Source organism: Ruegeria sp. H7 (assembly GCF_056532945.1).
This window is the reverse complement of record NZ_JBQFNZ010000001.1, coordinates 567,250-622,648: the sequence shown is the minus strand read 5'-3', so window position 1 is coordinate 622,648 and position 55,399 is coordinate 567,250. Positions and strand designations below refer to the sequence as shown.

Sequence of the window (55,399 nt, the reverse complement as noted above, 5' to 3'; positions counted from 1 at the left end):
CGCGCAGACCGTCCAGATGGGCCTCAAGATTGGCACCGTGCATCGGTTTGTCGATGGTGGCGGTGACGCGGTTCATGTCGACGTCGCCTTCGTAGAGACCGGCCAGAACGTCCTCGACATTCTTTTTCACGGTCTCAGGCGTGATGCCGTGTTCCTCGTTATAGGCAAGCTGTTTGGCGCGGCGGCGGTTGGTTTCGCCCAAGGCGCGCTCCATCGAACCGGTGATCTTGTCGGCATACATGATAACCCGGCCATCGGCGTTACGCGCGGCGCGGCCGATGGTCTGGATCAGCGAGGTTTCGGACCGCAGAAACCCCTCTTTATCCGCGTCCAGAATGGCAACCAGACCGCATTCGGGGATATCGAGCCCCTCGCGCAGCAGGTTGATGCCGACCAGTACGTCGAACGCCCCAAGCCGCAGGTCGCGCAGGATTTCGATGCGTTCCAGCGTGTCGATATCCGAGTGCATGTAGCGGACCTTGATGCCCTGTTCGTGCAGGTATTCCGTCAGGTCCTCGGCCATGCGTTTGGTCAGCGTCGTGACCAGCGTGCGGAAGCCGTCGGCGGCCACTTTGCGCACCTCGTCCAGCAGATCGTCCACCTGCATCGACACAGGGCGGATTTCGACCTCGGGGTCCAGCAGGCCGGTGGGGCGGATGACCTGTTCGGTGAAGACGCCGCCGGTCTGTTCGATCTCCCACTTAGCGGGGGTGGCCGAGACGAAGACGGATTGCGGGCGCATGGCGTCCCATTCCTCGAACTTGAGGGGGCGGTTGTCCATGCAGGACGGCAGGCGGAACCCGTGTTCGGCCAGCGTAAATTTGCGCCGATAGTCGCCCCGGTACATGCCGCCGATCTGTGGGACCGAAACGTGGGATTCGTCGGCAAAGACGATGGCATTGTCGGGGATGAATTCGAACAGGGTCGGGGGTGGCTCGCCCGGTGCGCGGCCGGTCAAATAGCGCGAGTAGTTCTCGATCCCGTTGCAGACACCGGTGGCCTCGAGCATCTCCAGATCGAAGTTGGTGCGTTGTTCCAGGCGTTGCGCCTCGAGCAGTTTGCCCTCGCCCACCAATTGGTCCAGCCGGATGCGCAGTTCCTTTTTGATCCCGATAATCGCCTGCTGCATTGTCGGTTTCGGCGTCACATAGTGCGAGTTTGCGTAGACCCGCACCTGTTCCATCGTCGCAGCGCGTTCGCCGGTCAGAGGGTCGAATTCGGTGATCTGTTCCAGTTCTTCACCGAAGAAAGACAGCTTCCAGGCGCGGTCCTCAAGGTGGGCGGGCCAGATTTCCAGTGAGTCACCCCGCACCCGGAACGAGCCACGCTGAAACGCCTGATCGTTGCGGCGGTATTGCTGGGCCACCAGATCGGCCATCACCTGCCGCTGATCGTACTCGTTGCCGACCTTCAGGTCCTGCGTCATCGCCCCGTAGGTCTCAACCGAGCCAATGCCGTAGATGCACGAGACCGAGGCGACGATAATCACATCGTCCCGTTCCAACAGCGCCCGCGTGGCCGAATGGCGCATCCGGTCGATCTGTTCGTTGATCTGGGATTCTTTTTCTATGTACGTGTCCGAGCGCGGCACATAGGCCTCGGGCTGGTAGTAGTCGTAGTAGGACACGAAATATTCCACCGAGTTCTCGGGGAAGAAGCCCTTGAACTCACCATATAGCTGCGCCGCTAGCGTCTTGTTGGGGGCAAGGATGATGGCGGGGCGCTGGGTTTCCTCGATCACCTTGGCCATGGTGAAGGTCTTGCCCGTCCCGGTCGCGCCCAGCAGAACCTGATCGCGCTCGCCGTCGAGAACGCCGCCGGCCAGTTCCCTGATCGCGGTCGGCTGGTCGCCTGCGGGGGCAAACTCGGTATGCATTACGAACTGTTTGCCGCCTTCCAGTTTAAGGCGCGCGCGGACGTCTTCGACGGTCAGTTGGGTCTTGTCGGAATGGGCATAGGGCATGGGCAGGCTCCGGGTCAGGCCCTTACATTTGTTCTTATTTTGTCCAACTGCAAGTCCTGATCTGGTTTTGAAAACGCCTTTCAGTAATACGCAAGCCGACCGTCCGGGGTTTGATCCGATTGCACCTGTGGCGGAAATTCATCAGTGTTCATAAACCGGCTTAGAACGGCCCGATTGGCCTCGGGCCGGGCATCGATTTCAAGGGTTCTTTCGTGGTGGATCAAGTTGCAATCCTCATCATGAGCTGAACCCCTTTTAGGCCACGTTGATGACAGTTTCTGGCATCAGTCGGATCGCTGAAACCCGCGACAATTGCGGACTTGTCCGCGCCGCTCGCGTGGCGCATAAACATGATCAGCCAAGTGAGGACGGAGAGGCGACATGCGCGCACGGATTTACCAGCCTTCAAGAAATGCGATGACCTCGGGCATGGCAAAGACCCGCAAATGGGTTCTGGAATATGCCCCCGCCTCGGCGCGCGAGGTTGATCCGCTGATGGGCTGGACCTCGTCCAATGACACGCAGACTCAGGTTCGGCTGAAATTCGATACCAAGGAAGAGGCGCTGGAATACGCCAAGGATAACGGTATCGAGGCGCAGGTCAGCGAGCCGCATAAGCGCAAACCCAACCTGCGCGCCCGGGGCTATGGCGAGAACTTCGCCACCGACCGGCGCGGCCCCTGGACGCACTGAGTGATCGACATTCGTCAGGCCGACCCCACATCGGACGCTTTGCGCCCGGTGGTCGAGGCGCATTTTGCCCATAGCCAAACGGCTGGCCCTGCGGAAAGCAATCATACAATGGATGCCGATGCGCTGTCCGGGTCGGGGATCCGGTTTTGGGCCGTTTATGACGGCGATCAACCGGTGGGATGCGGGGCGCTGAAGCTGTTGCCGGACCAAACGGCCGAGGTGAAATCGGTGCACATCCTGTCACAAGCGCGCGGACGCGGGCTTGCGCGCGCGATGATGGATCATCTTGCGGAACACGCCCGGTCGGAAGGGTTATCCGCGCTGGTTCTGGAAACCGGCGCGGCGCATTTGCCGGAATATGACGGCGCCCGCAAACTGTACGAAGCATTGGGATATTCCTATTGCGGCCCGATCTACGGCTATGAGGATGATCCCAACAGCGCCTTCATGCGCTTGGGCCTTGAACCCCGCCCGTAAAAACCGCAAGAAGGGCGCAGCGGTCCCTTAGCTCAACTGGATAGAGCAGCTGACTTCTAATCAGCAGGTTGAGGGTTCGAGTCCTTCAGGGATCGCCATTTCCAACCGATGCAACCGACCCATCGCGCGCGAAATCTCGTTTGTGTGATCCGGGTCACTGACCGGCCCCACAGAATCAGTCAAAGTGACCCTATTGATGAGTTGGCGTCAGTTGGTTTTATGACGTGAGTTTTTTTAAAGTTCTCCCCAAGACACTTGGCGCGTTTGTTTCAAACGCGCCATTTTCTTTTGGCCTTGGGGGAGGGTGAGGGGCTGGGTGAGGGGGTCAAGCCAGCCCCTCGTAAGGGGTTACTGAGTGGTAGTGTAATCCGCTGACCTCAAATTAGCCCAAGTCTAAGGCCTCGGATATTGGGGGATTCCCGTACGGATCGCCTTTTCTGGTCGGATTTTCTGCGATTCCCCACAAAATTCGAGCGATTTTCGGGGCCTTTGATCAAAACAGGGCCAACCTTAGGCGTGAGTCCGACGGGTGATTCCCATCCGTCAAAAGGCGCTTGGCCTGTGTTTGCCTGTTTCCTCGTGGCATCCCGAAAAAAAATCTTGCAACCGGTTGCAAAGAGCAACATTGTGACGCCAAGTAAGATTCGGGAGAATTACATGCTGAAGGTCGGGCTGCTTGGTGCTGGTCGTATCGGACGTGTCCACGCGCAAGCCATTACGTCGCATTCGGAAAGCAAGCTATGTGCGGTGTCGGACGCAATGGCCGAAGCCGCGACGCAACTTGCCGAGGCGCATGGCGCGCAGGTGCAAAGCTCGGACGAAATTATCGATAACCCGGATATTGATGCGGTACTGATCGCAACGCCGACCGACACGCATTCGGATCTGATCGAGGCTGCAACGCAGGCAGGCAAGGCGGTTTTGTGCGAAAAGCCGGTCGATCTGGACCTGCAGCGGGCGCTTGACTGCCAGACTGTTGTGGCCGGGCGCAAGCCACCTGTCATGATTGGGTTCAACCGCCGGTTTGATCCCAACTTTTCCGCGATGAAGGCCGCTGCCGACGCAGGTGAGATTGGCAAGGCTGAGCTGTTGTCGATCACCTCATTCGATCCTGCACCCCCGCCGGTCAGCTACATCAAGGTTTCGGGCGGGCTGTTCCGCGACATGATGATCCACGATTTTGACATGGCGAACTATCTGATGGGGGAAATCCCTACGTCTATTTCCGCCGTCGGGTCCTCGGTCGTGGACCCTGAGATCGGGCAGGCCGGGGATGTTGATACCGCTGTTGTCACAATGACTTACGCCGATGGTCGGATCGCGGTCATCAAGAACTCGCGCCGTGCGGCATATGGTTATGACCAACGGGTCGAAATGCTGGGATCAAAGGGACTGCTGCAGGCCCAGAACATGTTGGAAAATACGGTGGTCAAATCGACGTCGGACGGCGTTGTCGGGGCCAAGCCTACCTACTTTTTCCTTGAACGCTATATGCCTGCGTATCGGGCCGAATGGGATGCATTTGTCCAGGCCGCAACGTCGGGCGCGGCGGTTCCGGTGACTTTGGATGACGGTGTCGCTGCGCTGGCCATGGCCGAAGCGGCAACGCAATCCGCACGTTCGGGCGCACCCGTCCAAATGGCGGAAATTTTGAAACCGGTTGCAAAATGAGCGAATTTCTTCAAACTGAAAACGGCTCGGTACCACTTCCGGCTACGACAGATTCGGTCCGACCGAGTGAATGGGGCGGATAGCCCAGGACAAAAACAGACGGTTTTTATGGGAGGAAACCAAATGAACAAGTTTGTGAAACGAGTGCTGATGGCCAGTGCTGTGGCGGTTGCGGCGGCCACGGGCGCTGCGGCGGAAGGCGAAAAGTACATCCTGGTCAGCCATGCCCCGGACAGCGACAGCTGGTGGAACACGATCAAGAACGGCATCGCGCTGGCGGGTGATCAGATGGGTGTCGAGGTCGAGTATCGCAACCCGCCCACCGGCGACATCGCCGACATGGCGCGGATCATTGATCAGGCGGCGGCCTCGGGGCCGAACGGGATCATCACCACTCTGGCCGATTATGACGTGTTGAAAGGCCCGATCACATCTGCCGTGGACTCGGGTATCGACGTCATCATCATGAACACCGGCACGCCGGATCAGGCGCGCGAGGTTGGTGCGCTGATGTATGTCGGCCAGCCCGAATATGACGCCGGTCTTGCCGCCGGTCAGCGCGCAAAAGGTGACGGCGTTACCAAATTCCTGTGCGTGAACCACGCGATCCAGCAGCCCACGGTGGGCGAGCGTTGCCGTGGCTTTGCCGATGGTCTGGGTGTTGAACTGGGCGATGCGATGCTGGACAGCGGCACCGACCCGGCGGAAATCAAGAACAAGGTTCTGGCCTATCTGTCCGCAAACCCGGATACCGATGGCATACTGACTCTGGGTCCGGTGTCGGCTGATCCCACCGTGGCGGCGCTGAAGGAAAACGGCATGGCCGGTGACATCTATTTCGGCACCTTCGATCTGGGTGAGGAAATCGTCAAAGGCATCAAGGACGGCACCATTCAGTGGGGCATCGACCAGCAGCCCTTCCTGCAGGCGTATCTGCCGGTTGTGATCCTGACCAACTACCATCGCTACGGCGTTCTGCCGGGCAACAACATCAACTCGGGCCCCGGTTTTGTGACCGCAGACGCCCTTGAAAAAGTCGAGGAACACGCGGGCGAATACCGCTGATCCCAACCGGGTGGCGCCAGGGCGCGCCACCCGCCTGACTTCAATCCGCACCTTTCAAATCGTGGAGGCACCCCATGTCCACCACCCAAGTCGTTGACGAACGCGTCAAGGAAATGTCCGCGCTGCGCCGCTGGCTGATCCGCCCCGAACTGGGCGGGATCGTTGGAACCGTCGCAGTCTTTACCTTCTTTCTTCTATTCGCCGCTGATTCCGGCATGTTCAACGCGCAGGGCGTGATGAACTGGGGCACCGTGTCCGCTCAGTTCATGATTATCGCTGTCGGCGCGTGCCTGCTGATGATCGCGGGTGAATTCGACCTGTCCGTCGGCTCGATGATCGGCTTTTCGGGCATGATGATTGCCATCTTTCTGGTGATCCTGGGCTGGCCCGCCTGGATCTCGATCATTGTGACTTTCATTCTGTGCATGCTGATCGGTGCCTTTAACGGCTGGATCGTGATCCGCACCGGGCTGCCCAGCTTTATCGTGACGCTGGCGGCGCTGTTCGTGCTGCGGGGCTTTACCATCTATCTGCCGCAAACCTTCGAGAACAAGACCATCATCGGCGGTATCCGCGACGCGGCAGAAGGCGACTGGCTGGCCCCGATCTTTGGCGGGAAAGTTCTGCAGGGGCTGTTCGTCTGGCTGGGCGACAACGGCATTATCGCCACGTTCGAACGCGGTACGCGCGCCGGCCAACCTGTTGTTGACGGTATCCCCATGCTGATCGTCTGGGCGATTGTCATCATTATCTTTGGCCATGTGCTGTTGACCAAAACCAAGTTTGGCAACTGGATCTTTGCGGCCGGTGGCGATGCCGAGGCCGCGCGAAACTCGGGTGTGCCCGTGAACAAGGTGAAAATCCTGATGTTCATGTTCACCGCCTTCTGCGCCACCGTATTTGCGACCTGTCAGGTCATGGAGTTCGGTTCGGCCGGGGCGGATCGTGGTTTGCTGAAAGAGTTCGAGGCGATCATCGCCGTGGTCATTGGTGGCGCGTTGCTGACCGGCGGCTACGGCTCGGTTCTGGGGGCGGCGCTGGGTGCGCTGATCTTTGGTGTGGTGCAGCAGGGGCTGTTCTTCGCAGGCGTCGAAAGCTCTCTGTTCCGGGTGTTTCTGGGCGTGATCCTGCTGGGTGCGGTGATCCTGAACACCTATATCCGTCGCATCATCACAGGAGAACGCTGAGATGACCGAAGACACCAAATTCCACCACGGCGACTCGCAAGAGCAAAAGCCGATCATCCGTATGGTCGACATTCAGAAACACTTTGGTTCGGTGATTGCGCTGGCTGGCGTCAGTTTCGACCTGAAACCGGGGGAATGCCATTGCCTGCTGGGAGATAACGGCGCAGGTAAGTCGACCTTCATCAAAACCATGTCCGGTGTGCACAAACCCACCGCGGGCGAGATTTTCTTCGAAGACAGGCCGATGCATTTCGAAGACCCGCGCGACGCGATTTCAGCGGGTATCGCCACGGTGCACCAGCATCTGGCCATGATCCCGTTGATGAGCGTCAGCCGCAACTTCTTCATGGGCAATGAACCGACGCGCAAAGTGGCCGGGATCAACTTCTTCGACAAGAAGCTGGCGGATGAGATCACCATGGAAGAGATGCGCAAGATGGGCATCAACCTGCGTGGCCCGGATCAGGCCGTCGGCACGCTGTCGGGTGGGGAACGTCAGACAGTTGCGATTGCCCGCGCCGTGCATTTCGGTGCGAAGATCCTGATTCTGGACGAGCCGACCTCGGCCCTTGGGGTGCGTCAGACTTCGAACGTTTTGGCGACCATCGACAAGGTGCGCAGTCAGGGTGTGGGCGTCGTGTTCATCAGCCACAACGTCCGCCACGCGTTGGCGGTGGGCGACCGCTTTACCGTGTTGAACCGGGGACAGACGCTGGGCACGGCCAAACGGGGTGAGATCACGCCTGAGGAACTTCAGGACCTTATGGCTGGCGGTCAGGAACTGGCCGAACTGGAAGGTTCGCTGGGCGGGACCGTTTAAAACACCGGTGCCCCGCAGGCATGCGGGGCGCCCGATCATTCAGTGGTGCAAGGCCACACATAAATCACAGGTCAGATTGGGTGGCCTGGAACCTTCAGAAATGTGAAAACCGACCTAAAGCCCATGGCGGCTTCGTGTTGAAAGGGATCATGATGAGCAAGACAGTCCGACTGACCGCGGCGCAAGCTCTGGTGCGCTATCTCGGGGCGCAGATGAATGAGGCCGGAGAGCCCTATATCGCCGGAGTCTGGGCCATTTTCGGCCATGGCAACGTGGCCGGTCTGGGTGAGGCTTTGCACGCCGTCAAAGACTGCCTGCCCACCTATCGCGGTCACAACGAACAGACCATGGCCCATTGCGCGATTGCCTATGCCAAGCAGATGCGCCGCACGCGGGCGATGGCCGTGACCTCATCCATCGGGCCGGGGGCCACGAATATGGTGACAGCGGCGGCATTGGCTCATGCGAACCGACTGCCGGTACTGATCATCCCCGGCGATGTGTTTGCCTCGCGCGGTCCGGACCCGGTGCTGCAGCAGATCGAGAATTTTGGCGACGGCACGGTCAGCGCCAATGACTGTTTCCGCCCGGTCAGCCGCTACTATGACCGTATCTCGCGGCCCGAACACCTGTTGACCGCGCTACCGCGCGCCTTCCGTACCATGACCGACCCGGCAGATTGCGGTCCGGTGACGCTGGCCTTCTGCCAGGACGTGCAGGCCGAGGCCTACGACTACCCCGAAAGCTTCTTTGAGCCCCGCGTCTGGTATCAGCGCCGCATCCGCCCGGACGAGGGCGAACTGGCCCGCGCCGTTGCCGCGATCAAGGCGGCGAAGCGCCCGGTCATCGTAGCCGGAGGCGGGGTGCATTACTCGGGCGCGACCGATGCGCTGCAAAGCTTTGTTGAAACCCACAACATCCCCGTCGCTGAAACGCAGGCGGGCAAATCGGCCTTGGCCTGGGACCATCCATTGAATCTGGGGCCCATTGGCGTCACCGGTGGAGAACCGGCCAATGATGTCTGCGCCGAGGCTGATCTGGTTCTTGCGGTTGGTACGCGGTTGCAGGATTTCACCACCGGGTCATGGGGCCTGTTTTCGAACCCCGAACGCGAGATGATCTGCCTGAACACCGCAGCCTATGACGCCGAAAAGCACGGGGCGATGCCATTGCAATCCGACGCGCGCGTGGGTTTGCAAGAGCTGGGCGCAGGCTTGCAGGGCTACAGCGCCGATCCAGTGGCCGATACCCTGAAAGCCGATTGGTTCGGCAAGGTCGACAAGCTGACCGACGCGCCCGGTGACGGGAATGCTCTGCCTACCGACATGCAGGTGATTGGCGCGGTTCAGCGTGCCTCGCATAACGACACGGTTGTAATGTGCGCCGCTGGAACAATGCCCGGTGAGTTGCACAAGCTGTGGAAGGCCCCACGCCCCGGTGCCTATCACATGGAATACGGGTTCAGCTGCATGGGGTACGAGATCGCAGGTGCGATGGGCATCAAAATGGCCGAGCCCGAGCGCGACGTGATCTGCTTTACCGGCGACGGCACTTATATGATGGCGAACTCGGAAATGGCCTCTGCCGCGATGATGGGCGTGTCCTTCACTGTTGTCATCACCGACAACCGGGGCTTTGGCTGTATCAACCGCTTGCAGATGGGCACCGGCGGGGCCGAGTTTAACAATCTGCTGGATCACGCGGTGCATGAGACACCGTCGGCCATCGACTTTGCCGCACATGCGGCGGCGATGGGGGCGACCTCGGTCAAGGTCAGCTCGATTGCTGACTTGGAAGAGGCTTTGGCCAAGCGCGCCGACATCAAAGGGCCTTATGTGGTGGTCATCGACACCGATCCCTACCCGTCCACCGAATATGGCGGTACCTGGTGGGAAGTCGCTGTGCCCGAGGTCTCAATCCGCCCCGAAGTCAACGAAAAACGCGCGGCCTATGAAGTTGCGATCAAGGAAAGAAATACGAAATGAGCGTGAAGATCGGTATCTCTCCGATTGCCTGGCAGAATGACGATCTGCCCGACCTGACGGCGGCCTATACCATGGAACAGGCGCTGAAAGAGGCCAGAGAGATTGGTTATACAGGCATCGAGCGCGGCCAGCGGATGCCCGGCGACACCGAAGGGTTGCGCGCCTATCTCGATAGCAACGACATCGCCCTGTGCGGCGGTTGGTGTTCCGGTGCGTCGCTGGTCAACGACTTCGCGACCGAACGTGAGGCGGTGCGTGAACAGGTCGAGCAGTTTGTTGCGCTGAACAGCCCGTGCATTGTCTATGCCGAATGCTCGAACACCGTGCAGGGGCAGATGGGCACTCCGGTCAATCATCGCCCGAAACTGTCGAAGGATGAGGTCAAGGCCTACGCGGCCAAGATCACCGAATTGGCGAAATGGATGGCCGATCAGGGGATGCCGATGGCCTATCACCACCACATGGGCACGATCATCGAAAGCGAGGATGACGTGAACTGGCTGATGGAGGGATCGGGCCCCGAGGTAAACCTGTGCTTTGACACCGGCCATCTGCTGTTTGGCAGCGGTGATGTGATGGCGACCCTGAACCGCTGGGGCGACCGGGTGCATCACGTGCATTTCAAGGACATCCGCCCTCAGATCGTGCAGACAACTCGCGAGAATGACCATTCTTTCCTGGATGCGGTGGTCGGCGGCGCTTTCACCGTTCCAAGCGATGGTTGCATCGACTTTCAGGCGGTCGCAAACGCGCTGAAAGCGATGGATTACGACGGCTGGATCGTGGTCGAGGCCGAGCAGGACCCGGCCAAGGCACCGCCCTATGAGTATTCCAAGATGGGCTACGACCACATTGTCGACGTCTGCACACGCGCGGGATTGGAGATCACGGCGTAACACCCAGCCCCAAGGGGCAACACCAAAAGCCATGAGAAAGGAGACTGTCATGGTGACTCAACAGCTTGGATATGTCGGCTATTTCGACCGGGAATCCTGTGATCTGGATGAATTCAAGGTGTTGACCTCTCAGAACCTTTTGGCTGAAACGGTGCCTTTTGCAGCCTCCGTCGAAAAGAACGTGCCCGTCTATGACATGCAGGCGTTGCGTCCGATGTTGGAACAGCCCGACACACGCCGGGCTTTGCTGGCGGAGTGGGCTTGGGTTCTGGACAAATCCGCCGGTGTGATCGCTTTGAAAGGGGCGTATCCGGACACCTCGATCATTGATCGGGCGACGGATGTGTTTCGTCAGATTATCGAGCAAGAACGCCTAAGCGGGGCGGGTGAGGGTGATCATTTCGCCGCCTCAGGCGCGAATGACCGGATCTGGAACGCCTTGCAAAAACAGTGCCTGCGCGACCCCGAAGGCTTTGCGCTCTATTTCGGGAACACGGCGATTTTGGCGGCTTGTGAAGCATGGCTTGGGCCGCACTATCAGGTGACGGCACAGATCAATCAGGTGCGTCCCGGCGGTAAGGCGCAACAGGCACATCGGGACTATCACCTCGGGTTTCAAAGCGCGGACAGTGCGGCCCGATACCCGGCCCATGCGCATCTGGTAACAGCCTCACTGACGCTGCAGGGTGCAGTTGCGCATTGCGACATGCCGGTAGAAAGCGGTCCGACCAAGCTGCTGCCGTTCTCGCAGCTCTACCCGCCGGGCTATCTGGCCTTCCACGACGAAGCCCACCGGGCGTATTTCGAGGACAGCTATATCCAGCTCCCACTGGAAAAGGGCGACGCGGTGTTTTTCAACCCGGCCCTGTTCCACGCGGCGGGCGAGAACCGCAGCGCCGACATTCACCGCATGGCGAACCTGCTGCAAATCTCATCACCCTTCGGGCGTGCGATGGAGGCGGTGGATCGTCAGGCGATGTCGCTGGCGGTGTTCCCGTCTCTGGTTGCCTTGAAGCAGCGCGGGGCGTTGGACGCTGCGCAGTTGGAGGCCGCGATTGCGGCCACGGCTGAGGGCTATCCCTTCCCCACTAATCTCGACACGGACCCTCCGGTCGGAGGCAACGCGCCTGAAAGCCAGGCGGACATACTGCGCTGCGCTGTTGCGGAAGGCTGGACCGAGGCGCAACTGTCCAAGGTTCTTTCGGCCCTGAACCAAAGGCAAGCTGCCTGAAACAACAATCGGGCGGCCCGAATGGCTGCCCGCAAGGAGAACAAAATGGCAGATCTGCTCAAGAAACCCTTCGGCACGCGCGGCAAGGTTCACGATATCACCCCGGCCAGCGCCGGGTGGCGGTATGTCGGGTTTGGTCTCTATCACTTGCGTTCCGGTGACACGGCGTTTGAGGCCACCGGTGATCGTGAGGTCATTCTGGTCATGGTCGAGGGCAAGGCACAGATCACCGGGGCCGGGCAGGATTGGGGTGTTCTGGGTGACCGGATGAACGTGTTCGAGAAGACGCCACCGCATTGCCTGTACCTGCCGAACGGAACCGAATGGGAAGCGGTGGCAGAAACCGATTGTGTCATCGCCGTCTGTTCGGCACCGGGCAAAAGCGGTCATGCGGCGCGGCGTATTGGCCCCGATGGCATAACCTTGACCGAACGCGGAAAGGGCGTAAACACGCGCTATATCAACAACATAGCGATGGAGGCCGAGGACTACGCCGATAGCCTTCTGGTGACCGAGGTCTTCACGCCAAACGGCCACTGGTCGTCCTATCCCAGCCACCGTCACGACGAGGACGACTACCCCCGCATCACCTATCTGGAAGAGACCTATTACCACCGCCTGAACCCGTCCAACGGCTTCGGCATTCAGCGGGTCTATACCGATGACGGCCAGTTGGATGAAACTATGGCGGTGTCTGATGGCGACGTCGTGACCGTCCCGCGCGGCCACCACCCCTGCGGCGCGCCCTATGGGTTCGAGATGTACTACCTGAACGTCATGGCCGGGCCGCTGCGAAAATGGCGGTTCGTCCCGGCCCCCGAGGTCGAATGGATCATGGAGCGTGACGCTTAGCGCCTGCTGGATACCGGGCCCCGCCATTCCGGGGCCTTTTTGCTTCTATCGCTGCGACGGCGCACCAAAAGCGCGGATCACCATGCGAGCAGCAGCCTCGACGGGGTCATGCGTTTCCTTCAGGATGGTCACGCGGTCGAACCTGTCGGGGTCTGCATTCACGGCCTCGCGCAGGGCCTGACCAAAGGCCATGCGCAGTTCGGTTCCGATGTTGAACTTGCAAATTGCGGTCTCGCGGGCGAGGCGCGCGCGTTGTTCGACCGGCACGCCTGAACCACCATGGATGACCAGTGGAACCTCGGTCATGGCGTCGATCTGGCGGATGCGGTCTTCGTCGAGCCCGCCTTCCTTGTTTTGCTGTAAATGGACATTGCCGACCGAGATCGCCATCGCGTCCACGCCGCTGTCGCGGGCGAACTGCGCAGCCTCGGTCGGGTCGGTCCCGTTCGAGCCTTCGCCGCCGGAATAACCCACGAACCCGATCTCGCCCTCGCAGGAAATGCCTGCCGCGTGGGCCATCTCGGCAATTGCGGCAGTCTCGTCGATGTTCTGCTGCAGGGGCTTGCGCGATCCGTCGAACATCAGCGAGGTAAAGCCGCTGTCCAGTGCGATCTTGCACTCCTCAAACGTATAGCCGTGATCCAGGTGGGCCACTACCGGCACCGAAGCGTTCTCGGCCAGATGCCGGAACATCTTACCCAGAATAGGCAGGGGGGTGTGCTCGCGGCAGCTGGGTCCGGCTTGCAGGATCACTGGGGCATTTTCGGCCTCGGCCGCGGCCACATAGGCGCGCATGTCTTCCCAGCCGAGGGTCACAAGCCCGCCCACGGCATAGCCTTGTTCGTAGGCCGGTTGCAGGACGTCTTTCAGAGTGACGAGGGTCATTTGAACTTCGCGATCATGTCTTTGATGCCCGGAATCGTTTCGATCTGATAGGCATGTGTTGGTTGGAAATACTGCACCAGAGACCGCTGGCTGAGACCGCCGAGGATGGTGAAGTAATACATCTCATACCCCGGCAGCACGCAGCAGGGGTGATAACCCTTGTCGATGCAGATCGTCGAGCCATCGACGATGTGGTAGGCATCGCCCGGCTCGTTGTCCTCGCGCTGCAGCATTTGCAGGCCCGAGCCCCAGTTGGGTTTGAAGCGGAAATTATAGGTCTCGTCGTGGCGCGATTCATCCGGCAGGCGGTTGGTGTCGTGCTTGTGGCTGGGGAAACCTGACCAGCCGCCCTGACCAACCGTGAACAACTCGCTCACCAGCAGGCGACCAACCTTGTCATGTTGTTTCTGGCCAAGGATGTGTTTGATTTTACGATGGGTTTTGGTGTCATCGCTGCCATATTGCACAAGGTCATGTTCGCGCACGTCGAACGGATCCAGCACCTTGTCGAACTTCGCGCCCGCGACGAAAACCTCGGCCTCGTCCGATACACAGACCAGTTGTGCCTTGGCCCCGACCGGAACGTAAACGCCCTCGGGCTCGCCATCCCAGACATCCTCGCCCCGGTTGCCCAGCTTGGGGAAATGCGCCCCTTCGACATCTACATCCACACTGCCGGTGGCGGGCACGATGCAGGTCTCATACCCCGGTACCTGATATTCGAACGCCTCGCCACGGCGCAGTTTGACGATGTTGAAATAGTTCAGCGGCACCGTCGGATCGTCGGCATCCACAATGGGTTTGTTCTGGTTGTCATAGGGCGCGATATGCATGGGAAACTCCTATGTGGTCGGGCCGGGATGATCGGCAAGGAACGCATTCAGTTCCGGGGTTGTGGGCATGGCGGGGGCGCAGCCGGGATTGGAAACCACGATGGACGCACAGGCTGAACCGCGCAGGACCGCCTGTTCCAGCGACGCGCCAGCAGCGATCGAGGCCAAAAGACCGGCCATGAAACTGTCACCCGCGCCAACGGGTTTGATCGCATCGACCGGGAAGATGCCTGTTTGAATCTCTTGCCCGTCGGTCAGGGTCACGGCACCCTTTTCGCCCATCTTGTAGATGACAACCCGGCCCGGTTTCGAGGCCAGTTCCCGGGCCTTGTCGAACCCTTTTTCGATGCCACCGGCCATGAAACCGAATTCTTCATCATTGCCGACGATCAGGTCGCTGGCCTCTCCGGCGCGGGACAGGACATCGGCGGCCACCTCGGGTGAGGGCCAGCTATAGGGCCGGTAATCGACATCGAAGATCACCGGCAACCCGGCTTTGTGTGCATTGTCAAAAGCGCGGAACGTGGCGCTTCGGGAAGGTTCCGAGGCGAATACCGTTCCGGCGGACAGGACAGCCGAGAATTCCCCATAGTTGACCCGGTCCACGTCATCTTCGGTCACCTGAAAATCGACGGCCCCGTTGCGATAGATGACGTTCTGGAAGTTCTCGGTCCGGCTTTCATACAACGCCAGAGAAGTGCGATATTCGCCGCCCAAAACGCGAATATAGGACGTATCCACCCCGTAATGCCGCAGCCGGTTCAGGCAAAAACGCCCGATTGCGTCATCCGAGACCGAGGTGACCAGCGATGCCTGACTGCCCAGCTTGACCAGACCCGCGCAGATATTGGCCGAGGATCCGCCAAGATCGGCGTGGAACGTCTCGGCATCTTCGCTTTTGACGTTGATGGGATCGGCAAACAGGTCCATGCCAGCACGCCCGAAAACTGCAAAACGGTTCCCTTTGATACCGTCCATCAAAGCGCTCACGTCATATTCCTCCGGCTTAGGGGCGTCGGCAAAGTTTGGACCTTGCGTTGAATCGATTCACACGATACTGATTTTGCAACCGGTTGCAAATGATATGTTCGGAGCCGTGACAGATGCCTGAAATCGGAATTGGAATCGTTGGTGGCGGCTATATGGGCAAGGCGCATTCCGTTGCCATGTCCGCCGTTGGTGCGGTGTTCAACACGGCGCTCAGACCTCGGCTTGAGGTGATTTGCGCGTCCACGCCAGCAAGCGCCGAGCGGTATCGGGAAGCCTATGGGTTTCAGCGCGCGACCCATGACTGGCGCGCTTTGGTCGAGGACCCAAAGGTCGAGGCTGTGGTGATCGCGTCCCCGCAGGAAACCCATCGCCAGATCGCCGAGGCAGCTTTTGCTTTGGGCAAGCCGGTTTTGTGCGAAAAACCGCTGGGTGCGTCGCTTGAGGACAGTCAGGCGATGGTCAACGCTGCCGAGGCTGCGGGTACCGTAAATATGGTCGGTTTCAACTATATCCGCACGCCTGCCAGCCAGTACGCCCGCCAGTTGATCGCCGAGGGCGAGATTGGCAATGTTACCTGGTTTCGGGGCGAGCATACCGAGGATTTCTATGCTGACCCGCAAGCCCCCGCCACATGGCGCACGACGGGGATGGCCAATGGAACAATCGGTGATCTGGCCCCGCATATGGTGAACGGCGCGATGGCTTTGATCGGACCAATTGCGCAGGTCATGGCCGATGTGGAAACCGTGCACCGCACCCGCCCCGGCGGAGAGGTCACAAATGACGATCACGCGCAGATGATGTGCAGGTTTGAAAATGGCGTGATGGGGAACCTCTATTTCAGCCGCGTCGCGACGGGGCGGAAGATGGGCTATGCCTATGAGATTTCGGGAACAAAAGGCGCGATCCGCTTTGATCAGGAAGATCAGAATGCCCTATGGCTTTATCGGCGCGAAGGGCCCGAGGCGCAGCGGGGATTCACCAAAATCCTGACCGGCCCGGCACATCCGGATTACGAACCCTTCTGTCAGGGACCCGGCCACGGCACCGGCTATCAGGATCAGATCATCATCGAGGCCAAGGATTTCCTGCGGGCTATCCACACAGGCGAAGCGATCTGGCCCACATTCCGCGACGGGCATCAGGTCAACCGGGTGCTGGCGGCGGCACTGGCCTCATCGAACCAGCGGCAGTGGGAAAACATCAGCGATTTCTGATCGCTTAACGATACAATCGATAGAGAGACCAAGACCATGGCAAAGCTGAAATGGGGCATGATCGGTGGTGGCGAAGGCAGCCAGATCGGGCCCGCCCACCGGTTGGGCGCGCAGGCGGACGGGATGTTCGAATTCGCCGCAGGCGCGCTGGATCATCGGCCCGAGGTAGGCCGTGAATACGCGCAACGGCTGGGTATTGCTGCCGACCGCGCCTATGGCAATTGGCAAGAGATGCTGGCAGGGGAGAAAGACCGCGACGATCGCGTCGATCTGGTGACGATTGCCACGCCAAACTCGACCCATTTCGAGATCGCCAAGGCGTTTCTGGAAGCCGGGTTCAACGTGCTGTGCGAAAAGCCGATGACCATGACAGTGGAAGAGGGCGAAGAGATCGTTCGCGTCGCAGAAGCCTCGGGCAAGATCTGCGCGGTCAACTATTGCTATTCGGCCTATCCGATGGTTCGTCAGGCCCGCGCCATGGTACGGGCGGGTGATATTGGCAAGGTCCGTCTGGTTGTCACCAATTTCAGCCATGGGCACCACGGCGATGCCACGGATGCCGACAACCCGCGCGTGCGCTGGCGCTACGATCCGGCGATGGCGGGTGTCTCGGGCCAATTCGCGGATTGTGGCATCCACGCGCTGCATATGGCCAGTTTCATCTGCGATGACGAGGTGAAGTCCTTGTCCGCCGATATGGCCTCGACCATCTCCAGCCGGGAACTGGAAGACGACGCGATGGTGAATTTCCGGATGGAAGGCGGCACGGTCGGGCGGCTGTGGACTTCATCCGTTGCCATCGGGCGGCAGCACGGGTTCGACATTCAGGTGTTCGGCGAAACCGGTGGGTTGCGCTGGGCGTCCGAGCAGCCGAACCAGTTGATTTACACGCCTGTCGGTGGGCGCACCCAGATCATCGAAAAGGGCGAGGGCGGGCTGCACGATGAAGTGCAACGCCTGTCTCGAGTGGCGATTGCGCACCCCGAAGGCTTTCCGCTGGCCGTGGCCAATATCTACTGCGATCTGGCTGACGCGATCCGGGGCGAGACGCGCGACGGCTTGCCCGGCGCTGCGGATGGGGTGCGGTCTATCGCGGCAGTCCACGCCGCTGTCGCGTCCGGCAAAGAGCAGGGTGCGTGGAAAGACGCCCGCCCGCCAATGTTTCGCTGATCAAGGGCGGGGCCGCCGCAACGTGCCCCGCTCGATCACCCGACAGGGGAAAATCCGGGCCTCAGGGTATCTCTGAGGCTCTTTCAGCATCTCCTCGACCAGATCAACGGATGAGGTGATGATCTGTTTGATCGGTTGGTGAATGGTGGTCAGATCGACGCTTTCCCACCGGGCCATTTCCATGTCGTTCAGGCCGATGATTCCGATGTCCTGCCCCGGCTTCAGCCCGTGATCCTTCAACGCCGATAACGCGCCGATAGACAGGATGTCGTCGCCGCAGAAATACCCTTCGGCGGGTTTGCCTTGCAGCAGGCGCAGCATTTCCGCGCGCCCCGCCTCGAACGAGTAATTATCCGCGAAAGAATGCGACACGTCGAGGTCGGGATGCTGGTCGGTTTCCTCGATGAACCCCCGATACCGATCCATGGCCGACGTCGCATCTTTTGGCCCACCGAGGTAGCCGACGCGCTTGTACCCGCGCGAAACAAGTTCGCGCGCCGCCATGCGCCCGCATTCGACGTTGTCGATGCCGACCACATGCACCTCGGGCGAGGTCGCCGACCGTCCGAAGGTATGCACCACCGGCACGCCCGCATCGTGGAACGCCTTGGCAAAACTGGGGGGCAGGGTTGATGACGCGACAATGACCGCATCAACTGAATACTGACGCAGCATTCGCACGGAATTGGCAGGCTCGGTCTCATCCGTCAGGTTCACGATCAAAGGCCGAAGCCCACGTTCCTGCAGGGCGCGGGTGAACTGGTCGAACACCTCAAGAAATATCGGGTTATGGAAGTTATTCGAGATCAGGCCAATCAGCTTGGTCCGCCCGGTCGTCAGCGACGAGGCCAGCGCATTCGGGCTGTACCCCAATTCTCGCGCCGCTTTCTCAACCTTGCTGCGCGTTTTGGCCGAGACCGAGGCCCCTTCGGTAAAGGTGCGCGAAACGGCGGATCGGGACACCCCGGCAAGCGCCGCAACATCTTTCAAAGTCACGCTCACAGGGCGTACCGTTCATGCGGTTGGGGTGTGGGTGGGGTCGCGATAATCATTGGGTTTGATTATGCACTATTGCGAAGCGGCTGCAACCGGTTGCAACCTGCCTGAGGTGGTACGAGGCGGCTTGAAAACCGCCTCGACCGGGTATCATCAGCTCGCGCCTTGGGTTTCCAGCGCAGTCAGCAGCGTGCCCAGATTATGCTGGAACATCGCCAGATAGCTTGTGGCCGGGCCACCACGCTCGGACAGGGCGTCCGAAAACAGACGGCCACCGATCTCAATACCGGTTTCGTCCGAGATCTGCTGAACCAAGGCCGGGCTGGTGATGTTTTCAACAAACAAGGCTGCCGCACCTTCGGCTTTCAGTTGGTCGATCAGAACGGCCAGTTCCTTGGCGGACGGCTCGGCTTCGGTGTCGATGCCGACTGGCGCCAGGAAGGTCATGCCATAGGCGTCCGCCAGATAGCCGAACGCGTCATGGGCAGTGACGACAGTGCGGCGGTCTGCGGGCAGGTTCGCCAGTTTGGTTTTGGTTTCGGCGTCCAGTGCCTCCAGCTTGGCGATATACGCGTCGGCATTGGCGGCGATTTCATCTGCATGCTCGGGCATGGCGTCTTTCATCGCGTCCGCCACGTTGGTCACGTAGATCACGCCGTTCAACAGCGAGTTCCAGGCGTGGGGGTCAATTGCACCGTCGACCTCGACCGGCGTGATGCCGTCGGTTGCGACATGCACGGTGGCTTCGGTGCCCGATTCCGCGATCAGCGTGTCGGACCATGTCTCAAAGCCCAGACCGTTGACAAAGATGATGTCCGCCTGCGCCACGGCCTTGGCGTCCGCAACCGACGGCTGATACACATGCGCGTCCGCATCGGGGCCAACGATTGTGGTCACATCGGCCAGGTCGCCCACGACCTCTTCGACCATGTCGCCGAGGATCGAGAAGCTGGCGACGACCTTGACGTGGTCTTCACCTGCATAGGCTGGCAGGGCAACCAGAGCGAGGGATGCCGTGGCAATACCGGCATAGAGGGATTTCATAAGAGTCATTGAGCTCTCTCTTCTTGTGGAACTTGCGCGACGGGGATGTCTTTCGAAACGGACGGTTTGCGCAGCCGTCCGCCAAAACCAAGCGGCCCAAAGATGGCCGAAAACAGGAAGAACCCGCCCGCGACCAGCACGATGGCCGGGCCGGATGGCGTGTCGGGAAACAGGTAGGACAGGGTCAGACCGATCCAGCAGCTGGACAGGGCGAAAAGGAAACCCAAAACCAGCTGCGCCGTGATGGTACTTGCCCAATACCGCGCGGCGGTTGCGGGCAGGATCATCAGGCCGACAGCCATAAGTGTGCCCAGCGTCTTGAACGCGGCCAGCAGGTTCAGAACCAGCAGCAGCATAAAGCCCTGATCGACCAGCCAGGGGCGGCGCGTCTGGGTTTCGAAAAACACCGGGTCGCAGGTGCTGACAATCAAGGGGCGCAGCAGGACAGCAAAGGCCACCAACGTCACGGTCGCGACCCCACCCACCAGCATCATCGACGCATCGTCAATCCCGAGGATCGAACCGAACAGGAAGCTTTTCAGCGGAACGGCGGACCCGGCTGCGGATAGAATGAATATCCCTATGGCCAAGGCGATCAGGTACAGCGAGGCAAGGCTGGCATCGCTGCGCAGGATCGTCCGGCGAGCAAGCAAAGCCGTAAGGATGGCCACCCCGACCCCAGCAATCAGCCCGCCGACCAACAGCGACATGACCGATAGACCCGCCGTCACGAACCCGATGACGATGCCGGGCGTAATCGCGTGGGCCATGGCTTCACCCGCCAGTGACAGGCGGCGCAGGACAAGGAATGCCCCCACCGGCGCGACCGAGGCCGACAGAACGGTGGTCGCCACAAAGGCGCGGCGCATGAAGGCAAAGCTCCACATTTCGGTAAGCAGATCAAACACGGGCATGCTCCGATGCTGAAGGGTTTCCACGGAACATCCACGAGGCCTGACTTTCGGACAGATACCCCTGCGCGACCAGCCGGTCGGGCGTCAGGACGTCATTCACCGGACCATGGGTCGCTTCTTGCCCGCCCAACAGCAGGGCATGGCTGCAATGGTCCAGAACCGATGACAGGTCATGCACGACCAGCACAACGGCGCGGCCCTCATCCCGCCAGCGGCGGATGATCGTCAGCAGATGCGCCTCGGTGCTTTGGTCAACGGCGGCAAAGGGTTCGTCCAGCAGGATCAAAGGGGCGTCCTGCATGATGACACGCGCGAACAGGGCGCGCTGAAGCTGGCCACCCGACAGCATGTGAAGCGGACGGTCGGCGATGTCCAGAACCCCGGCCTCGTCCAGTGCTGCGGTCATCCGGTCGCGCGCGGCGCGGTCCAGACCGGATCGGAAGCCAAACCCACGCCAGGCCCCCATCGCGGCCAGATCGCGCACGCGGATGGGAAAGCGGCGGTCAAACTCGGTCATTTGCGCCAGATAGCCGATGGCGCCGGGGCGGCCATTGGGCCAGTTCATGCTGCCCGAAAGCGGATCCAGCAGACCCAGCAGCATCTTCACAAACGTGCTTTTGCCCGACCCATTGGCCCCCAGAACGGCCAGAGTTGTGCCGGCTTCAATATCCATGGACAGGCGACGGAACAGCGTCAGATCAGGGTATCCAAGCGTCAGATCGCGGAGTTGCAAGACAGCCGTCATCACAGCACCACGTAAATCGCAAGACACAACACAGCCGACACGGCCAAAGCGCCAGCAATCAGCGCCACAACGCTGAATTCGGTTAGGCAGCGCCCTCGTGCACCCGAGTCGTCATGGGTAATGTGCCGCGTCATCGGGATACCCCAATGGCTTGCGCGCAAACAGGGGTGTTGCAGGTCACCGGGGCAACGGTCACCCGATGCGGGTTGCAGGGTGGAAATTCATTTGTTTGCAATGACAAAAGCATCGCCTCCTTCGCGAGGTCGAGGGCAAAGCGAGTGCAAGGTTTTGGACGGCACAGGCCGTTTGAAACATTGTCATCTCCCTCTGGGACACCCCGCCCAGGTTCATTCAAATTCGGATGGCAGGTCTCCTGACTTGCGGGTCAACGCTGTCCCGATCCTTCCCAGGCAAATGCCCAGTGGACGATCTCGGGTCGCTCGCCGCCTACAGTTGCGGGGGCAGTCACGGAATTGGCCATGGGGCCGCACCGTATTCCCTTTTATCCCGTCCGCAGAAAGCGGTCGGGAACCATCGCGGGCGACAGAACATGAAACACCTTGATTCGACAAGAGCACGTTCTAGAACGTTGTTGTTATCGGACGCGCCGGTTTCGACAGGCAAAAGAGCTTCGTGGCAACTTGTGGCATAAAAAGCGTGGTTTTTGGGGTGGCAGGTCCGAACGGAGATCCACAGGCGAAAAGGCCTGCCGGGCGCAAGTTATAACCGCCCATTGCCTTGATATCATGTATATGGAGAAGTGGTGGGCGACCCTGGAATCGAACCAGGCGTGCGTCTCCGCGAGGGAGTTACAGTCCCCTGCCACACCTTGCGGCCTGTCGCCCACTGTCAGGCGTTGCACCTGACGTGGAGGCGTGATTACTAGCGCACCAAAGGAGCGTCAACAGGAAAATTCCGCTTTGACGCAGGAAACCGAATTCCCGGCCCGGAGGCCCCCAAAATGAAAAAACCCAAGTGGGTCGTCGAAAAGGAACAGGCGCGAAAAGCCGCTGCTGCAGAGACCGTTTGGTTGTTCGGCCTTCACGCCGTACGCGATGCTCTGATGAACCCCAAACGCCAGAAACTGCGTCTGATCGTGACCCGAAATGCCCGCGACAAACTGGCTGAAGCCATTGAGTTTGCAGGGATCGAAGCCGAGATGGTCGATCCGCGCAAGTTCACGGCACCTATCGATGCAGGCTCGGTCCATCAGGGTGCGGCGCTTGAGGTCAAACCGCTGGAGTGGGGCGGTCTGGCTGAAAACTGCATCGGGCGCGAACACCCGCGCGTGATCCTGCTGGACCGGGTGACCGACCCGCATAACGTGGGGGCGATTCTGCGCTCGGCCGAGGTTCTGGGCGCAAGCGCCGTGATCGGTACGCGGCACCATTCTGCGCCTGAAACCGGGGCGCTGGCGAAAACGGCCAGCGGCGCGTTGGAACGTCAGCCCTATCTGCGGGTGCGCAATCTGGCCGACACGATCACCGAATTGCAGGAAATGGGCTTTCTGGTGCTTGGGCTGGACGGTGAGGCGCAAGAGACGATCGAAACCGCCCTGGGCGATCAGCGCGAGCGGCCCGTGGCCCTGGTACTGGGCGCCGAAGGGCCGGGATTGCGGCAAAAGACCAAGGAAACGGTTGATCAACTGGTGAAAATTGACGCATCCGGCGGGTTCGGGTCCCTGAACGTCTCAAATGCGGCGGCAATCGCCTTATATGCCTCACGTCACCATTGAACAGGAGAGCGTCATTTCCGGACCATCCAAAATCGCCACCTGCTGTTATTGCGGGACCCGGGCTGCGCTGGTTCTGACCGGTAAAAACCGGCACGAGTTGAGCTGTTCCAATTGCGGCGCACCATTGCATGACCTGAAGAAGCTGCCAAAGCGCAAGGTGGCAAAGCCCAGGCAGGAACGCACCGCAATCAGCCAAGTTGCCCCGCCCAAGGCACGCAAGAAAAAAAAGAAGAAAAGCGTGTTGTATCGGGTGCTGGACGAAGCCTGGGACGTGATCGAGGATATTTTCGACTAAACTGCAACCCAGGCAGCACAGGCGTTCACAACCGCGTCAACAGGGGTTCCCGAAGCGTCAAAAAATTGCACTTTGATACTCTCGATTCTCAGTTGTGGGTTCCGTGATGCTTCGTCGTCGCTCCATCTTTGGTGCAATATTTGCTTTGGCCTTGGCGCCTGCCGTTCAGGCGCAGGATAAACCTGTCTATTTCGCGACCGAAGGGGCCGCGATGGCTGGGTACGATCCCGTGTCTTATTTTGACAGCGACGTTCCGATTCAGGGTCAGCCGACGATTGCCGTGATGTGGAAAGGGGCCGAATGGCATTTCGCGTCGCAGGAAAACCGCGAGCGTTTTGAAAGCAATCCGCGCGCCTATGCGCCGCAATTCGGTGGGTATTGTTCCTACGCGATGGCCAAGGGTGTGCTGAAAAGCACCGACCCGATGGCGTGGCAGGTGGTAGATGGCCGACTGTACCTGACGCATTCGCCGGAAATCGAGCAGATCTGGCAGCAGGACAGGTCGGAATACATCCAGATGGCCGAACAGAACTGGCCGGTGGTTTTGTACGAGGAATAGGCCGGTTTCCGCTTTTTGTGAAAAGTCATCACAAAAAAGAAGGCCCCCTCTTTTTTTCATCCGGATCATGCTTAAATGTCACAGTGACCGCGGAACGGAACTGCCGCGGGTCATTTCACTGTCCCTCGTTCCAACAACTGGCGCCCAAGGCTTCTTGGGCGCTTTTTTCTTTTTGCGGTCTGTGCTTAGGATGCCGCTATGCCTGACTATTCCGATGATCATCTGAAAGGTATCCTGCAGTGCACCAAACGTGTTGCTGTTGTCGGCGTTTCGATGAATCCTGTGCGGCCCAGCTATTACGTGGCGCGCTACCTGTCGCTGAAGGGGTATACCGTGATCCCTGTCAATCCGGGCCACGCGGGCAAGGACCTGTTCGGTCAGACGGTGTGCGGCAGTTTGGCCGAGATTTCCGAGCCCGTTGACATGGTGGATATCTTCCGACGGTCCGAGGCTGTTCCGCCGATTGTGGATGAGGCTTTGGAGGTCTTCCCCGATCTTCGCACGGTCTGGATGCAGATTGGCGTCGAACACGCCGAGGCCGCGGCCAAAGCGCAGGCGCGCGGCGTGGATGTAGTGATGAACCGTTGCCCGAAGATCGAATATCAGCGCCTGTTTGGCGAGTTGCGCATGGGTGGATTCAGCACCGGCATCATCTCATCCAAGCTTTAGCTTATTCAGCCGGGTAGGGCCTTAGCCGGGCCACCTGCGCCTGGCGACGCTTTTCCAGAACCACATTGCGTGGCACCCAATCGTATCTTGTGTCCTTTGACAGAGGCGACCAGTACAGCACGCCGCCATAGCGCCACGGGTCCAGCACGATGCCGTCATCCATCGGGTCTCCGGCACGGCTGATGATGGCGGTGCTGTGGTCGATTCGGAACGGATTGTCCGCGTTGGCGATGGCGCGATGCAGGGTCAGTGTCTGGAACTGTTCCTGCTTCAGACGTCGTTCGACATCCTCGGCCCAATGCCAGCACAACCCACGCGGGCGCAGCCCCCTGTTGACCTTCGCATTGTGGATCAGGGGCGGGTCGGTGATCTGGTATTCCTGCACCAGTTGCGCGGTATAGGCATAGGCGACCCGGGCGGCGCGGTCGGCCTCTTCGGGATCGATGCCGGGGCCGAGTTCGCGAATTTCGGTGGCCAGACGCTGGACTTCGTCGCCGGTCGACGGGGGCGGGGAGGCACAGGCCCCCAGTATCACGAGGGCCAGAACAAAGGCCAAAGCTCTGATCATTCTTATGCCCTCAGGGTTACAGACCGCACAGCCCGATCATAGGGCCGGGGCGGTCGTTCTGAAACCCCGCAGCTTACCCCTTGGGGCGCGCGGCCTTTTCGGCAATACCGCTGAGGCCCTGGCGCCGTGCCAGTTCGGCCAGCACATCGTCTAGTGCCACGTCCCGCGCCGCCAGCATGACCAGCAGGTGATACAGCACATCCGCCGCCTCAGAGGTCAGCCCCGCCTTGTCATTCTTGACGGCTTCGATGATGGCTTCAACGGCCTCTTCCCCGAATTTCTCCGCGCATTTCTCGGGGCCTTTGGCGAGCAGCTTGGCGGTCCAGCTGGAGTCCGGATCGGCGGTTTTGCGGGCCTCAATGGTGGTGGCCAGATCGTTCAGAATGCTCATGTCAGCCTCATCGGAATGCCCGCAGCGGCCATGTGTTCCTTGGCCTCGCGAATGGTATATTCGCCGAAATGGAAGATGGATGCCGCCAGAACGGCACTTGCGCCGCCTTCGGTCACGCCCTCGACCAGATGGTCCAAATTGCCGACGCCCCCGCTTGCGATCACCGGAACATCCACCGCGTCCGAGATCGCGCGAGTCAAAGGCAGGTTGAACCCCGCCTTGGTGCCGTCACGATCCATCGAGGTCAGCAGAATCTCACCCGCACCCTTGGCCACAACGGTCTTAGCAAATTCCACCGCGTCTATGCCGGTGGGTTTGCGGCCGCCATGGGTGAAAATCTCCCACTTGCCGGGACTGACGGTCTTGGCGTCGATCGCGCAGACGATGCACTGGCTGCCAAACTGATCCGCAGCCTCGGCGATTACGTCCGGGTTCGCTACAGCAGCCGAGTTGAAGCTGACCTTATCCGCCCCCGCCAGCAACAGGGCCCGCACGTCGTCCTTGGTGCGCACGCCGCCGCCCACGGTCAGGGGCACGAAACACTGCTCTGCCGTGCGCTGCACCACGTCGAACATGGTGCCCCGGTTTTCATGCGTGGCGTGGATGTCCAGAAAACAAATCTCATCCGCCCCGGCGGCGTCATAGGCCTTGGCCGATTCCACCGGGTCGCCCGCATCGCGCAGGCCTACAAAGTTCACACCTTTGACCACGCGGCCATCGGCAACATCCAGACAGGGAATGATACGGGTTTTCAGCATGGGTCGTCCTTTGTTGAGCGCACCTCTACCGGCAAAGCCCCGCCGATGCCAGACTTGTGATTGCCACCCCTCTCAAAGCTGTGAAAACTGTTCCCAAATTCAGCAGGAGATCAATGAGATGCGAAACCTCTTTTTGACGACCACATTCATTTTTGCAGGAGCAGTCGCCGCAATGGCAGACGATATCATCAAGGTGGAAACCGACAAATCCGTGGCCGAGGCGCTGGACGCGCTTGAAGCCGCAGTGGGCAATGCAGGCGCAACCGTCTTTGCCCGGATCGATCATGCGGCCGGGGCCGAGAAGGTTGGCACACCCATCCCGCCCAATCAGGTTCTGATCTTTGGCAACCCCACACTGGGCACGCCAGTGATGCAGATTGATCCGCGCGCAGGTCTGTTCCTGCCGCTGAAAGTGCAGGCCTATGAAGACGAAAACGGGCAGGTCTGGTTGGCCTATGAAGACCCGAAAGAGACCATGGACGAGCTTGATGATGTCGAAAACTCGCCCGTGATCGAAAAGATGCGCGGTGCGTTGAACAAACTGACCTCGGCTGCCGCGCAGTAGGGGTTAAGACAGGGCGCGAATGGCCTCGGCCAGGTCAATCGCGCCATCATAAAGCGCGCGACCCGAAATCGCACCGTTCAACTCAACGCCGCAGTCGCGCAGGGCGATCAGGTCGTCCAGTGAACTGACACCGCCCGAGGCAATTACCGGGATCGACACAGCCTGCGCTAATGCTGCTGTCGCCTCGATATTCGGGCCCTGCATCGCGCCATCGCGGTTGATGTCAGTGTAGATGATCGCGGCAACGCCTGCATCCTCGAAGCTGCGCGCAAGGTCAGTGACCTGCACGTCGGTTTCCTCGGCCCAGCCTTTGGTCGCAACCATACCGTTGCGCGCATCGATGCCCACGGCGACTTTGCCCGGGAATGCTTTGGACGCTTCGCGCACCAGATCGGGGTTTTCGACGGCGACAGTGCCCAGAATGACGCGCGCCAGCCCCTTGTCGATCCAGGTCTCGATGGTTGCCATGTCGCGGATGCCGCCGCCCAGCTGCGCGGGCACATCGCAAGCCTTCAGAATCGCCTCAACGGGGGCGGCATTGACCGGCTCGCCCGCAAACGCGCCGTTCAGGTCGACCAGATGCAGCCATTCGCACCCGGCCTCGACAAAAGCGCGGGCCTGCGCTGCCGGGTCCTCGTTGAACACGGTGGCTTTGTCCATTTCTCCGCGCAGCAGGCGAACGGCGTTGCCGTCTTTCAGGTCGATGGCGGGGTAGAGGATCATGTCGGGCGGCCCTATCTAAGTGTTACACGCGCGGCATATCGCACAGGCGGGGCAGGGGATGCAACGCGACGCTGGGTCATTCTTGCCCACACGCACGCCTCGGGTCAGACTGCCCGCAAATCAGGGAGGTTGATTATGAAGAAACTCACTCTTGCCGCCGGTTTTGTAGCACTGGCCACCGGTGCCTTTGCCGATCCGGTCGATGGCATCTGGAAAACCCAAGCAGGTGATGAAGGCGGTTACCTGCACGTATCCATTTCGGAGTGCGGCAGCGCCGTCTGCGGAACCATTGACAGTGCATTTGATGGCAGCGGCAATCAAAACTTGGAATACGAGAATCTGGGCAAGCAAATCATTTGGGACATGGTCCCTGAAGGTGACGGGAGCTATGACAATGGCAAGATCTGGGCCCCAGACCGCGACAAGACCTATAACTCGAAGATGACTCTGGACAGCCAGAATCAACTGACCGTCAAAGGCTGCGTTGCTGGTGGTCTGGTCTGTCGCGGGCAGACCTGGACGCGCGTTCAGTAATTGCTCAGGGGGCCCAGGTCAGGAAATTCCCGATCATGCGCAGGCCCACATCCTGACTTTTCTCAGGATGGAACTGCATCCCAACCATTGTGTCGCGGCCAATCACGGCCGTGACCTCTTGCCCATAGCCCACATAGGCCAGCCGCTGCGCCGGATTGCTGACCCGGAAGTGGTAGGAGTGAACGAAATAGGCATGATCGCCTGAACGCACCCCATCGAACACCGGGTGGTCGCTTTCCAGAACCAGATCGTTCCAGCCCATATGCGGCACTTTCAATGCGCGATCTGACGGCTCGATTCGAACAACATCGCCGCCAACCCAGCCCAGCCCGTCGGTTTCTGTGTATTCGTGCCCCTTCGAGGCCATCAATTGCATTCCCACGCAGATGCCCAGAAACGGGCGGCCCTTTTGTTCGACCGCCTCGACCATCGCGTCATAGATGCCCTTGTGCCCGCGCAACTCGGCAGCGCAGGCCGGGAACGCTCCATCGCCTGGCAACACCAGGCGATCCGCACGCGCCACGACATCCGCGTCCGATGTCACGACAACCTCACCCGCGTCCACCTCACGCGCCATGCGCTGAAACGCCTTCTCGGCCGAGTGCAGATTGCCCGACTCATAATCAATGATCGCAGTCAGCATGATACGGACCTGTTCTTCTTCTTGTTCCAAATACGGCGGGGTGAATTGGCCGCAGGCCAAGAGGGGCAGCGCCCCTTACGACCGCCTACAAAGCGCCTTTGGTGGATGGAATCGCATCCGCCTTGCGCGGGTCGGTCTCAACCGCCAGCCGCAATGCGCGCGCGACAGCCTTGAACGCCGCCTCGGCGATGTGGTGGCTGTTGAAACCGTGCAGCTGATCTATATGCAGCGTGATACCGCCATGAGTGGCCAGCGCCTGAAAGAACTCGCGCACCAGTTCGGTGTCGAAATTGCCTATCTTGGGCGTTGGCAGATCGACATTCCAGATCAGGAACGGACGCCCCGACAGGTCCAGCGCGCAACGCACCTGCGCGTCATCCATCGGCAAATGACACTCGCCATAGCGACGGATGCCCTTCTTGTCGCCAAGGGCCTGTGTCAGCGCCTGTCCTAGCGCGATGCCGGTATCCTCGACCGTGTGGTGATCATCGATGTGATAATCGCCTTTGGCCCGGATCGTCATGTCGATCAGCGAATGGCGCGCAAGCTGGTCCAGCATGTGGTCGAAAAAGCCAACGCCGGTCTGATTGTCATACTGGCCGGTGCCGTCCAGATTGACCTGAACCGAAATCTCGGTCTCAGCGGTCTTGCGGCTGATTGATGCGGTGCGCATGGGCGAATTCCTTTTGCTTCGAGGGAGCTTATAGACGGGGTGGGGCGGATTGATCCAGACCATGTGTGGCATTCGCCGCAAACTGTTGCAGGGGATTGCACCCGGCCCGGCCACGTGCCAGCCTGCCGGCAAGTCAATTGAAGGACCGACGCCATGTCCACTTGCGTTTTCATCCAGATTCGCTGCCACCCCGGCACCACCTACAGTGTGGCCGAGGAAATCGCGCTGCGCGAAATCCATTCCGAACTCTATTCGACAAGCGGCGAATATGACCTGCTGCTGAAGCTCTATATCCCGGAAACCGAGGACGTGGGCCATTTCATCAATGAAAACCTGCTGGTCATCCCAAACATCGAACGGTCGCTGACCACGATGACGTTCAAGGCTTTCTGAAGGTTTTTTGTATCTGGAGCGGGCGAGGCGATTCGAACGCCCGACCCTAACCTTGGCAAGGTTATGCTCTACCCCTGAGCTACGCCCGCATCAGATACATATGTGTCGGTCCGAAGACCTCTCAATGGAGCGGGCGAGGCGATTCGAACGCCCGACCCTAACCTTGGCAAGGTTATGCTCTACCCCTGAGCTACGCCCGCGCCGTTGAGTGAGGAGGGATGTATAAATTCCCACGCGGGGCTGCAAGTGGAAAATGCGGCGCAATCGAATTTTCTTTTGCGCCGCCGGGGCCCGTCAGATGGCAAGAACGAAGCTGGTGATGGCCGTACCCAAAAGGGCGATATAGGTCAGGATCATCCCGTACATCCGCAGCGGCTGAATCTGAGGCGTGCGGCCGAAACCATAGGCGTGCATCAGGCGTCCGACCAGAAGGGCCGCGCCAAATGCGTGGATCAGCCAGCCTTCGGCCCCCTGAATTTCGATTATCGCCAGCAACAGCAGGGTGAAGGGGGCGTATTCCAGGCAGTTCTCCTGCGTGCGCATCGCCTTGAGCACTTCTTCCTTCCCGCCATCCCCGAACGAGACCAGGCCCGAGCGGCGATACCGGACGACGAGAAGGCTGAGCACAACATACAGAATGGCGATGGGGGCCGCATAAAGCGGGGTGATCGATAGCATTGGTCCTGTTTCTCCTCGGGCCGTTATGCAACCGCCGGGTCGTCCGGGCGGCTTTACAGGCAAGGGGACTAAACCGGTCGGTTCAGTTCAGCCAGTCACAGTTTTGTGTAGATGTGGCATGTCGGTCGAATGCGTGCGGAAACTGCCACGATCGTCCTGTTGGACCGGAGGTGATCTGACGATTAGCGGCAGTTGTGGGGGCAGTTGAGCCCTGAGGTAATGGGGTAAGGCCGGAAAGCCGACCCGTGACGGTTGTACCTTGCAAAAACAAAGGCGCGCCGGTGGCGCGCCTTTTTTCGTCGATTGCTTGAATGTCAGTTACTCAAGCTCAACCAACAGGTCCTTGGCGTCAATCTGACCGCCGGGCTGAACATGGACAGCTTTGACAACTGCGTCGCGTTCGGCGTGGATGCCGGTTTCCATCTTCATCGCTTCGATGGTCAGCAGCATGTCGCCTTCCTTGACCTCTTGCCCGGCTGTCACAGCGACGGTTGCCACGACACCCGGCATCGGCGCGCCGACATGGTTGGGATTGCCGGCTTCGGCCTTCGGACGGGCCTGTGTGGTCGAGGTCACCATGCGGTTCGGTACCCGGATCACGCGGGGCTGGCCGTTGAGTTCAAAGAACACTTTGACCTCGCCCTTTTCGTCGGTGTCGCCAATGGCCTGACAACGGATTTCCAGCGTCTTGCCGGGATCGATTTCCGCCGTGATCTCTTCGCCCGGCTCCATGCCGTAGAAGAAGGTGCGCGTGGGCAGGGTGCGGACCGGGCCGTAAACCCGGTGGCGGCCCATGTAGTCCAGAAAGACCTTGGGATACATCAGGTATCCGTTCAGGTCTTCGTCATCGACCTCCATGCCTTCCAACTGTTTGGACAGATCGGCACGGGTGGCTTCCAAATCGACCGCTTCGACCCCCTTGCCGGGGCGCTCGGTATTGGGCGTTTCGTCCTTCAGCACCTTCTTGATGATCGACTCGGGGAACCCGCCCGGAGGCTGGCCCAGATTGCCGCGCATCATGTCCACCACCGAGTCGGGGAAGGCCACATCCGTCGACGGGTCTTCGACCTGTTCCCGGGTCATGTTCTGGCTGACCATCATCAGCGCCATGTCGCCCACCACCTTGGACGAAGGCGTCACCTTCACGATATCGCCGAACATCTGGTTCACGTCGGCATAGGTCTGCGCGACCTCGTGCCAGCGCTCTTCAAGGCCGAGGCTGCGGGCCTGCGCCTTGAGGTTGGTGAACTGACCGCCCGGCATCTCGTGCAGGTAAACCTCAGAGGCCGGGGCCTGCAGACTGGATTCGAACGCCGCGTACTGGCCGCGGACTGCTTCGAAATAGTCGCTGATCTCACGGATCGCCTTGATGTCCAGCCCGGTGTCCCGCTCGGTATGACGCAGGGCTTCAACCACGGTGCCTAGCGTTGCCTGCGAGGTGTTGCCGCTGAAGCTGTCCATCGCGCAATCCACCGCATCCACGCCCGCCTCGGAAGCCGCCAGAATGGTTGCGCTGGCGATACCGGCGGTGTCGTGCGTGTGGAAGTGGATCGGCAAGCCGACCTCTTCCTTCAGCGCGCGGATCAGGATCTTGGCCGAGGCCGGTTTCAGCAGGCCCGCCATATCCTTGAGGCCCAGCACATGCGCCCCAGCATCGCGCAGCTCTTTCGCCATGCCGACATAGTATTTCAGGTCATACTTGGCGCGGTCCGGGTCCAGTATGTCGCCGGTATAGCAAACTGTGCCTTCACAGATCTTGCCGCTCTCAACAACCGCATCCATCGCAACGCGCATATTCTCGACCCAGTTCAGCGAGTCGAACACGCGGAACACGTCGATGTTCTGCGCTGCCTGACGCACAAATTCCTGCACGACGTTGTCGGGGTAGTTGGTATAGCCAACCCCGTTTGCGCCGCGCAGCAGCATCTGGGTCATCAGGTTCGGCATCGCCTCGCGCAGATCGCGCAAGCGCTGCCACGGGCATTCCTGCAGGAAGCGATAGGCCACATCGAAGGTCGCGCCGCCCCAGCATTCGACGCTGAACAGCTGTGGCAGGTTGGCCGCATAGGTCGGGGCAACCTTGATCATGTCGATCGAGCGCATCCGGGTCGCCAGCAGCGACTGGTGCCCGTCCCGCATGGTGGTGTCGGTGATCAGCAACTGCCGCTGCGCCTTCATCCAGTCGGCAACCGCCTGCGGGCCTTTCTGTTCCAGCAGGTTGCGGGTGCCCATCTGCGGCTCGGCCTTAGCGGCCGGGGCTTTGGCCTCTTTCAGATCGGCACGCGGTTCCGGGCGGTCCTTGGTTTCGGGATGCCCGTTCACGGTGATATCCGCGATGTAGGTCAGAACCTTGGTGCCCCGGTCGCGGCGGCGCTTGAACTGGAACAGGTCCGGCGTCGTGTCGATGAACTTGGTGGTGTATTCATTCGACAGGAATGTCGGGTGCTTTAGCAGGTTGATGACAAAGTCGATATTGGTGCTGACGCCGCGAATACGGAACTCGCGCAGGGCGCGGTCCATTCGGGCAATCGCAGCCTCCGGCGTCGGCGCTTTCGCGGTGACCTTGGTCAGAAGCGAGTCGTAATAGCGGGTAATCACCCCGCCCGCGTAAGCCGTGCCGCCATCCAGTCGGATGCCCATACCAGTGGCCGAGCGGTACGCAGTAATGCGGCCATAATCGGGGATGAAGTTGTTCTGCGGGTCCTCAGTTGTGATCCGGGTCTGCAACGCATGACCGTTCAGGCGCACATCGGCTTGGCTGGCGGCACCGGTGGCCTCGGCCAGGGTTTTACCCTCGGCGATCAGAATCTGAGCCTGCACGATGTCGATACCGGTGACCTCTTCGGTGACAGTGTGTTCCACCTGCACGCGGGGGTTCACCTCGATGAAATAGAACTTGCCGGTTTCCATATCCATCAGAAACTCGACCGTGCCTGCGCATTCATAGTTCACATGGGCACAGATCTTGCGGCCCAGTTCGCAGATTTCCGCGCGCTGTTCTTCGGACAGGTAAGGGGCAGGGGCGCGTTCGACGACTTTCTGATTCCGACGCTGGACCGAGCAGTCGCGTTCATAGAGGTGATAGATTTCACCATGCTTGTCGCCCAGAATCTGCACCTCGACATGACGCGCGCGGGTGATCATCTTTTCCAGATAGCCCTCGCCATTGCCGAATGCGGCCTCGGCCTCACGCCGACCTTCCAGCACCTTTTCTTCCAGCTCATCCTCGGAGTTGATGGGACGCATGCCGCGCCCGCCGCCGCCCCAGCTGGCCTTCAGCATAAGCGGATAGCCGATCTCTTTGGCCTCAGCCCGGATCGCATCCATGTCATCGCCCAGAACCTCGGTCGCGGGGATCACCGGAACACCTGCCTCAATCGCCACGCGCCGCGCGCTGGCCTTGTCGCCCAGGGCGCGCATGGTCTCGGCCTTTGGTCCGATGAAGGTGATGCCGTTCTGAACACAGGCATCCACAAAGTTGGGATTTTCGGACAGCAGGCCATAGCCCGGATGGATCGCATCCGCGCCGCATTCCTTGGCCACCCGGATGATCTCGTCAATCGACAAATAGGCCGCGACCGGTCCCATGCCTTCGCCAATGCGATATGCCTCATCCGCCTTGAAACGGTGCAGGCCCAGCTTGTCTTCTTCGGCAAAGACGGCGACGGTGCGTTTGCCCATCTCATTGGCTGCGCGCATGACGCGGATAGCGATTTCGCCGCGGTTGGCGATCAGGATCTTGTTGAAGTCGGTCATTTTAGGTCCCGGTCATTTAGGTGTGGCCTTTTAATAGGCGGACAATACGCGTACGTATATCAGTCGTTCTGGGTAGAACCGGCATGTTATCGCTCGCAAACGCCGCCTTATGGCGGTTTCTCTTTAGCGTTGCTGCGGCGCAGCATCAATCGCAGAGTTGACCTTGCGGCACCTGATCCGGCGAAGCGATGCCCATTTGTCCCATATTGGCCAGCAAATCCTGCCGCAGAATGTCGATCACATGGGTCGGACCCTGCGCGCCAAGGGCCGCAAGCCCATACAGAAACGCCCGCCCCAGCATGACAAAATCCGCACCTTTGGCCATGGCGCGCAGAATGTCCAAACCACCCTCGACGCCGCTGTCGAAAATCAGCGGCAGGCTGCAGGCGGCGCGAATCTCGGGCAGCACGTCGATGCTGGCCGGTGCAGCGTCAAACTGGCGTCCGCCGTGGTTCGAGACCCAAAGCGCATCCACACCTGTTTTCTCAAGCCGTTCCGCATCTTCGGGTCGTAATACGCCCTTCACGATAAACGGCCCGTCCCAATGATCGCGCAGCCATTTGACATAATCCATGTCGGGCGAGGTGCGCAGCAGATACCCGATATGGGCGGTTGGGGGCAGGGTCTGCTGGCCATCGATATACTTGTCCAGGGTCCGCATCCTGGGCGTTCCGTGTCGCCACATGCCCATGGCCCAGGCCGGGCGCATCGCAACCTGAGCCAGCAATCGCGGCGTCAGACGCGGCGGCTGCGTCTGGCCCGAGCGCGTCTGACGTTCGCGCCGCGACGCAACCGGCACATCGGCGGTCAGAACCAGAGTCTTGAACCCGGCGGCACGTGCGCGGGCCAGCACATCGCTGCGAATCTCGGGGTCTTTGGGCGGGTAGAGTTGAAACCACGCGTTCCGGCCCAGATGCGGTGCCATATCCTCGGGCGATTGGCTGGCGACGGTCGACAAGGTGAAGGGCAGACCGGCCTGCGCGGCCGCACGCGCCAGCAGTGCCTCGGCATTCGGCCAGATCAGGCCGCACATCCCGATCGGAGCGATTCCAAAAGGCAAGGCGCAGGTCTGCCCCAAAAGCTCGACCTGTGTGTCGAACGTTAACTCTCCATGCAGGATCGAGGGGTACAGTCGCACATCGTCCAGCGCCTGCCGGTTGCGGTGCAAAGTGGTTTCCGTTCCGGTGCCACTGTCCACATATTCCCAGACAAAATGCGGCAACCTGCGCCGGGCGCGGCGTTTCAGATCCGGGATGCCGGGGTACATGCTGTGCAAATCCATGCGGATTGATCCGACCTGCACGGCGATTCGGCAAGGGTTTGGGCGGTGCAGGTCCTTCGACGCGCCTTGGCCGATCAAAATGAGCCGTTCGAAGCGCGCGTTACGCCGCCTGTTCAGTGCGCGTTAAGAAAGTTGAAAGCGCGTGTGAACAAGCCGTGAACAAACTCTTTCCCTTGGCACGCATCCGGCGTAGTTTGAAGCCATGAGCAGTTTTGACGAAATGGACGCCTTCGAGGGCGCATCGCTGTCGCAAAGAGCCATGGCCGCGCGGCCAGCGCCGTATCTGGATGACCTGAACCCGGCCCAGCGCGAAGCGGTCGAGCGGTTGGACGGGCCCGTGCTGATGCTGGCGGGCGCGGGGACGGGGAAAACCAAGGCCCTGACGACCCGGATTGCGCATTTGCTGACCACCGGGAAAGCGCGTCCAAATGAGATTCTGGCGGTGACCTTCACCAACAAAGCCGCGCGAGAGATGAAAGAGCGCGTGGGGCGGCTGCTTGGGCAACCAGCCGAGGGCATGCCCTGGTTGGGCACTTTCCACGCCATCTGCGTCAAGCTGCTGCGGCGGCATGCCGAACTGGTCGATCTGAAATCGAACTTCACGATTTTGGATAGAGATGACCAACTGCGTCTACTGAAGCAAGCCATGCAATTCTACAGTGTCGACGAAAAGCGCCACCCTCCGCGCTGGCTGGCTGGCATTATCGACGGCTGGAAGAACCAAGCTTGGGATCCAGACAGAGTACCTGCGTCCGCGGATGTGGAGCTTTGGTGCGAGAGCCTTTTTACAGAAGACCAAGTTGCGTCCGCAGAAAAAGTGTACAAGTTCAGTCGGCGAAATCCGGAAAGTGGTGCCATTGGCCGCAATGTTGTTTCTGGCACTGAGGTTTACCGCAGATACCAGACCCGCTTGCGCGAATTAAACGCTGTGGATTTCGGCGACCTGCTGTTGCACATGGTCACGATCTTCCAGACCCACCCGGACGTTCTGGAACAATACCAACGCTGGTTCCGCTATATCCTTGTGGACGAGTATCAGGACACCAACGTCGCCCAGTACCTCTGGCTGCGTTTGCTGGCCGGGGGGCACAAGAATATCTGCTGCGTGGGCGACGACGACCAGTCGATCTATGGCTGGCGCGGGGCCGAAGTGGGCAACATCCTGCGGTTCGAGAAGGATTTTCCGGGCGCTTATGTGGTGCGGTTAGAACAGAACTACCGCTCGACCTCGCATATTCTGGCTGCTGCGTCGAATGTCATTCGGGGCAATGAAAGTCGCTTAGGCAAAGAGCTATGGACCGACCGGGAAGAAGGCGAAAAGGTTCGTCTGATCGGCCATTGGGATGGCGAGGAAGAGGCGCGCTGGATCGGCGAGGAAATCGACGCGATGCAGGGCGGCACGCGCGGCGTGCGGCCGATGAACCTCGATGAGATTGCTATTCTGGTCCGCGCCTCGCATCAGATGCGGGCGTTTGAGGATCGGTTTCTGACCATTGGTCTGCCCTACAAGGTGATCGGCGGCCCTCGGTTCTATGAACGGATGGAGATTCGCGATGCCATGGCCTATTTCCGTCTGGTGGTCAGCCCTGAGGACGATCTGGCGTTTGAGCGGATTGTGAACACGCCCAAACGAGGCCTCGGTGACAAGGCGCAGCAGACGATTCAGATGACGGCGCGGGAACACGGGGTGTCTCTGGTCGAGGGCGCTCGAATTGTTGTTGAAAACAAATTGATCGGCGCAAGAGGTGTCAAGGCGCTGGGCGAGTTGATCGACGGCCTTGCCCGCTGGAATGCGATGACGCGGGGCCCTCGGATTGAGGTCGATGATGACTCGGTTATCGACGATGGCGTGTCGCCGATCCGCTATGGCGCGCCCGAGCATACGCATATCGAACTGGCGCAGATTGTTTTGGACGAATCCGGCTATACCGGTCACTGGCAAAACGACAAAACACCCGAAGCGCCGGGGCGGCTGGAAAACCTCAAGGAACTGGTCAACCAGCTGGACAATTTCGAAAACCTGCAAGGGTTTCTGGAACATGTCAGCCTGGTCATGGACAATGAGCAGGACTCGGATGGGGCCAAGGTTTCCATCATGACGCTGCACGCGGCCAAAGGGCTGGAGTTTCCCGCGGTGTTCCTGCCGGGGTGGGAGGATGGGTTGTTCCCCTCGCAACGGTCGATGGACGAATCGGGCCTCAAGGGCCTCGAAGAGGAACGGCGATTGGCTTACGTGGGCATCACCCGTGCGGAAGAGGTTTGTACGATTTCTTTTGCGGCCAATCGGCGGGTGTTCGGGCAGTGGCAGAACTCGATGCCGTCGCGGTTCATCGACGAATTGCCCAAGGATCACGTGGAGGTGCTGACGCCTCCGGGGCTGTATGGTGGTGGTCAGACAACGGCAGGGATCGAAACCCGCGCGGCGGAGGCGAATGTTTATAACTCTCCCGGCTGGAAGCGGATGCAGGCGCGGCAGGGCCAGTATGGCATGTCGCAACCGCGCGAAAGCCGCAATACGGTGATCGATGCCACGGCGGTAGCCAGTTTCACCCTGGGTGAAAGGGTCTTTCACCAGAAATTCGGCTATGGCGGTGTGGTTGGCATCGAAGGCGACAAGGTCGAGGTCGAGTTTGACAAGGCCGGGACGAAGAAAGTTGTTTCCCGGTTCCTGTCTGCCAAGGACGACGTGCCGTTTTGATCTTTTTGCGAGGCTCTGCCTCGCGCTCCGAGGTATTTTTGAACAGAAGAAGCAGGGGCGTTCGCGCCCCTTTTTGCTGTGCGCAAAAGAAAAGCGGCGGTTCCCAGGGAGGAGGAGGGGGAACCGCCGCTCATTGCAACATCAGAGCAGGGAGGAGGAGAGCCCTGATGTATCAGCACCCGGGTTTGAGCCCGGTATGGGTACGACGCGGCGACGTCAGGGAGGAGAAGGACGTCGCCGCGCGCTTTCAACATCAGGGCAGGGAGGAGGAGAGCCCCGATGTATCAGTTTCCGGCGTTCAGGGCCGGTATTAGGTGCGGCAGCGTCAGGGAGGAGGAGAGACGCCGCCGCTGATTACAGACCCTAAAGGGAGGAGGAAGGGTCTGATCTCGGGTGTTTCGGTGCGCTTAGCGCGCGGTATAGTCGTCAGCCGCCTGCATCGCAACGCGGCGGATCATCGAGCGGTGCAGGCCCAGATCGGCCAGCTCGCGGTTGGACAGGCCGGACAGTTCGTTGACCGTCTGGCGGTACATGCGGTGACGGGCAAAGCGGATTTTGGCGGCTTCGATCAGCGCGCTCAGCCCGCTTGTGTGTGCGCCCTTCAGCGCGGTGGAATTTGCTGCAACAGCCATGTGCTTTACTCGGTCTCGTGTGTCTGTGCCGGTGTCGTCCGGCGCTTGCTTGAGACTGAAAATAGGCAAATGCTGCGATTGCACAATACCGGGCGACGTCAATGCTGCTATGCAGCAAATGCATAGATATCAGAATGTTGAGCGGGCACCTGTAGATTCCCCTTATAAATATGGGTTTTGGAAACGCCTTTGCTTGTGGTTTGCGAAGCGGAAAAAAGTTACCGCAAGCATTCGCCATATGTTTGAGCGCTAACTTGGAAAATTTGTGCGTTGTAAAAGCCCAAGATTTCAGCAGCGCCAGCCTGTTTGGGACTGTGACGGCCCCCACTTGGGAATTCATGGGATGTTCTGTGGATTGATGGTCCAAGCAAGACTGCCGTGGATTTTGAGGTCATTGATTCGGGATTGGTGTCACGGTTTTTGGGCGATATTTCCGGAAAGCCGGGGTAATTCTGAAAAAAGATGGGAAATCGTGGGAAGTCTCTTCCGCTTATAGAAATTGGAACATATGGGTACATGGATGCCCGGCTTGTCTATATGCAGTGTATATACGCCTGTGAATCATAGTGATATGATGGTCGCATCGCAGCTTGACGAACGCAGTGACCAAATTTTCCAGTTGATTTCCATGATTTCCCATGTCATCCCTTATTCATCCGATGAGGACGAGGCAGCAGGGGCACAAAACGACCCCAACCAATAATAATCAGGTTTCATACAGGCATCTCGCTTTCATCTATCAAGAGATCCGGCGCGCGGGCGAGCAGACATCCCCCCAGGTGGCGCGTGCAGCTGGACATCCCGCAAAGCGGGTCAATGCGGCGGGTTGATCAGTGGCAGCAGATCAACCCGCCGTTTTTCATCCGGGGGGGCGTGAATTTGAGGTGGGGCGCAAGCGAAAGGGACAGTCGTCTTGGCGCGCAGGTTTAGAGGTGAAAGCCACCATAAGGTGGACACGAAGGGCAGGGTCTCGATCCCGGCCTCGTTTCGCCGTGTGCTTGAAGCGTCCGATCCCAACTGGCAGCCCGGTGACAATCCTGAGCTTGTGATTGTCTATGGCGATCACCGCCGCAAATATCTTGAATGCTATACGATGCAGGCGATCGACGAGGTTGATGCCAAGATCGATGCGCTGCCGCGCGGCTCGATGGAGCGCAAGATGTTGCAGCGCATGTTCCACGGTCAATCCTTCCCGACCAATGTGGACGAAACCGGGCGGCTGGTGCTGCCGGCAAAGCTGCGCAGCAAGATCGACCTTGCAAATGAGGCGTTCTTTATCGCTGCCGGTGACACCTTCCAGATCTGGAAGCCTGAGACCTACGAGGTCGAGGAACTGGCCAAGGCCGAAGAGTGGATGGACGATCTGCCAGACGATTTCGACCCGATGGTCTATCTCGATGGCATCGGGGACGCGTGACGGCATGTCCGGCGCTGACACCCCTTCCGATAAACCTCATATCCCTGTTCTGTTGCGCCCGTTGCTGGGTGCGGTGGCGCCGGTTTCAGGCGTGTGGTTGGACGGAACCTTCGGCGCGGGCGGGTATACGCGTGGCTTGTTGGGGGCTGGGGCTGACAAGGTCATCGGCGTGGACCGCGATCCGCTGGCCTTTGAGATGGCGGCGGGTTGGGCAGCCGAATATGGTGACCGGCTGGTGATGCAACCCGGCGTGTTTTCCCGGATGGACGAATATGCCGAAGGTCTGGATGGCGTTGTGCTGGACCTCGGGGTGTCGTCCATGCAGTTGGATCAGGCCGAGCGTGGGTTTTCCTTCATGAAGGACGGGCCGCTGGACATGCGCATGAGCCAGGAGGGTGAAAGCGCCGCTGATCTGGTGAACGAAGCGACCGAGGCGCAACTGGCCGATATTCTGTTTCACTACGGTGAAGAACGCGCCAGCCGTCGGATTGCCAAGGCAATTGTCAAAGCGCGGGCCGAGGAGCCGATAACCACAACCCTGCGTCTGACAGAGATCATCGAATCCTGCTTGCCGCGCCCGAAGCCGGGGCAATCGCATCCAGCGACGCGCAGCTTTCAGGGGCTGCGGATCGCGGTGAACGCGGAATACGAAGAACTGTTTCAGGGCCTCATGGCCGCCGAACGGGCGTTGAAGCCGGGCGGGCAACTGGCTGTTGTCACCTTCCATTCCATCGAAGACCGCATGGTCAAACGGTTCTTTCAGTCCCGCGCGGGCAAAACAGGCCGGGCGAACCGCTATGCGCCCGAAATGGAACAGGAATTGCCGCAATTCACTTTGAAAACCCGCAAGGCCGTGGGCCCGGATGATCAGGAATTGCAGGAAAATCCGCGCGCGCGGTCGGCCAAACTGCGTGTTGCGGTGCGAACCGAGGCTCCGGCGGGGGAAATTGACGCCCGCGCAATCGGGATGCCGCAATTGGGGGGAAGGGCAAGATGAAGAGTGTTTTGTATGTGTTGACCGCTCTGTCCGTGTTTGGATTGGCGCTTTGGGCGTATCAAGAGAATTACCGCACCCAGCAAGTGTTGAAAGAAACGCAGAAATTGCAGCGTGAGATCGGCATGGCGCAGGTGCGTCTGGCGGTTCTGAACGCCGAATGGGCCTATCTGAACCGTCCCGACCGGTTGCGCGAACTGGCGGATTTGAATTTCGAACGTCTGGGTCTGCTGCCCCTGCGGGCCGAGCAGTTTGGGCGTGCCGATCAGATCGCATATGCCGAAGACCCTGATCTGCCCATCGTGGATCCGATTGAATTGCAGGCGATTACTGACTTGCAGGCATTGGGCGAGGTGCAGATTCCATGACCCGCACACCACTCCGCCCTTTGGCCCGTGTTCTGGATGCCCGTGCCCGTGGGGAAAATCCGAAGGTCATCGAACGCGAAAACATCCGTCAGCGTCATGAACAGATGAAAGACCGCGCCCGTGCCAGGGCCGAGGGTCGCCTGCTGGTGCTGGGCCTGTTCTTTTTCTGTGCCTTCTCGGTTGTTGGCTTCCGGATGGGGATGTTGGCGACGTCCGAGGCGCAAGAGCCGCTGGCCAGCGCGCCGGGGGCGGCGATTGCCATGCAGCGCGCCAATATTGTGGATCGTGAGGGTCGGATTCTTGCGACCAATCTGGACACTTATTCGGTCTACGCCCAACCGCCCCTGATGATCGATCCGATTGCGGCGGCGGATCAGTTGGTGGCGATCTTCCCCGATCTGGATAAAGAGCGTCTAGTCAAGGACTTCACTGGCGAGCGCAAATTCCTTTGGATCAAAAAGCGCATCTCGCCCGAGCAGAAACAGGCTGTTCACGACATCGGTGATCCCGGCATCCTGTTTGGTCCGCGCGAAATGCGGCTGTATCCGAACGGCAAGCTGGCCGCGCATATTCTGGGTGGCTCCGGTTTTGGTCGTGAGGGCGTGAGTGCTGCCGAAGTGATCGGCGTTGCTGGTGTCGAGAAGAAATTCGACGATTATCTGCGCGATCCGGCCAACGGCAACAAACCGTTGCAACTGTCGCTGGACCTGACCATTCAGGCCGCAGTCGAGCAGGTGCTGTATGGCGGCATGAAAATCATGAACGCCAAGGGGGCTTCGGCCGTTCTGATGAATGCGCATACGGGTGAGGTGGTCTCGGCGGCGTCGCTGCCGTCTTTTGATCCCAACGATCGCCCGCGCCCTCCGACCTCGGGCTTTGATCCGTCGGACAGCCCGTTGTTCAACCGCTATGTGCAGGGCGTGTATGAGCTGGGCTCGGTCTTCAAGATCTTTACTGCCGCGCAGGCCGTGCAGCTTGGGCTGGTAAACTCCGAGACCATTATCGACACCTCGGGGCCGATGAAAATCGGTCGCTTCCCGATTGGTGAGTTCAACGGCAAGAACTACGGCAAGATCAGCGTTGCGGATGTGATCGTCCATAGCTCGAACCGGGGAACCGGGCGGTTGGCCTTGCAGATCGGTTCCAAACGGCAGCAGGAGTTTCTGCAAACACTGGGCATGTTTGAACCCACACCGTTTGAGATTGTCGAGGCCGCCGGGGGCGCGCCGCTGAAGCCCAAGAAATGGGGTGAGTTGAGCACGGTGACCATTTCCTATGGCCATGGCCTGTCGACCAGCCCGATGCATCTGGCGGCGGGGTATGCGGCGATTGCCAATGGCGGGCATTATGTCAGCCCGACAATTCTGAAGAAAAACGGCCCGCAATACGGCCCGCGCGTTCTGTCGGACAGCGCCGCGTCGCAGGCGCAGAAGATGCTGCGCAAAGTGGTGACCGACGGCACCGCCAGCTTTGGCGATGTCAAAGGTTATGACGTTGCGGGCAAAACGGGAACGGCGGATAAACCCAAGCCGCGCGGCGGGTACTACGATGACAAGGTGATTGCGACTTTTGCTACCATCTTTCCGGCCTATGACCCGAAATACGTGCTGATCGTCACGCTGGATGAACCGTCAATCGTGGCCTACGGCGAAAAGCGCCGCACCGCAGGCTGGACGGCTGTCCCGGTTGCGGCTGAGCTGATCGGGCGGGTTGCCCCTTTGCTGGGCCTGCGTCCTCGGCTTGAGCCTGAGGCGGGCGCTGCTATAACCCTGACCTCGAATTAGGGTGCCAGAGAACAGGTGGGTCATGGGCGCAAGAACAAAGAAACTCAGCCAACTGGCCCTGACCGCGCGCGGCGGCGCAAATCCGGATATCACCGGGCTGGCGGTTGACAACCGCGAGGTCAAAGACGGCTATCTGTTTGCAGCCCTTCCCGGCACCCGCGTCCACGGCGGCGAGTTCATCCAATTTGCCCTGCGCATGGGGGCCGCAGCCGTTCTGACCGACGCCGAAGGCGCACGGATCGCGGCAACCGAACTGGCCGCTTCCGACGCCGCCCTGATCGTGGTCGAAGACCCGCGTCAGGCGCTGGCCGGGTCGGCGGCGCTGTGGTTTGGCCAGCAGCCGCAGACCATCGTGGCGGTTACCGGCACCAACGGTAAAACCTCGGTTGCCAGCTTCGTGCGCCAGATCTGGACCGAGCTTGGCCATGCCGCCGTCAATCTGGGCACCACCGGGGTCGAGGGTGCCTGGACCGCTCCGCTGGCCCACACCACGCCCGAACCGATCACCCTGCATCGCTGTCTGTCCGAGGCTGCCAAGAATGGCGTGACCCATGCGGCGATGGAGGCGTCTTCGCATGGGTTAGAGCAGCGCAGGCTGGATGGCGTACAGCTAACCGCCGCCGGATTTTCGAACTTCACGCAGGATCATCTGGACTACCACGAAACCTTCGAGGCCTATTTTGCAGCCAAGATGGGGCTGTTTGACCGGGTTCTGCCTCATGATGGGACCGCAGTGATCAACCTCAGCGACCCAAAGGGAGCCCGTGTGCGCAAGATTGCCGAGGCGCGGGGCCAGTCGGTGCTGACAGTAGGATTGGGCGAGGCCGATCTTTGCCTAATGAACCAACGCTTTGACTCGACCGGGCAGGATTTGCGGTTTTCCTGGCAAGGCAAGACTTTCCAGACCCGCCTGAACCTGATCGGAGGGTTTCAGGCCGAAAACATCCTGCTCGCCTGTGGGCTGGTGATCGCCGCCGGGGATGAGCCCGAGCGGGTGTTCGAAACCCTGCCGCACCTGACAACGGTCCGGGGGCGCATGCAACTGGCGGCCACCCGTGACAACGGCTCAGCAGTATTTGTGGACTATGCCCATACGCCTGACGCCGTTGCCACGGCATTAAAGGCGCTACGCCCGCATGTGATGGGCCGTCTGATCGCCATTGTTGGCGCAGGTGGAGATCGAGATGCCACCAAACGCCCGCTGATGGGTAAGGCCGCAACGAACCATGCGGATATCGTATTCGTCACCGATGACAACCCGCGTAGCGAAGACCCAGCCACCATCCGCGCCGCCGTGATGGACGGCGCGCCTGGTGCCACCGAGGTAGGCGACCGGGCCGAGGCCATTCTTCGCGGCATCGACGCCTTGCAACCGGGCGACGCGTTGCTGATCGCTGGCAAGGGGCATGAAACCGGCCAGATCGTCGGCGATCAGGTTCTGCCCTTCGACGACGTCGAGCAGGCGAGCATTTCCGTGGCCGCTCTGGATGGGAGGGTCGCATGACGCTTTGGACAGCGGCAGAGGCTGCCGAGGCCACCGGCGGGCGGGCAACCACGGATTGGCAGGCAAATGGCGTGTCGATTGACACAAGAACGTTGCAGCCGGGCGATCTGTTTGTTGCGCTGAAGGCTGCACGTGACGGGCATGATTTCGTGGCTCAGGCGCTTGAGAAGGGCGCAGGGGCGGCGCTGGTTTCCCATATCCCCGAGGGTGTGTCCGAAGATGCGCCGCTGTTGATCGTCAAAGATGTGCAAGCCGGGCTCGAGGCGCTCGGGCAGGCCGCGCGGGCGCGGACACAAGCGCGCGTGGTCGGGGTGACAGGTAGCGTCGGCAAAACTTCGACCAAGGAAATGCTGGCAACCATTCTTGAAACTCAGGGCAAAACCCATGCCAGCGTCGCCAGCTACAACAATCATTGGGGCGTGCCGCTGACACTGGCACGGATGCCGCAGGACACCGAGTTTGCGGTGATCGAGATCGGCATGAACCACCCCGGCGAGATTGCTCCGCTGGCCCGCCAGGCCCGCCCGCATGTGGCGCTGGTGACAACCGTGGCCGCGGTTCATCTTGAGGCGTTTGAGTCGGTTGCAGGCATTGCCCACGAAAAGGCAGCTATTTTCGAGGGGCTGGAACCCGGCGGCGCAGCCATCGTGAACGCTGATATCGACCACGCCGAAATTCTGCGCCACACGGCGCAAGATCACGGTGCAGGGATCGTTGAATTTGGCCGCAAGGCTGCAGATTACAAACTGACGGATGTGACTGCCGGGCCGGATTCGGTTCAGGCAAAAGCCACGGTTGGTGACACGCAGTTCACCTTCGACGTCCAGTCCGCCGGTACGCATTTTGCGATGAACGCATTGGGCGCTCTGGCCGCCTGTGTCGAACTGGGCGTTGATCTGGATCAGACCATCGCCGGTCTGCGGCAATGGTCGCCGGTCAAGGGGCGCGGCGTGCGCGAGACCTTGCTGCTGGCCGCTGGCGGACAGATCGAACTGCTGGACGACAGCTACAACGCCAACCCGACCTCGATGGAGGCCGCCTTGGATGTGCTTGCTGCATCGCAAGGCGCGCGCCGCATCGCCTTTCTGGGCGACATGAAAGAACTGGGGCCGCAGGAACAGGCCATGCACGCAGCCATGGCCCAGGTCGATGCGATGGCGCGTGTGGACCAAGTGCATTGCATCGGTCCGCTTATGCAGGCTCTGCATCAGGCCCTGCCAGCCAACAAGCGCGGACTGTGGTTTGAAACCAGCACCGAGATGGCCGTGCACCTGCCTGATCTGATCAAAACCGGCGATACTGTGCTGGCCAAGGGCTCGCTGAGCATGGCTCTGGCGCGGATTGTTGACGGTCTGCGCAAAATGGGGCAAGGGGGCGCGCTTAACGGGTGAACGCACCCATAAGCCTCGTGTGAGAAGGGTTTTGTAATGCTGTATTGGTTGACCGCCTTGTCGGACGGAGGGGATTTCTGGAACCTCTTCCGCTACATTACCTTCCGCGCAGGCGGCGCCTTCATGACCGCGCTGATCTTTGGCTTCATCTTCGGCAAGCCGCTGATCAACGTGCTGCGCAGGAAGCAGGGCAAAGGCCAGCCTATCCGCGATGACGGGCCAGAGGCGCATTTTTCCAAGGCCGGAACACCGACCATGGGCGGGTTGCTGATCGTCGGCGCGCTGGTGACATCGACGCTTGTCTGGGCGCGGTGGGACAATCCCTATGTCTGGATGGTGCTGTTCGTGACACTGGCCTATGCGGCCATCGGCTTCGCCGACGATTACGCGAAGGTTTCAAAGCAGAATACTAAGGGTGTTTCGGGCCGGATGCGGCTTGCGCTGGGCGTAATCATCGCCGTTCTGGCCTCGCTCTGGGCCACTCTGCATCATCCTGAAATCCTGCAAAACCAGCTGGCCGTGCCGGTGTTCAAGGACACTCTGGTCAATCTGGGCATCTTCTATATCCCGTTCGCTATTGTCGTTATCGTGGGGGCCGCAAATGCGGTGAACCTGACCGATGGTCTGGATGGTCTGGCCATCATGCCCGCGATGATCGCGGCCTCGACCCTGGGGATCATCGCCTACGCCGTGGGCCGGGTCGACTTTACCGAGTATCTGGATGTGCACTACGTGCCCGGCACAGGTGAGATATTCATCTTCACTTCGGCCCTCTTCGGCGCGGGGCTTGGCTTCCTGTGGTACAACGCGCCGCCTGCGGCTGTGTTCATGGGCGACACCGGATCACTGGCGCTGGGCGGCGCGCTGGGTGCCATCGCCGTGGCCACGAAACACGAGCTGGTTCTGGCCGTGGTCGGAGGCTTGTTCGTGGTCGAAGCGCTGAGCGTGATCATCCAGGTCCTCTACTTCAAACGCACCGGCAAACGCGTCTTCCTGATGGCCCCGATCCATCACCACTATGAGAAAAAGGGCTGGGCTGAGCCGACCATCGTGATCCGCTTCTGGATCATCTCGCTGATCCTGGCGATGATCGGGTTGGCGACGTTGAAGGTTCGGTGAGCGATCGCCGGATTGTACTGTCCGGGTGTTCGGGCGGTGGTAAGTCCACACTTCTTAACGAAATGGCCCGGCGCGGCTATGCGACGGTTGAGGAACCGGGTCGCCGCGTTGTGATGAACGAGCAAAGGGAAAGCGGGGGTGCCGTGCCATGGGCCAACCCGGAAGCCTTTTGTCGAAAGATGATCCAAACCGCTTTCGATGATATGGCCGGGGCTCCGGATGGGTTGGTCTTGTTCGACCGTTCAGCACTGGACGCTTTAATCTGGTTCGACCGAACCGGTGCCGCTCTGGAAAGCGCTTTACGGAACAGGATATTGCACCTCGGCTATGATCGCCGCGTATTTCTGTTCCCACCGTGGCCTGAAATCTATGAAAAAGATGAACAACGAAGGCACGATTTGTCCGACGCACTTGCGGAGTATGAGGCTTTGTGCGACCGCTTACCGAAACTCGGGTTTCAAACTCTGCTTGTTCCGAAAGCACCGATTGCTGAACGCGTGGATTGGTTTGAGGCAAAGCTAGACGAAGGGCAAAGGACATGATCCCGGTCAAAGGGTTTTCAGGACAGAAAGTTGCGGTTCTGGGGCTGGGGCGGTCTGGGCTGGCCACCGCACGGGCACTACGGGCGGGTGGGGCTCAGCCGGTGTGCTGGGATGACAATCCGGATGCGCGGGATACGGCTGAGGCTGAGGGGTTCGTTTGCACCGATCTGCTTCGGAACGGGGCGTTTGATCAGATTGCGGCGTTGATCGTGTCTCCGGGCATTCCGCATTTGTATCCGACGCCCAATCCGGTTGTCGCGGCAGCTTTGGAGGCGGGCGTTCCGGTCGATAATGATATCGGTCTGTTCTTCCGTTCCTTTGCGGGGCCGGAATGGAACAATTTTGACACCCCGCCGCGTGTGATCGCGGTGACCGGGTCGAATGGAAAATCGACCACGGCGGCGCTGATCCATCACATTCTGACCGAGGCTGGGCGCGATGCGCAATTGGCCGGAAATATCGGGCGCGGGGTGCTGGATATTGATCCGGGCGGCGATGGCTCGGTCGTGGTGCTGGAGCTTAGCAGCTATCAGACGGAACTCGCCCGCTCTCTGACGCCGGATGTGGCAGTATTCACCAATCTTTCCCCGGATCACCTGGACCGTCACGGCGGTATGGGGGGCTATTTTGCCGCCAAAAGACGGTTGTTTGCCGAGGGCGGGCCGGATCGCGCCGTCATCGGTGTGGATGAGGCCGAGGGCGCGTTTCTGGCAGGGCAAATGGCCGAGGGGCCAGCGGATGATCGGGTGATCCGCATATCAGTCGAGCGCAAGCTGACCGGTCCGGGCTGGCAGGTTTTTGCCCGCAAGGGGTTCTTGTCGGAATACCGCAAAGGGCGGCAGGCGGGTTCGATCGATCTGCGGGCGATCAAGGGCCTGCCGGGGACGCATAACCACCAGAATGCCTGCGCGGCCTATGCGGCCTGCCGTTCGCTGGGGTTGGCGCCTCGGGTGATCGAGGACGCTCTGCACAGTTATCCGGGCCTGCCCCATCGCAGCCAGATCATCGCCGAAGCCGGGGGCGTGACTTATGTGAACGATTCCAAGGCCACCAATGTCGACAGCGCGGTGAAGGCGCTGGGCGCGTTCAAGCGGATTCGCTGGATCTGCGGCGGGTTGGAGAAAGAGGGTGGGCTGGACGCGCTGAACGATGCTGCAAGCGATGTGCTGAAGGCTTATGTCATCGGGCGCGAGGCGGCAGGTTTCGCTATGCAACTGAACGTGGATGCGCAGGTGTGCACGACCATGGCCGCAGCGGTCGAACAGGCGATGGCGGATGCCGAAACGGGCGACACCGTGTTACTTGCGCCCGCTGCTGCAAGTTTCGACCAATATGATAACTTCGAACAACGCGGTGAGGATTTTGCCGACAATGTGCGGCAAAGACTGGCTGAATAACGCGGTTGCAATCGACCGCCGGTTCATCTGCTCCGGGTCGCTATCGGCTTGACGCCCCACCGGATTTGGTCTTGCCTTAGCGGGACGTTAGAAAACGAGGTTACGGATATGTCCAACCGAAAGAAATTGATGGCCTTGCCAGCGGTGCTGCTGATTGGGGCCTGTGCAAGCTCGGGTGCCAACTATACGCCGATCATCGACGGCAATATTGGCCCGAATTACAATGCGGATCTGGCGCAGTGTCAGGCTCTGGCACGGACGCAGCCAACTGTTGATGGCCGAACGGCAGGTGCGGCGGCCATTGGTGCTGCGGGTGCGGCGGGTGCGAAGGCGATCATTGATGACAGCGCCAGCGACCTTGGCCGGACGGCTGTCGCAGGGGCGTTGCTGGGCGCGGGGGCAAGCGCGTTGCAGAACAACCAGAATCAGGAAGTTATTGTGCGCAACTGCATGCGCGGGCGCGGGTATAACGTCGTCGGCTAAGGGTGCTGACGGCTTGCGATGGCGGTTCCGGCGGAATGCCCCGAGGACCACGCCCATTGAAAGTTGTAACCGCCCAGCCAGCCGGTGACATCCACAGCTTCACCAATCGCATAGAGGCCGGGGATCTCCCTGGCCTCCATCGTTTTTGACGACAGGTCATCTGCGTCGATCCCGCCCAGAGTGACCTCGGCGGTGCGATAGCCTTCAGTGCCCGAAGGGGTCAGATGCCAATCGGACAGGGCGGCGATCAGGTCTTTGAGCGCCGCGTCGGACTGGTCGGCCAGATTGCCCTGCATCGGGATATGCTGGCTGAGGTAGTCCACCAGCCGCGCGGGCAGGTGGCGGGCCAATTCTGTGGTCAGTGCCTTGCGCCCGCCGCTTTGGCGTTGATCGCGCAGCAGGTCGAACAGAGGCAGATCGGGGATCAGGTTGACGCGGATCACCTCACCCTCGCGCCAATAGGACGACAGTTGCAGCACCGACGGACCGCTGAGCCCGCGATGGGTGAACAGCAGCGCCTCGTCAAAGCTAGTACGGTCGTTTGACAGCCGCGCTGGCAGCGAGACGCCCGAGAGGTCTTTGAATTTCCCGTCCGAGAAGGTGAACGGGACCAAAGCGGCACGTGTTTCGGTGATTCGCAGCCCGAATTGCTGCGCGATGTCATATGCCAGACCAGTCGCCCCCATCTTTGGGATCGACTTGCCGCCGGTGGCCAGCACGAGGTTGCTGCAAGTCAGGCTGAGGCGCTGACCTTCGCGGTCGACCTCAAGTTCAAACCCGGCCTCGGTCTTGCGCAGGTCCCTGAGTTCAGTTCGCACCCACAGCTCGGCCCCGGCGCGCTCCATCTCGGTCAGCAGCATCTGGATGATCTGTTTCGAGGAACCGTCGCAGAATAGCTGCCCCAGCGTTTTCTCGTGCCACGCGATATTGTGGCGCCCGACCAGATCGACGAAATCCCATTGCGTATAGCGCGCCAGGGCGGATTTGCAGAAATGCGGATTCTGGGACAGGAAATTTGCCGGTCCCGCATACATGTTGGTGAAATTGCAGCGCCCGCCGCCCGAGATGCGGATTTTCTCGCCGGGGGCTTTTGCATGGTCGATCACCAAAACGCGCCCGCCGCAGTGGGCGGCGCACATCATACCGGCTGCACCGGCCCCGAGGATGATCGTGTCGTAGGTCATGGGCGGGGGATGGCGTGGATTGAAGGGGATGGCAAGTGCACTCGGATCGATTGGAGCGAATTCGAGCGCAAAAATAACTCGATGGGGCTGGATCTAGTCTAGAGGAACTCGAAGCTTCTTGGGTCTGCGTCTTCCAAGCGGATCGACTATTTCAGAGCGCTTGCCACTATTGCCGAGATACTCTCTTGAAGATCGACGTCCATTGCGATCTTCGATGGTGATCACATATTTATTTCCGCTTGACTGAGATATAAAGCGCACCAGAAAAGCGGTGTAGTCAGAATAGTTTACTTGGTTTTGCTCGCAAAAATCAGGGAACGCGTTTCTGAACAGCGGAAGAAAGGTTGCCAACTCATCGTCGAGCAACTCACCGCAAGCCCGGCCCGTTAGGAAGTTGGCGATGAAATAGCCGTTTATATGTCGAGCCGCCTCGGCAAACACCGAAATTCCGATCATGTGGCCCGGCACAACGAAGCTAAGGCCACCAGCCAGTGAATCGGTGAAGTTATGGGCTACGCTATGAAGAATGCTGTGTTTCATGCCGCAACTCTAGCCTCGACGCTGAGCAGAGAAAAAGTAGGGTTCTGTTCTTTTGTGCGTTGCCCTTCATTTCCCTAGCCCAATCGCCAAAATCCCTGTAGACTCTCAACCAGATCCCGAAAACGGGGCACGAGTGAGGCAGTAAGTGGCGGTATCTCATGACTGAGATGGTGTATGGCGCGGTCCAGGACCAGCGCGGGGAACCGATTCTACCAAAGTGGTGGCGTACGATTGATCGCTGGACGATGTCCTGCGTTCTGATCCTGTTTGTCATCGGGCTGTTGCTGGGGCTGGCCTCATCGCCGCCGCTGGCCGGGCGCAACGGGTTTGATCCGTTTCACTATGTTGAACGGCAGGTGTTGTTCGGCGGGCTGGCGCTGATTGCGATGCTGCTGACGTCGATGATGTCTCCGACCCTTGTGCGCCGTCTGGCGGTTCTGGGCTTTCTGGGGGCGTTCGTCGCGCTGGCCTTCCTGCCGATCTTTGGTACCGATTTTGGCAAAGGGGCGGTGCGGTGGTATTCGCTGGGCTTCGCCTCGTTGCAGCCTTCTGAATTTCTGAAGCCCGGATTTGTGGTTGTGGCCGCATGGTTGCTGGCGGCCTCGCAGCAGATCAACGGCCCTCCGGGGCGGTTGTGGTCTTTTGCACTGTGCATGGCGATTGTCGGGATGCTGGTGATGCAGCCCGATTTCGGGCAGGCGTGTCTGATCCTGTTCGGCTGGGGCGTGATGTATTTCGTGGCCGGGGCGCCCATGCTGCTGCTGGTTGGCATGGCGGGCGTGGTCGTGCTGGGCGGTATGTTCGCCTATTCCAACTCGGACCACTTTGCGCGCCGCATCGACGGGTTTCTGAATCAAGAGGTCGATCCGACCACCCAACTTGGCTATGCCACCAACGCCATCCGTGAAGGCGGTCTGTTTGGTGTTGGCGTGGGTGAGGGGCAGGTGAAGTGGTCTCTGCCCGATGCGCATACGGATTTCATCATCGCTGTGGCGGCCGAGGAATACGGCCTGATCCTGGTGCTGATCATCATCGCGCTCTATTCGCTGATCGTTGTACGCTCGCTTTTGCGGCTGATGCGCGAACGGGACATGTTCATCCGACTGGCGGGCACCGGTCTGGCCTGCATGTTCGGCGTTCAAGCGATGATCAATATGGGTGTTGCGGTGCGCCTGCTGCCTGCCAAGGGCATGACGCTGCCCTTTGTCAGCTATGGTGGTTCGTCCCTGATCGCAGGCGGCATCGCCATCGGCATGTTACTGGCCTTCACCCGCACCCGCCCACAGGGCGAGCTTGGCGATATTCTGCGCGGACGAGGTTGATGAGCAAACCCTACCTTCTGATTGCGGCGGGCGGCACCGGGGGCCACATGTTCCCGGCGCAAGCGCTGGCCGAGGCGATGCTGCACAAGGGCTGGCGCGTGCGCCTGTCCACCGATCCGCGCGGCGCGCGCTATACCGGTGCCTTCCCCGAAGGCGTTGAGATTGTCGAGGCATCCTCGGCCACTTTCGCGCGTGGGGGTCTCGCTGCCAAGGCGCTGGTCGGGCCAAAGATTGCTGGCGGCGTCGCCAGCATGGCCTTTCAGATGATGCGCGACAAACCGGAAGTGGTCGTGGGCTTCGGGGGGTATCCCTCGATCCCGGCACTGGGTGCGGCGACACTGCTGAAAATCCCGCGCATGATCCACGAACAGAACGGCGTTCTTGGACGTGTGAACCAACTGTTTGCCACTCGCGTTGCGCAGGTGGCCTGCGGCGTATGGCCGACCGACTTGCCGGAGGGCGCGCATGGTATTCACACCGGCAATCCGGTACGCGCCGCCGTTCTGGATCGTGCGGCTGCCCCCTATATCCCGCCGGGCGAATACCCGATGTCGGTTTTGGTAATGGGCGGATCGCAGGGCGCGCGCATCCTCAGCGATGTCGTACCCGGAGCGATCGCTGCATTGCCCGAATTCCTTCGATCCTACATCCGCGTCTCGCATCAGGCGCGGGACGAGGATGGCGACCGCGTCACCGCCTTCTACGCCGACCATGGCATCCGCGCCGATGTTCAGCCGTTCTTTGATGATGTGCCCCGCCGTATGTCGGACGCGCAACTGGTGATCAGCCGCTCGGGCGCGTCCAGCGTGGCTGATATCTCGGTCATCGGGCGACCTTCGATTCTGATCCCGTTTGCCGCCGCCGCTGGCGATCACCAGACCGCCAATGCCCGAGGTCTGGTACAGGCGGGCGGGGCGATCATGATCCCTGAAAATGCTCTTGACGTCGCCGCGTTGACCGAGCAAATGACCACGGTTCTGACAAACCCCGAAGCCGCACAGAAAATGGCCCACGCCGCCTTGTCGGTCGGGGCACCGGACGCCACCGAGCGTCTGGTTGCCCAGGTCGAGCAACTGGCGCAGAAGGAGACCACATGACCCCAGCAACCAAACTGCCGCAGGACGTAGGGCCGATCCATTTCGTCGGGATCGGCGGGATCGGGATGTCCGGCATTGCCGAGGTGTTGCTGAACCTTGGGTACAGGGTTCAGGGATCGGATCTGAAGGCGTCGAAAATCACCGACCGTCTGGCCTCGCTGGGAGCCGAGATTTTCGTGGGGCAAAAGGCCGAGAACCTCAAGAACGCTGCAGTGGTTGTCACGTCGACCGCGATTAAACCGGGCAACCCGGAACTGGATGAGGCGCGCGCCCAAGGCCTGCCTGTTGTCCGCCGGGCGGATATGCTGGCCGAACTGATGCGCTTGCGGTCAAATATCGCGATTGCCGGAACCCATGGCAAAACCACCACGACCACGATGATGGCCGAGCTGATGGTCGCGGGTGATTTCGACCCCACCGTGATCAATGGCGGCATCATTCACGCCTATGGCTCGAACGCGCGAATGGGGCAGGGCGAATGGATGGTGGTCGAGGCCGACGAATCCGATGGCTCATTCAACCGCCTGCCTGCAACCATCGCCATCGTCACCAATATCGACCCCGAGCACATGGAGCATTGGGGCGATTTCGACACGTTGCGCGATGGGTTCTATGAGTTCGTCTCGAACCTGCCCTTCTACGGTCTGGCTGTCTGCTGCACCGATCATGCCGAGGTGCAGGCTCTGGTGGGCCGTATCACCGACCGCCGCGTGCGCACCTATGGCTTTAACGCGCAGGCGGATGTGCGGGCCGAGAACCTGACCTACAAGGGCGGCGTCGCGCATTTCGACATCCACTTGCAATACGAAGACAAAGTGATCGAGGGCTGCACCCTGCCGATGCCGGGCGACCACAACGTGTCAAACGCGCTGTCTGCGGTGGCCGTCGCCCGCCATCTGGGCATGAAGGCCGCGGAAATCCGAGAGGCACTGGCCAATTTCGGCGGTGTGAACCGTCGCTTCACCAAGGTCGGCGAGGTCGATGGAGTCACCATCATCGACGATTACGGCCACCATCCGGTCGAAATCGCTGCTGTGTTGAAAGCCGCGCGTCAGGCGACCGAAGGCCGTG

General features: G+C 60.2%; 54 protein-coding genes, 4 tRNA genes and 1 riboswitch (2 of these 59 running past the window's edge). Of the genes, 34 read left to right on the top strand and 24 right to left on the bottom strand.

The genetic code is table 11. From position 1 onward, the window contains the following. Positions 1-1,963 carry the 5' portion of an excinuclease ABC subunit UvrB gene (uvrB, locus tag ACR0AC_RS02935; RefSeq protein WP_170633691.1) on the bottom strand. Its footprint begins 224 nt before the window's first position, so the window shows 1,963 of its 2,187 coding nt (coding positions 1-1,963); it begins with the start codon at positions 1,961-1,963; its stop codon lies off the left edge, out of view. A gap of 381 nt (positions 1,964-2,344) precedes the next feature. Between uvrB and ACR0AC_RS02930 the strand changes: the two genes are divergently transcribed. The 11 genes from ACR0AC_RS02930 to iolB all read left to right on the top strand — a co-directional run bounded on the left by ACR0AC_RS02930 (position 2,345) and on the right by iolB (position 12,840). Beyond that, positions 2,345-2,656: an ETC complex I subunit gene (locus tag ACR0AC_RS02930; protein WP_170452229.1), complete on the top strand. Its 312-nt coding sequence runs from the start codon at positions 2,345-2,347 to the stop codon at positions 2,654-2,656. Continuing rightward, positions 2,657-3,133, top strand: a complete 477-nt coding sequence (locus tag ACR0AC_RS02925; protein ID WP_170452227.1) for a GNAT family N-acetyltransferase — start codon at positions 2,657-2,659, stop codon at positions 3,131-3,133. A 21-nt stretch (positions 3,134-3,154) separates the two neighbouring features. Continuing rightward, positions 3,155-3,231 (top strand) — tRNA-Arg (locus ACR0AC_RS02920). A 559-nt stretch (positions 3,232-3,790) separates the two neighbouring features. Then, complete coding sequence (iolG, locus tag ACR0AC_RS02915; RefSeq protein WP_480871867.1) at positions 3,791-4,804, top strand: inositol 2-dehydrogenase; 1,014 nt, start codon at positions 3,791-3,793, stop codon at positions 4,802-4,804. A 123-nt stretch (positions 4,805-4,927) separates the two neighbouring features. Next, on the top strand, positions 4,928-5,869 hold the full coding sequence (locus tag ACR0AC_RS02910; protein ID WP_170452223.1) for a sugar ABC transporter substrate-binding protein: 942 nt from the start codon (positions 4,928-4,930) through the stop codon (positions 5,867-5,869). Between the two features lie 74 nt (positions 5,870-5,943). Next, positions 5,944-7,056 carry an ABC transporter permease gene (locus ACR0AC_RS02905; RefSeq protein ID WP_480871865.1) on the top strand — a complete coding sequence of 371 codons (1,113 nt, stop codon included), beginning with the start codon at positions 5,944-5,946 and terminating at the stop codon, positions 7,054-7,056. A 1-nt stretch (position 7,057) separates the two neighbouring features. Next, on the top strand, positions 7,058-7,876 hold the full coding sequence (locus tag ACR0AC_RS02900; protein ID WP_170452219.1) for an ATP-binding cassette domain-containing protein: 819 nt from the start codon (positions 7,058-7,060) through the stop codon (positions 7,874-7,876). A gap of 152 nt (positions 7,877-8,028) precedes the next feature. Continuing rightward, on the top strand, positions 8,029-9,861 hold the full coding sequence (iolD, locus tag ACR0AC_RS02895) for a 3D-(3,5/4)-trihydroxycyclohexane-1,2-dione acylhydrolase (decyclizing) (RefSeq protein ID WP_480871862.1): 1,833 nt from the start codon (positions 8,029-8,031) through the stop codon (positions 9,859-9,861). Further along, the gene (gene iolE, locus ACR0AC_RS02890) at positions 9,858-10,757 is read left to right on the top strand and encodes a myo-inosose-2 dehydratase (RefSeq protein WP_480780285.1); all 900 of its coding nucleotides are present in this window, start codon (positions 9,858-9,860) and stop codon (positions 10,755-10,757) included. The genes iolD and iolE overlap by 4 nt, the downstream gene beginning before the upstream one ends. Positions 10,758-10,806: 49 nt before the next feature. After that, on the top strand, positions 10,807-11,988 hold the full coding sequence (locus ACR0AC_RS02885; protein ID WP_170633681.1) for a phytanoyl-CoA dioxygenase family protein: 1,182 nt from the start codon (positions 10,807-10,809) through the stop codon (positions 11,986-11,988). Between the two features lie 45 nt (positions 11,989-12,033). Continuing rightward, a complete protein-coding gene (gene iolB / locus ACR0AC_RS02880) occupies positions 12,034-12,840 on the top strand; it encodes a 5-deoxy-glucuronate isomerase (RefSeq protein ID WP_170633679.1) in 807 nt (268 codons plus the stop codon). 45 nt (positions 12,841-12,885) lie between these two features. Here the strand turns inward: iolB and ACR0AC_RS02875 are convergent, their stop codons facing one another. Genes ACR0AC_RS02875 through iolC form a run of 3 tightly spaced genes read right to left on the bottom strand, consistent with a single transcriptional unit; the run spans position 12,886 to position 15,536 of the window. After that, on the bottom strand, positions 12,886-13,725 hold the full coding sequence (locus ACR0AC_RS02875; RefSeq protein ID WP_480625691.1) for a class II fructose-bisphosphate aldolase: 840 nt from the start codon (positions 13,723-13,725) through the stop codon (positions 12,886-12,888). Beyond that, entirely contained in the window at positions 13,722-14,558 is an 837-nt protein-coding gene (locus ACR0AC_RS02870; protein WP_170452207.1) for a 5-deoxy-glucuronate isomerase, read from the bottom strand. The genes ACR0AC_RS02875 and ACR0AC_RS02870 overlap by 4 nt, the downstream gene beginning before the upstream one ends. A gap of 9 nt (positions 14,559-14,567) precedes the next feature. After that, positions 14,568-15,536 (bottom strand): 5-dehydro-2-deoxygluconokinase, encoded by a 969-nt coding sequence (gene iolC / locus ACR0AC_RS02865; RefSeq protein WP_170453122.1) that lies wholly within the window; start codon positions 15,534-15,536, stop codon positions 14,568-14,570. Positions 15,537-15,661: 125 nt separating this feature from the next. Between iolC and ACR0AC_RS02860 the strand changes: the two genes are divergently transcribed. Continuing rightward, positions 15,662-16,765, top strand: coding sequence for a Gfo/Idh/MocA family protein (locus ACR0AC_RS02860; RefSeq protein WP_480871859.1), 1,104 nt, complete (start codon positions 15,662-15,664; stop codon positions 16,763-16,765). A gap of 36 nt (positions 16,766-16,801) precedes the next feature. Then, positions 16,802-17,935, top strand: coding sequence for a Gfo/Idh/MocA family protein (locus ACR0AC_RS02855; protein ID WP_170633669.1), 1,134 nt, complete (start codon positions 16,802-16,804; stop codon positions 17,933-17,935). Here ACR0AC_RS02855 and ACR0AC_RS02850 read toward each other — a convergent pair whose 3' ends face one another. The 6 genes from ACR0AC_RS02850 to ACR0AC_RS02825 all read right to left on the bottom strand — a co-directional run bounded on the left by ACR0AC_RS02850 (position 17,936) and on the right by ACR0AC_RS02825 (position 22,479). Next, on the bottom strand, positions 17,936-18,937 hold the full coding sequence (locus tag ACR0AC_RS02850) for a LacI family DNA-binding transcriptional regulator (protein ID WP_170452201.1): 1,002 nt from the start codon (positions 18,935-18,937) through the stop codon (positions 17,936-17,938). A gap of 147 nt (positions 18,938-19,084) precedes the next feature. Then, positions 19,085-19,984, bottom strand: coding sequence for a metal ABC transporter solute-binding protein, Zn/Mn family (locus ACR0AC_RS02845; protein ID WP_170523220.1), 900 nt, complete (start codon positions 19,982-19,984; stop codon positions 19,085-19,087). Continuing rightward, the gene (locus tag ACR0AC_RS02840) at positions 19,981-20,883 is read right to left on the bottom strand and encodes a metal ABC transporter permease (protein WP_480871856.1); all 903 of its coding nucleotides are present in this window, start codon (positions 20,881-20,883) and stop codon (positions 19,981-19,983) included. Before ACR0AC_RS02840 ends, ACR0AC_RS02845 begins: the two co-directional genes overlap by 4 nt. Then, positions 20,876-21,634, bottom strand: a complete 759-nt coding sequence (locus tag ACR0AC_RS02835) for a metal ABC transporter ATP-binding protein (RefSeq protein WP_170452197.1) — start codon at positions 21,632-21,634, stop codon at positions 20,876-20,878. The genes ACR0AC_RS02840 and ACR0AC_RS02835 overlap by 8 nt, the downstream gene beginning before the upstream one ends. Next, a complete protein-coding gene (locus tag ACR0AC_RS02830) occupies positions 21,634-21,768 on the bottom strand; it encodes a hypothetical protein (protein ID WP_480707800.1) in 135 nt (44 codons plus the stop codon). Before ACR0AC_RS02830 ends, ACR0AC_RS02835 begins: the two co-directional genes overlap by 1 nt. A gap of 212 nt (positions 21,769-21,980) precedes the next feature. After that, positions 21,981-22,185: riboswitch (cobalamin riboswitch) on the bottom strand. Positions 22,186-22,395: 210 nt separating this feature from the next. Continuing rightward, positions 22,396-22,479 (bottom strand) — tRNA-Tyr (locus ACR0AC_RS02825). Between the two features lie 116 nt (positions 22,480-22,595). Between ACR0AC_RS02825 and rlmB the strand changes: the two genes are divergently transcribed. From rlmB to ACR0AC_RS02805, 4 genes are all read left to right on the top strand, one after another. Next, positions 22,596-23,369 (top strand): 23S rRNA (guanosine(2251)-2'-O)-methyltransferase RlmB, encoded by a 774-nt coding sequence (gene rlmB, locus ACR0AC_RS02820; RefSeq protein WP_480871854.1) that lies wholly within the window; start codon positions 22,596-22,598, stop codon positions 23,367-23,369. After that, complete coding sequence (locus tag ACR0AC_RS02815) at positions 23,329-23,664, top strand: hypothetical protein (RefSeq protein ID WP_480871852.1); 336 nt, start codon at positions 23,329-23,331, stop codon at positions 23,662-23,664. Before rlmB ends, ACR0AC_RS02815 begins: the two co-directional genes overlap by 41 nt. A gap of 106 nt (positions 23,665-23,770) precedes the next feature. Beyond that, entirely contained in the window at positions 23,771-24,223 is a 453-nt protein-coding gene (locus ACR0AC_RS02810) for a YHS domain-containing (seleno)protein (protein ID WP_170452148.1), read from the top strand. Positions 24,224-24,421: 198 nt separating this feature from the next. After that, entirely contained in the window at positions 24,422-24,892 is a 471-nt protein-coding gene (locus tag ACR0AC_RS02805) for a CoA-binding protein (protein WP_480871850.1), read from the top strand. Position 24,893: 1 nt separating this feature from the next. Here ACR0AC_RS02805 and ACR0AC_RS02800 read toward each other — a convergent pair whose 3' ends face one another. The 3 genes from ACR0AC_RS02800 to hisF form a co-directional block, all read right to left on the bottom strand. Further along, positions 24,894-25,460: a hypothetical protein gene (locus ACR0AC_RS02800; protein WP_480780294.1), complete on the bottom strand. Its 567-nt coding sequence runs from the start codon at positions 25,458-25,460 to the stop codon at positions 24,894-24,896. A 73-nt stretch (positions 25,461-25,533) separates the two neighbouring features. Further along, on the bottom strand, positions 25,534-25,851 hold the full coding sequence (locus ACR0AC_RS02795; protein ID WP_480582320.1) for a phosphoribosyl-ATP diphosphatase: 318 nt from the start codon (positions 25,849-25,851) through the stop codon (positions 25,534-25,536). Beyond that, the gene (gene hisF / locus ACR0AC_RS02790) at positions 25,848-26,609 is read right to left on the bottom strand and encodes an imidazole glycerol phosphate synthase subunit HisF (RefSeq protein WP_170383233.1); all 762 of its coding nucleotides are present in this window, start codon (positions 26,607-26,609) and stop codon (positions 25,848-25,850) included. Before hisF ends, ACR0AC_RS02795 begins: the two co-directional genes overlap by 4 nt. 172 nt (positions 26,610-26,781) lie before the next feature. On the opposite strand from hisF, the gene ACR0AC_RS02785 reads away from it, so the two are divergent. Further along, the gene (locus ACR0AC_RS02785; RefSeq protein ID WP_170523313.1) at positions 26,782-27,174 is read left to right on the top strand and encodes a DUF302 domain-containing protein; all 393 of its coding nucleotides are present in this window, start codon (positions 26,782-26,784) and stop codon (positions 27,172-27,174) included. Positions 27,175-27,177: 3 nt separating this feature from the next. On the opposite strand, the gene hisA is transcribed toward ACR0AC_RS02785, so the two are convergent. Then, complete coding sequence (gene hisA / locus ACR0AC_RS02780; RefSeq protein WP_480625700.1) at positions 27,178-27,897, bottom strand: 1-(5-phosphoribosyl)-5-[(5-phosphoribosylamino)methylideneamino]imidazole-4-carboxamide isomerase; 720 nt, start codon at positions 27,895-27,897, stop codon at positions 27,178-27,180. 135 nt (positions 27,898-28,032) lie between these two features. Between hisA and ACR0AC_RS02775 the strand changes: the two genes are divergently transcribed. Beyond that, positions 28,033-28,431: a DUF2147 domain-containing protein gene (locus ACR0AC_RS02775; protein WP_170452135.1), complete on the top strand. Its 399-nt coding sequence runs from the start codon at positions 28,033-28,035 to the stop codon at positions 28,429-28,431. Positions 28,432-28,435: 4 nt separating this feature from the next. Here the strand turns inward: ACR0AC_RS02775 and hisH are convergent, their stop codons facing one another. Further along, a complete protein-coding gene (hisH, locus tag ACR0AC_RS02770) occupies positions 28,436-29,074 on the bottom strand; it encodes an imidazole glycerol phosphate synthase subunit HisH (RefSeq protein ID WP_480582316.1) in 639 nt (212 codons plus the stop codon). Between the two features lie 85 nt (positions 29,075-29,159). Next, complete coding sequence (gene hisB, locus ACR0AC_RS02765) at positions 29,160-29,747, bottom strand: imidazoleglycerol-phosphate dehydratase HisB (protein ID WP_480871847.1); 588 nt, start codon at positions 29,745-29,747, stop codon at positions 29,160-29,162. Between the two features lie 153 nt (positions 29,748-29,900). Between hisB and ACR0AC_RS02760 the strand changes: the two genes are divergently transcribed. Beyond that, positions 29,901-30,140, top strand: a complete 240-nt coding sequence (locus ACR0AC_RS02760; protein ID WP_170633603.1) for an Lrp/AsnC family transcriptional regulator — start codon at positions 29,901-29,903, stop codon at positions 30,138-30,140. A gap of 14 nt (positions 30,141-30,154) precedes the next feature. Here ACR0AC_RS02760 and ACR0AC_RS02755 read toward each other — a convergent pair. From ACR0AC_RS02755 to ACR0AC_RS02735, 5 genes are all read right to left on the bottom strand, one after another. Further along, positions 30,155-30,229 (bottom strand) — tRNA-Gly (locus ACR0AC_RS02755). A gap of 36 nt (positions 30,230-30,265) precedes the next feature. Then, positions 30,266-30,340: transfer RNA gene (locus ACR0AC_RS02750), tRNA-Gly, on the bottom strand. 94 nt (positions 30,341-30,434) lie between these two features. Next, a complete protein-coding gene (locus ACR0AC_RS02745; protein WP_480871844.1) occupies positions 30,435-30,818 on the bottom strand; it encodes an MAPEG family protein in 384 nt (127 codons plus the stop codon). A 318-nt stretch (positions 30,819-31,136) separates the two neighbouring features. Continuing rightward, entirely contained in the window at positions 31,137-34,574 is a 3,438-nt protein-coding gene (locus ACR0AC_RS02740; RefSeq protein WP_480871842.1) for a pyruvate carboxylase, read from the bottom strand. Between the two features lie 145 nt (positions 34,575-34,719). Continuing rightward, positions 34,720-35,856 (bottom strand): alpha-hydroxy acid oxidase, encoded by a 1,137-nt coding sequence (locus ACR0AC_RS02735; RefSeq protein ID WP_480871840.1) that lies wholly within the window; start codon positions 35,854-35,856, stop codon positions 34,720-34,722. A gap of 202 nt (positions 35,857-36,058) precedes the next feature. Here ACR0AC_RS02735 and ACR0AC_RS02730 point away from each other — a divergent pair, with 202 nt between their 5' ends. Beyond that, complete coding sequence (locus ACR0AC_RS02730; RefSeq protein ID WP_480871837.1) at positions 36,059-38,554, top strand: ATP-dependent helicase; 2,496 nt, start codon at positions 36,059-36,061, stop codon at positions 38,552-38,554. A 407-nt stretch (positions 38,555-38,961) separates the two neighbouring features. Here the strand turns inward: ACR0AC_RS02730 and ACR0AC_RS02725 are convergent, their stop codons facing one another. After that, positions 38,962-39,186 carry a DUF1127 domain-containing protein gene (locus ACR0AC_RS02725; RefSeq protein WP_170452119.1) on the bottom strand — a complete coding sequence of 75 codons (225 nt, stop codon included), beginning with the start codon at positions 39,184-39,186 and terminating at the stop codon, positions 38,962-38,964. 949 nt (positions 39,187-40,135) lie between these two features. On the opposite strand from ACR0AC_RS02725, the gene mraZ reads away from it, so the two are divergent. From mraZ to ACR0AC_RS02675, 10 genes are all read left to right on the top strand, one after another. Then, entirely contained in the window at positions 40,136-40,603 is a 468-nt protein-coding gene (gene mraZ / locus ACR0AC_RS02720; RefSeq protein WP_480780302.1) for a division/cell wall cluster transcriptional repressor MraZ, read from the top strand. A 4-nt stretch (positions 40,604-40,607) separates the two neighbouring features. After that, on the top strand, positions 40,608-41,600 hold the full coding sequence (rsmH, locus tag ACR0AC_RS02715; RefSeq protein WP_480780529.1) for a 16S rRNA (cytosine(1402)-N(4))-methyltransferase RsmH: 993 nt from the start codon (positions 40,608-40,610) through the stop codon (positions 41,598-41,600). Beyond that, positions 41,597-41,965: a cell division protein FtsL gene (gene ftsL, locus ACR0AC_RS02710; protein WP_170633591.1), complete on the top strand. Its 369-nt coding sequence runs from the start codon at positions 41,597-41,599 to the stop codon at positions 41,963-41,965. Before rsmH ends, ftsL begins: the two co-directional genes overlap by 4 nt. Next, positions 41,962-43,749 carry a peptidoglycan D,D-transpeptidase FtsI family protein gene (locus ACR0AC_RS02705; RefSeq protein ID WP_480707806.1) on the top strand — a complete coding sequence of 596 codons (1,788 nt, stop codon included), beginning with the start codon at positions 41,962-41,964 and terminating at the stop codon, positions 43,747-43,749. The genes ftsL and ACR0AC_RS02705 overlap by 4 nt, the downstream gene beginning before the upstream one ends. A gap of 22 nt (positions 43,750-43,771) precedes the next feature. Continuing rightward, entirely contained in the window at positions 43,772-45,253 is a 1,482-nt protein-coding gene (locus ACR0AC_RS02700; RefSeq protein ID WP_480871834.1) for a UDP-N-acetylmuramoyl-L-alanyl-D-glutamate--2,6-diaminopimelate ligase, read from the top strand. Beyond that, the gene (locus tag ACR0AC_RS02695; protein WP_480625709.1) at positions 45,250-46,644 is read left to right on the top strand and encodes a UDP-N-acetylmuramoyl-tripeptide--D-alanyl-D-alanine ligase; all 1,395 of its coding nucleotides are present in this window, start codon (positions 45,250-45,252) and stop codon (positions 46,642-46,644) included. Before ACR0AC_RS02700 ends, ACR0AC_RS02695 begins: the two co-directional genes overlap by 4 nt. 36 nt (positions 46,645-46,680) lie before the next feature. Continuing rightward, positions 46,681-47,763 carry a phospho-N-acetylmuramoyl-pentapeptide-transferase gene (gene mraY, locus ACR0AC_RS02690; protein ID WP_170452107.1) on the top strand — a complete coding sequence of 361 codons (1,083 nt, stop codon included), beginning with the start codon at positions 46,681-46,683 and terminating at the stop codon, positions 47,761-47,763. Beyond that, entirely contained in the window at positions 47,760-48,305 is a 546-nt protein-coding gene (locus tag ACR0AC_RS02685) for an AAA family ATPase (RefSeq protein ID WP_480871831.1), read from the top strand. The genes mraY and ACR0AC_RS02685 overlap by 4 nt, the downstream gene beginning before the upstream one ends. Continuing rightward, entirely contained in the window at positions 48,302-49,702 is a 1,401-nt protein-coding gene (murD, locus tag ACR0AC_RS02680) for a UDP-N-acetylmuramoyl-L-alanine--D-glutamate ligase (protein WP_480871829.1), read from the top strand. Before ACR0AC_RS02685 ends, murD begins: the two co-directional genes overlap by 4 nt. A 108-nt stretch (positions 49,703-49,810) precedes the next feature. Next, the gene (locus tag ACR0AC_RS02675) at positions 49,811-50,185 is read left to right on the top strand and encodes a glycine zipper family protein (protein ID WP_170452101.1); all 375 of its coding nucleotides are present in this window, start codon (positions 49,811-49,813) and stop codon (positions 50,183-50,185) included. On the opposite strand, the gene ACR0AC_RS02670 is transcribed toward ACR0AC_RS02675, so the two are convergent. Next, positions 50,182-51,369: a BaiN/RdsA family NAD(P)/FAD-dependent oxidoreductase gene (locus ACR0AC_RS02670; RefSeq protein WP_480871826.1), complete on the bottom strand. Its 1,188-nt coding sequence runs from the start codon at positions 51,367-51,369 to the stop codon at positions 50,182-50,184. The genes ACR0AC_RS02675 and ACR0AC_RS02670 overlap by 4 nt on opposite strands. A gap of 93 nt (positions 51,370-51,462) precedes the next feature. Further along, a complete protein-coding gene (locus ACR0AC_RS02665) occupies positions 51,463-51,909 on the bottom strand; it encodes a hypothetical protein (RefSeq protein ID WP_170452097.1) in 447 nt (148 codons plus the stop codon). A 158-nt stretch (positions 51,910-52,067) separates the two neighbouring features. Between ACR0AC_RS02665 and ftsW the strand changes: the two genes are divergently transcribed. The 3 genes in view from ftsW to murC are tightly spaced (each overlapping or abutting the next) and all read left to right on the top strand, a layout consistent with a single transcriptional unit that may run on beyond the window. After that, on the top strand, positions 52,068-53,231 hold the full coding sequence (gene ftsW / locus ACR0AC_RS02660) for a putative lipid II flippase FtsW (RefSeq protein WP_170452095.1): 1,164 nt from the start codon (positions 52,068-52,070) through the stop codon (positions 53,229-53,231). Further along, on the top strand, positions 53,231-54,328 hold the full coding sequence (locus ACR0AC_RS02655) for a UDP-N-acetylglucosamine--N-acetylmuramyl-(pentapeptide) pyrophosphoryl-undecaprenol N-acetylglucosamine transferase (RefSeq protein ID WP_170523369.1): 1,098 nt from the start codon (positions 53,231-53,233) through the stop codon (positions 54,326-54,328). The genes ftsW and ACR0AC_RS02655 overlap by 1 nt, the downstream gene beginning before the upstream one ends. After that, on the top strand, positions 54,325-55,399 hold the 5' portion of the coding sequence (murC, locus tag ACR0AC_RS02650) for a UDP-N-acetylmuramate--L-alanine ligase (RefSeq protein WP_170452091.1). 335 nt of this gene lie beyond the right edge of the window; only the first 1,075 of its 1,410 coding nucleotides appear in the window; the start codon lies at positions 54,325-54,327; its stop codon lies off the right edge, out of view. The genes ACR0AC_RS02655 and murC overlap by 4 nt, the downstream gene beginning before the upstream one ends.

Bases quoted from the DNA above. Each gene is read 5' to 3' on its own strand.
- ACR0AC_RS02930 (WP_170452229.1), top strand. From the start codon at position 2,345: ATGCGCGCACGGATTTACCAGCCTTCAAGAAATGCGATGACCTCGGGC.
- iolG (WP_480871867.1), top strand. From the start codon at position 3,791: ATGCTGAAGGTCGGGCTGCTTGGTGCTGGTCGTATCGGACGTGTCCAC.
- ACR0AC_RS02910 (WP_170452223.1), top strand. From the start codon at position 4,928: ATGAACAAGTTTGTGAAACGAGTGCTGATGGCCAGTGCTGTGGCGGTT.
- ACR0AC_RS02905 (WP_480871865.1), top strand. From the start codon at position 5,944: ATGTCCACCACCCAAGTCGTTGACGAACGCGTCAAGGAAATGTCCGCG.
- ACR0AC_RS02900 (WP_170452219.1), top strand. From the start codon at position 7,058: ATGACCGAAGACACCAAATTCCACCACGGCGACTCGCAAGAGCAAAAG.
- iolD (WP_480871862.1), top strand. From the start codon at position 8,029: ATGAGCAAGACAGTCCGACTGACCGCGGCGCAAGCTCTGGTGCGCTAT.
- iolE (WP_480780285.1), top strand. From the start codon at position 9,858: ATGAGCGTGAAGATCGGTATCTCTCCGATTGCCTGGCAGAATGACGAT.
- ACR0AC_RS02885 (WP_170633681.1), top strand. From the start codon at position 10,807: ATGGTGACTCAACAGCTTGGATATGTCGGCTATTTCGACCGGGAATCC.
- iolB (WP_170633679.1), top strand. From the start codon at position 12,034: ATGGCAGATCTGCTCAAGAAACCCTTCGGCACGCGCGGCAAGGTTCAC.
- ACR0AC_RS02875 (WP_480625691.1), bottom strand. From the start codon at position 13,725: ATGACCCTCGTCACTCTGAAAGACGTCCTGCAACCGGCCTACGAACAA.
- ACR0AC_RS02870 (WP_170452207.1), bottom strand. From the start codon at position 14,558: ATGCATATCGCGCCCTATGACAACCAGAACAAACCCATTGTGGATGCC.
- iolC (WP_170453122.1), bottom strand. From the start codon at position 15,536: ATGGACGGTATCAAAGGGAACCGTTTTGCAGTTTTCGGGCGTGCTGGC.
- ACR0AC_RS02860 (WP_480871859.1), top strand. From the start codon at position 15,662: ATGCCTGAAATCGGAATTGGAATCGTTGGTGGCGGCTATATGGGCAAG.
- ACR0AC_RS02855 (WP_170633669.1), top strand. From the start codon at position 16,802: ATGGCAAAGCTGAAATGGGGCATGATCGGTGGTGGCGAAGGCAGCCAG.
- ACR0AC_RS02845 (WP_170523220.1), bottom strand. From the start codon at position 19,984: ATGACTCTTATGAAATCCCTCTATGCCGGTATTGCCACGGCATCCCTC.
- ACR0AC_RS02835 (WP_170452197.1), bottom strand. From the start codon at position 21,634: ATGACGGCTGTCTTGCAACTCCGCGATCTGACGCTTGGATACCCTGAT.
- ACR0AC_RS02830 (WP_480707800.1), bottom strand. From the start codon at position 21,768: ATGACGCGGCACATTACCCATGACGACTCGGGTGCACGAGGGCGCTGC.
- rlmB (WP_480871854.1), top strand. From the start codon at position 22,596: ATGAAAAAACCCAAGTGGGTCGTCGAAAAGGAACAGGCGCGAAAAGCC.
- ACR0AC_RS02815 (WP_480871852.1), top strand. From the start codon at position 23,329: ATGCGGCGGCAATCGCCTTATATGCCTCACGTCACCATTGAACAGGAG.
- ACR0AC_RS02810 (WP_170452148.1), top strand. From the start codon at position 23,771: ATGCTTCGTCGTCGCTCCATCTTTGGTGCAATATTTGCTTTGGCCTTG.
- ACR0AC_RS02805 (WP_480871850.1), top strand. From the start codon at position 24,422: ATGCCTGACTATTCCGATGATCATCTGAAAGGTATCCTGCAGTGCACC.
- ACR0AC_RS02800 (WP_480780294.1), bottom strand. From the start codon at position 25,460: ATGATCAGAGCTTTGGCCTTTGTTCTGGCCCTCGTGATACTGGGGGCC.
- ACR0AC_RS02795 (WP_480582320.1), bottom strand. From the start codon at position 25,851: ATGAGCATTCTGAACGATCTGGCCACCACCATTGAGGCCCGCAAAACC.
- hisF (WP_170383233.1), bottom strand. From the start codon at position 26,609: ATGCTGAAAACCCGTATCATTCCCTGTCTGGATGTTGCCGATGGCCGC.
- ACR0AC_RS02785 (WP_170523313.1), top strand. From the start codon at position 26,782: ATGGCAGACGATATCATCAAGGTGGAAACCGACAAATCCGTGGCCGAG.
- hisA (WP_480625700.1), bottom strand. From the start codon at position 27,897: ATGATCCTCTACCCCGCCATCGACCTGAAAGACGGCAACGCCGTTCGC.
- ACR0AC_RS02775 (WP_170452135.1), top strand. From the start codon at position 28,033: ATGAAGAAACTCACTCTTGCCGCCGGTTTTGTAGCACTGGCCACCGGT.
- hisH (WP_480582316.1), bottom strand. From the start codon at position 29,074: ATGCTGACTGCGATCATTGATTATGAGTCGGGCAATCTGCACTCGGCC.
- hisB (WP_480871847.1), bottom strand. From the start codon at position 29,747: ATGCGCACCGCATCAATCAGCCGCAAGACCGCTGAGACCGAGATTTCG.
- ACR0AC_RS02760 (WP_170633603.1), top strand. From the start codon at position 29,901: ATGTCCACTTGCGTTTTCATCCAGATTCGCTGCCACCCCGGCACCACC.
- ACR0AC_RS02745 (WP_480871844.1), bottom strand. From the start codon at position 30,818: ATGCTATCGATCACCCCGCTTTATGCGGCCCCCATCGCCATTCTGTAT.
- ACR0AC_RS02740 (WP_480871842.1), bottom strand. From the start codon at position 34,574: ATGACCGACTTCAACAAGATCCTGATCGCCAACCGCGGCGAAATCGCT.
- ACR0AC_RS02735 (WP_480871840.1), bottom strand. From the start codon at position 35,856: ATGGATTTGCACAGCATGTACCCCGGCATCCCGGATCTGAAACGCCGC.
- ACR0AC_RS02730 (WP_480871837.1), top strand. From the start codon at position 36,059: ATGAGCAGTTTTGACGAAATGGACGCCTTCGAGGGCGCATCGCTGTCG.
- ACR0AC_RS02725 (WP_170452119.1), bottom strand. From the start codon at position 39,186: ATGGCTGTTGCAGCAAATTCCACCGCGCTGAAGGGCGCACACACAAGC.
- rsmH (WP_480780529.1), top strand. From the start codon at position 40,608: ATGTCCGGCGCTGACACCCCTTCCGATAAACCTCATATCCCTGTTCTG.
- ftsL (WP_170633591.1), top strand. From the start codon at position 41,597: ATGAAGAGTGTTTTGTATGTGTTGACCGCTCTGTCCGTGTTTGGATTG.
- ACR0AC_RS02705 (WP_480707806.1), top strand. From the start codon at position 41,962: ATGACCCGCACACCACTCCGCCCTTTGGCCCGTGTTCTGGATGCCCGT.
- ACR0AC_RS02700 (WP_480871834.1), top strand. From the start codon at position 43,772: ATGGGCGCAAGAACAAAGAAACTCAGCCAACTGGCCCTGACCGCGCGC.
- ACR0AC_RS02695 (WP_480625709.1), top strand. From the start codon at position 45,250: ATGACGCTTTGGACAGCGGCAGAGGCTGCCGAGGCCACCGGCGGGCGG.
- mraY (WP_170452107.1), top strand. From the start codon at position 46,681: ATGCTGTATTGGTTGACCGCCTTGTCGGACGGAGGGGATTTCTGGAAC.
- murD (WP_480871829.1), top strand. From the start codon at position 48,302: ATGATCCCGGTCAAAGGGTTTTCAGGACAGAAAGTTGCGGTTCTGGGG.
- ACR0AC_RS02675 (WP_170452101.1), top strand. From the start codon at position 49,811: ATGTCCAACCGAAAGAAATTGATGGCCTTGCCAGCGGTGCTGCTGATT.
- ACR0AC_RS02670 (WP_480871826.1), bottom strand. From the start codon at position 51,369: ATGACCTACGACACGATCATCCTCGGGGCCGGTGCAGCCGGTATGATG.
- ACR0AC_RS02665 (WP_170452097.1), bottom strand. From the start codon at position 51,909: ATGAAACACAGCATTCTTCATAGCGTAGCCCATAACTTCACCGATTCA.
- ftsW (WP_170452095.1), top strand. From the start codon at position 52,068: ATGACTGAGATGGTGTATGGCGCGGTCCAGGACCAGCGCGGGGAACCG.
- ACR0AC_RS02655 (WP_170523369.1), top strand. From the start codon at position 53,231: ATGAGCAAACCCTACCTTCTGATTGCGGCGGGCGGCACCGGGGGCCAC.